The organism is Bradyrhizobium neotropicale (genome assembly GCF_001641695.1).
In the GTDB taxonomy this organism is placed as follows: domain Bacteria; phylum Pseudomonadota; class Alphaproteobacteria; order Rhizobiales; family Xanthobacteraceae; genus Bradyrhizobium; species Bradyrhizobium neotropicale.
This window is the reverse complement of record NZ_LSEF01000085.1, coordinates 202,654-257,889: the sequence shown is the minus strand read 5'-3', so window position 1 is coordinate 257,889 and position 55,236 is coordinate 202,654. Positions and strand designations below refer to the sequence as shown.

The 55,236-nt window shown below is 63.4% G+C and carries 55 protein-coding genes, 1 tRNA gene and 3 pseudogenes (1 of these 59 only partly in view); 23 read left to right on the top strand and 36 right to left on the bottom strand.

All coding sequences use genetic code 11. From position 1 onward, the window contains the following. Positions 1-355 carry the final stretch of a PCC domain-containing protein gene (locus AXW67_RS27705; RefSeq protein WP_063680437.1) on the top strand. 506 nt of this gene lie to the left of the window's left edge, so 355 of the gene's 861 nt are visible here — the last part of the coding sequence; the start codon falls outside the window, past its left edge; the stop codon is at positions 353-355. Between the two features lie 61 nt (positions 356-416). Here AXW67_RS27705 and AXW67_RS27700 read toward each other — a convergent pair whose 3' ends face one another. After that, on the bottom strand, positions 417-2,492 hold the full coding sequence (locus AXW67_RS27700) for a DUF1217 domain-containing protein (RefSeq protein ID WP_063680436.1): 2,076 nt from the start codon (positions 2,490-2,492) through the stop codon (positions 417-419). 273 nt (positions 2,493-2,765) lie between these two features. On the opposite strand from AXW67_RS27700, the gene AXW67_RS27695 reads away from it, so the two are divergent. The 3 genes from AXW67_RS27695 (at position 2,766) to AXW67_RS27685 (ending at position 5,189) form a co-directional block, all read left to right on the top strand. Beyond that, a complete protein-coding gene (locus AXW67_RS27695; RefSeq protein ID WP_063680473.1) occupies positions 2,766-3,533 on the top strand; it encodes an AAA family ATPase in 768 nt (255 codons plus the stop codon). 133 nt (positions 3,534-3,666) lie between these two features. After that, positions 3,667-4,233 carry an SRPBCC family protein gene (locus AXW67_RS27690; protein ID WP_063680435.1) on the top strand — a complete coding sequence of 189 codons (567 nt, stop codon included), beginning with the start codon at positions 3,667-3,669 and terminating at the stop codon, positions 4,231-4,233. 2 nt (positions 4,234-4,235) lie between these two features. Continuing rightward, positions 4,236-5,189, top strand: a complete 954-nt coding sequence (locus AXW67_RS27685) for a YVTN family beta-propeller repeat protein (RefSeq protein ID WP_063680434.1) — start codon at positions 4,236-4,238, stop codon at positions 5,187-5,189. A 121-nt stretch (positions 5,190-5,310) separates the two neighbouring features. On the opposite strand, the gene AXW67_RS27680 is transcribed toward AXW67_RS27685, so the two are convergent. The 7 genes and pseudogenes from AXW67_RS27680 to AXW67_RS27655 form a co-directional block, all read right to left on the bottom strand. After that, positions 5,311-6,234 (bottom strand): nucleoside hydrolase, encoded by a 924-nt coding sequence (locus AXW67_RS27680; RefSeq protein ID WP_063680472.1) that lies wholly within the window; start codon positions 6,232-6,234, stop codon positions 5,311-5,313. A 35-nt stretch (positions 6,235-6,269) separates the two neighbouring features. After that, positions 6,270-6,911: an HAD-IA family hydrolase gene (locus AXW67_RS27675; protein WP_063680433.1), complete on the bottom strand. Its 642-nt coding sequence runs from the start codon at positions 6,909-6,911 to the stop codon at positions 6,270-6,272. A 21-nt stretch (positions 6,912-6,932) separates the two neighbouring features. Continuing rightward, a complete protein-coding gene (locus AXW67_RS27670; RefSeq protein ID WP_063680432.1) occupies positions 6,933-8,192 on the bottom strand; it encodes a reverse transcriptase domain-containing protein in 1,260 nt (419 codons plus the stop codon). Between the two features lie 523 nt (positions 8,193-8,715). Next, positions 8,716-11,691 (bottom strand): excinuclease ABC subunit UvrA, encoded by a 2,976-nt coding sequence (gene uvrA, locus AXW67_RS27665; RefSeq protein WP_063680431.1) that lies wholly within the window; start codon positions 11,689-11,691, stop codon positions 8,716-8,718. 335 nt (positions 11,692-12,026) lie between these two features. After that, a complete protein-coding gene (locus AXW67_RS27660; RefSeq protein WP_063680430.1) occupies positions 12,027-12,782 on the bottom strand; it encodes an outer membrane protein in 756 nt (251 codons plus the stop codon). Positions 12,783-12,927: 145 nt separating this feature from the next. Continuing rightward, positions 12,928-13,023 (bottom strand): annotated as a pseudogene (locus AXW67_RS44880) (outer membrane protein); the annotation flags it as partial. 4 nt (positions 13,024-13,027) lie between these two features. After that, the gene (locus AXW67_RS27655; RefSeq protein ID WP_063680429.1) at positions 13,028-13,813 is read right to left on the bottom strand and encodes an outer membrane protein; all 786 of its coding nucleotides are present in this window, start codon (positions 13,811-13,813) and stop codon (positions 13,028-13,030) included. A gap of 437 nt (positions 13,814-14,250) precedes the next feature. On the opposite strand from AXW67_RS27655, the gene AXW67_RS27650 reads away from it, so the two are divergent. The 3 genes from AXW67_RS27650 to gyrA all read left to right on the top strand — a co-directional run bounded on the left by AXW67_RS27650 (position 14,251) and on the right by gyrA (position 18,242). Beyond that, positions 14,251-14,742: a single-stranded DNA-binding protein gene (locus AXW67_RS27650; protein ID WP_027550830.1), complete on the top strand. Its 492-nt coding sequence runs from the start codon at positions 14,251-14,253 to the stop codon at positions 14,740-14,742. Between the two features lie 200 nt (positions 14,743-14,942). Then, the gene (locus AXW67_RS27645) at positions 14,943-15,341 is read left to right on the top strand and encodes a DUF2306 domain-containing protein (protein ID WP_063680428.1); all 399 of its coding nucleotides are present in this window, start codon (positions 14,943-14,945) and stop codon (positions 15,339-15,341) included. A gap of 168 nt (positions 15,342-15,509) precedes the next feature. Next, positions 15,510-18,242 (top strand): DNA gyrase subunit A, encoded by a 2,733-nt coding sequence (gene gyrA / locus AXW67_RS27640; protein WP_063680427.1) that lies wholly within the window; start codon positions 15,510-15,512, stop codon positions 18,240-18,242. Between the two features lie 67 nt (positions 18,243-18,309). On the opposite strand, the gene AXW67_RS27635 is transcribed toward gyrA, so the two are convergent. Both AXW67_RS27635 and AXW67_RS40990 read right to left on the bottom strand, forming a co-directional pair. Further along, positions 18,310-20,163 (bottom strand): potassium transporter Kup, encoded by a 1,854-nt coding sequence (locus tag AXW67_RS27635; protein ID WP_063680471.1) that lies wholly within the window; start codon positions 20,161-20,163, stop codon positions 18,310-18,312. A gap of 191 nt (positions 20,164-20,354) precedes the next feature. Further along, positions 20,355-20,613: pseudogene (locus AXW67_RS40990) on the bottom strand (hypothetical protein). 260 nt (positions 20,614-20,873) lie between these two features. Between AXW67_RS40990 and coaD the strand changes: the two are divergent. From coaD to queA, 5 genes are all read left to right on the top strand, one after another. After that, positions 20,874-21,371, top strand: coding sequence for a pantetheine-phosphate adenylyltransferase (gene coaD / locus AXW67_RS27625; protein ID WP_027550835.1), 498 nt, complete (start codon positions 20,874-20,876; stop codon positions 21,369-21,371). Positions 21,372-21,409: 38 nt separating this feature from the next. Next, positions 21,410-21,973: a peptidylprolyl isomerase gene (locus tag AXW67_RS27620; protein ID WP_027550836.1), complete on the top strand. Its 564-nt coding sequence runs from the start codon at positions 21,410-21,412 to the stop codon at positions 21,971-21,973. An 8-nt stretch (positions 21,974-21,981) separates the two neighbouring features. Further along, positions 21,982-22,395, top strand: a complete 414-nt coding sequence (locus AXW67_RS27615) for a hypothetical protein (protein WP_063680425.1) — start codon at positions 21,982-21,984, stop codon at positions 22,393-22,395. Then, positions 22,392-22,856 carry a peptidylprolyl isomerase gene (locus tag AXW67_RS27610; RefSeq protein WP_063680424.1) on the top strand — a complete coding sequence of 155 codons (465 nt, stop codon included), beginning with the start codon at positions 22,392-22,394 and terminating at the stop codon, positions 22,854-22,856. Before AXW67_RS27615 ends, AXW67_RS27610 begins: the two co-directional genes overlap by 4 nt. Before the next feature lie 145 nt (positions 22,857-23,001). Then, positions 23,002-24,075 carry a tRNA preQ1(34) S-adenosylmethionine ribosyltransferase-isomerase QueA gene (queA, locus tag AXW67_RS27605; RefSeq protein WP_063680423.1) on the top strand — a complete coding sequence of 358 codons (1,074 nt, stop codon included), beginning with the start codon at positions 23,002-23,004 and terminating at the stop codon, positions 24,073-24,075. Between the two features lie 117 nt (positions 24,076-24,192). Here the strand turns inward: queA and AXW67_RS27600 are convergent, their stop codons facing one another. From AXW67_RS27600 to AXW67_RS27585, 4 genes are all read right to left on the bottom strand, one after another. Continuing rightward, positions 24,193-25,230, bottom strand: coding sequence for an aspartate-semialdehyde dehydrogenase (locus AXW67_RS27600; protein WP_027550840.1), 1,038 nt, complete (start codon positions 25,228-25,230; stop codon positions 24,193-24,195). A gap of 224 nt (positions 25,231-25,454) precedes the next feature. After that, complete coding sequence (locus AXW67_RS27595) at positions 25,455-26,054, bottom strand: PepSY domain-containing protein (RefSeq protein ID WP_245315750.1); 600 nt, start codon at positions 26,052-26,054, stop codon at positions 25,455-25,457. 288 nt (positions 26,055-26,342) lie between these two features. After that, positions 26,343-27,089 (bottom strand): TetR/AcrR family transcriptional regulator, encoded by a 747-nt coding sequence (locus AXW67_RS27590; RefSeq protein ID WP_027550842.1) that lies wholly within the window; start codon positions 27,087-27,089, stop codon positions 26,343-26,345. Between the two features lie 136 nt (positions 27,090-27,225). Continuing rightward, on the bottom strand, positions 27,226-28,380 hold the full coding sequence (locus AXW67_RS27585; protein WP_063680421.1) for a patatin-like phospholipase family protein: 1,155 nt from the start codon (positions 28,378-28,380) through the stop codon (positions 27,226-27,228). 243 nt (positions 28,381-28,623) lie between these two features. On the opposite strand from AXW67_RS27585, the gene tgt reads away from it, so the two are divergent. After that, complete coding sequence (tgt, locus tag AXW67_RS27580) at positions 28,624-29,772, top strand: tRNA guanosine(34) transglycosylase Tgt (RefSeq protein WP_063680420.1); 1,149 nt, start codon at positions 28,624-28,626, stop codon at positions 29,770-29,772. A gap of 1 nt (position 29,773) precedes the next feature. On the opposite strand, the gene AXW67_RS27575 is transcribed toward tgt, so the two are convergent. Then, positions 29,774-29,992: a hypothetical protein gene (locus AXW67_RS27575; protein WP_027550845.1), complete on the bottom strand. Its 219-nt coding sequence runs from the start codon at positions 29,990-29,992 to the stop codon at positions 29,774-29,776. 223 nt (positions 29,993-30,215) lie between these two features. Here AXW67_RS27575 and cysK point away from each other — a divergent pair, with 223 nt between their 5' ends. Together cysK and AXW67_RS27565 are read left to right on the top strand one after the other, a co-directional pair. Next, positions 30,216-31,193, top strand: coding sequence for a cysteine synthase A (gene cysK, locus AXW67_RS27570; RefSeq protein WP_063680419.1), 978 nt, complete (start codon positions 30,216-30,218; stop codon positions 31,191-31,193). 3 nt (positions 31,194-31,196) lie between these two features. Beyond that, positions 31,197-31,436 carry a BrnA antitoxin family protein gene (locus AXW67_RS27565; protein WP_027550847.1) on the top strand — a complete coding sequence of 80 codons (240 nt, stop codon included), beginning with the start codon at positions 31,197-31,199 and terminating at the stop codon, positions 31,434-31,436. A 177-nt stretch (positions 31,437-31,613) separates the two neighbouring features. Here AXW67_RS27565 and AXW67_RS27560 read toward each other — a convergent pair whose 3' ends face one another. Together AXW67_RS27560 and AXW67_RS27555 are read right to left on the bottom strand one after the other, a co-directional pair. Beyond that, positions 31,614-33,050 carry a caspase family protein gene (locus tag AXW67_RS27560; protein WP_027550848.1) on the bottom strand — a complete coding sequence of 479 codons (1,437 nt, stop codon included), beginning with the start codon at positions 33,048-33,050 and terminating at the stop codon, positions 31,614-31,616. A 200-nt stretch (positions 33,051-33,250) separates the two neighbouring features. Beyond that, positions 33,251-34,126 carry a DMT family transporter gene (locus AXW67_RS27555; protein WP_063680418.1) on the bottom strand — a complete coding sequence of 292 codons (876 nt, stop codon included), beginning with the start codon at positions 34,124-34,126 and terminating at the stop codon, positions 33,251-33,253. Between the two features lie 147 nt (positions 34,127-34,273). On the opposite strand from AXW67_RS27555, the gene AXW67_RS27550 reads away from it, so the two are divergent. Next, positions 34,274-34,672, top strand: a complete 399-nt coding sequence (locus tag AXW67_RS27550; RefSeq protein ID WP_063680417.1) for a RidA family protein — start codon at positions 34,274-34,276, stop codon at positions 34,670-34,672. 55 nt (positions 34,673-34,727) lie between these two features. On the opposite strand, the gene AXW67_RS27545 is transcribed toward AXW67_RS27550, so the two are convergent. The 3 genes from AXW67_RS27545 to AXW67_RS27535 all read right to left on the bottom strand — a co-directional run bounded on the left by AXW67_RS27545 (position 34,728) and on the right by AXW67_RS27535 (position 36,329). Beyond that, positions 34,728-35,273 (bottom strand): hypothetical protein, encoded by a 546-nt coding sequence (locus tag AXW67_RS27545; protein ID WP_063680416.1) that lies wholly within the window; start codon positions 35,271-35,273, stop codon positions 34,728-34,730. Next, positions 35,218-35,568 carry a hypothetical protein gene (locus tag AXW67_RS27540; RefSeq protein WP_063680415.1) on the bottom strand — a complete coding sequence of 117 codons (351 nt, stop codon included), beginning with the start codon at positions 35,566-35,568 and terminating at the stop codon, positions 35,218-35,220. Before AXW67_RS27540 ends, AXW67_RS27545 begins: the two co-directional genes overlap by 56 nt. A gap of 173 nt (positions 35,569-35,741) precedes the next feature. Next, positions 35,742-36,329 (bottom strand): formyltransferase family protein, encoded by a 588-nt coding sequence (locus tag AXW67_RS27535; RefSeq protein ID WP_063680414.1) that lies wholly within the window; start codon positions 36,327-36,329, stop codon positions 35,742-35,744. A gap of 170 nt (positions 36,330-36,499) precedes the next feature. Between AXW67_RS27535 and AXW67_RS42245 the strand changes: the two genes are divergently transcribed. Continuing rightward, a complete protein-coding gene (locus AXW67_RS42245; protein WP_145927903.1) occupies positions 36,500-36,679 on the top strand; it encodes a hypothetical protein in 180 nt (59 codons plus the stop codon). A 137-nt stretch (positions 36,680-36,816) separates the two neighbouring features. On the opposite strand, the gene AXW67_RS42240 is transcribed toward AXW67_RS42245, so the two are convergent. Then, positions 36,817-37,032, bottom strand: coding sequence for a hypothetical protein (locus AXW67_RS42240; protein WP_145927902.1), 216 nt, complete (start codon positions 37,030-37,032; stop codon positions 36,817-36,819). Here AXW67_RS42240 and AXW67_RS27530 point away from each other — a divergent pair. Beyond that, entirely contained in the window at positions 37,031-37,246 is a 216-nt protein-coding gene (locus AXW67_RS27530) for a hypothetical protein (RefSeq protein ID WP_063680413.1), read from the top strand. The two genes, AXW67_RS42240 and AXW67_RS27530, sit on opposite strands and share 2 nt — an antisense overlap. Before the next feature lie 8 nt (positions 37,247-37,254). Here the strand turns inward: AXW67_RS27530 and AXW67_RS27525 are convergent, their stop codons facing one another. Then, positions 37,255-37,557: a hypothetical protein gene (locus AXW67_RS27525; RefSeq protein ID WP_063680412.1), complete on the bottom strand. Its 303-nt coding sequence runs from the start codon at positions 37,555-37,557 to the stop codon at positions 37,255-37,257. Positions 37,558-37,765: 208 nt separating this feature from the next. Here AXW67_RS27525 and AXW67_RS27520 point away from each other — a divergent pair, with 208 nt between their 5' ends. Beyond that, a complete protein-coding gene (locus AXW67_RS27520; protein WP_027550856.1) occupies positions 37,766-37,978 on the top strand; it encodes a hypothetical protein in 213 nt (70 codons plus the stop codon). Positions 37,979-38,001: 23 nt separating this feature from the next. On the opposite strand, the gene AXW67_RS27515 is transcribed toward AXW67_RS27520, so the two are convergent. Then, positions 38,002-40,044 carry an acetoacetate--CoA ligase gene (locus AXW67_RS27515; RefSeq protein ID WP_063680411.1) on the bottom strand — a complete coding sequence of 681 codons (2,043 nt, stop codon included), beginning with the start codon at positions 40,042-40,044 and terminating at the stop codon, positions 38,002-38,004. A 321-nt stretch (positions 40,045-40,365) separates the two neighbouring features. On the opposite strand from AXW67_RS27515, the gene AXW67_RS27510 reads away from it, so the two are divergent. Next, positions 40,366-40,674: a hypothetical protein gene (locus tag AXW67_RS27510; RefSeq protein ID WP_245283859.1), complete on the top strand. Its 309-nt coding sequence runs from the start codon at positions 40,366-40,368 to the stop codon at positions 40,672-40,674. A 579-nt stretch (positions 40,675-41,253) separates the two neighbouring features. Here the strand turns inward: AXW67_RS27510 and AXW67_RS42870 are convergent. The 3 genes from AXW67_RS42870 to AXW67_RS27495 all read right to left on the bottom strand — a co-directional run bounded on the left by AXW67_RS42870 (position 41,254) and on the right by AXW67_RS27495 (position 42,785). Further along, entirely contained in the window at positions 41,254-41,784 is a 531-nt protein-coding gene (locus AXW67_RS42870; protein WP_063680410.1) for a hypothetical protein, read from the bottom strand. A gap of 362 nt (positions 41,785-42,146) precedes the next feature. Continuing rightward, positions 42,147-42,374 carry a transcription initiation factor IIE subunit alpha family protein gene (locus AXW67_RS27500; RefSeq protein ID WP_063680409.1) on the bottom strand — a complete coding sequence of 76 codons (228 nt, stop codon included), beginning with the start codon at positions 42,372-42,374 and terminating at the stop codon, positions 42,147-42,149. A gap of 162 nt (positions 42,375-42,536) precedes the next feature. Then, positions 42,537-42,785 carry a hypothetical protein gene (locus AXW67_RS27495; RefSeq protein WP_245315748.1) on the bottom strand — a complete coding sequence of 83 codons (249 nt, stop codon included), beginning with the start codon at positions 42,783-42,785 and terminating at the stop codon, positions 42,537-42,539. 143 nt (positions 42,786-42,928) lie between these two features. Here AXW67_RS27495 and AXW67_RS27490 point away from each other — a divergent pair, with 143 nt between their 5' ends. Together AXW67_RS27490 and AXW67_RS27485 are read left to right on the top strand one after the other, a co-directional pair. After that, positions 42,929-44,020 (top strand): AI-2E family transporter, encoded by a 1,092-nt coding sequence (locus AXW67_RS27490; protein ID WP_063680408.1) that lies wholly within the window; start codon positions 42,929-42,931, stop codon positions 44,018-44,020. Positions 44,021-44,176: 156 nt separating this feature from the next. Beyond that, positions 44,177-44,572: an NUDIX hydrolase gene (locus AXW67_RS27485; protein WP_027550863.1), complete on the top strand. Its 396-nt coding sequence runs from the start codon at positions 44,177-44,179 to the stop codon at positions 44,570-44,572. Between the two features lie 79 nt (positions 44,573-44,651). Here AXW67_RS27485 and AXW67_RS27480 read toward each other — a convergent pair whose 3' ends face one another. The 4 genes from AXW67_RS27480 to AXW67_RS42865 all read right to left on the bottom strand — a co-directional run bounded on the left by AXW67_RS27480 (position 44,652) and on the right by AXW67_RS42865 (position 47,074). After that, a complete protein-coding gene (locus AXW67_RS27480) occupies positions 44,652-44,894 on the bottom strand; it encodes a hypothetical protein (protein ID WP_063680407.1) in 243 nt (80 codons plus the stop codon). Positions 44,895-45,173: 279 nt separating this feature from the next. After that, positions 45,174-45,962 carry a YdcF family protein gene (locus tag AXW67_RS27475; protein ID WP_245315746.1) on the bottom strand — a complete coding sequence of 263 codons (789 nt, stop codon included), beginning with the start codon at positions 45,960-45,962 and terminating at the stop codon, positions 45,174-45,176. 72 nt (positions 45,963-46,034) lie between these two features. Next, positions 46,035-46,277, bottom strand: a complete 243-nt coding sequence (locus AXW67_RS27470; protein WP_063680406.1) for a hypothetical protein — start codon at positions 46,275-46,277, stop codon at positions 46,035-46,037. A 647-nt stretch (positions 46,278-46,924) separates the two neighbouring features. Continuing rightward, the gene (locus tag AXW67_RS42865; RefSeq protein WP_161491298.1) at positions 46,925-47,074 is read right to left on the bottom strand and encodes a hypothetical protein; all 150 of its coding nucleotides are present in this window, start codon (positions 47,072-47,074) and stop codon (positions 46,925-46,927) included. Positions 47,075-47,779: 705 nt separating this feature from the next. Between AXW67_RS42865 and AXW67_RS27460 the strand changes: the two genes are divergently transcribed. Further along, the gene (locus AXW67_RS27460; protein WP_063680404.1) at positions 47,780-47,986 is read left to right on the top strand and encodes a hypothetical protein; all 207 of its coding nucleotides are present in this window, start codon (positions 47,780-47,782) and stop codon (positions 47,984-47,986) included. Between the two features lie 316 nt (positions 47,987-48,302). On the opposite strand, the gene AXW67_RS42860 is transcribed toward AXW67_RS27460, so the two are convergent. The 6 genes and pseudogenes from AXW67_RS42860 to AXW67_RS44390 all read right to left on the bottom strand — a co-directional run. Beyond that, on the bottom strand, positions 48,303-48,479 hold the full coding sequence (locus AXW67_RS42860) for a hypothetical protein (RefSeq protein ID WP_161491297.1): 177 nt from the start codon (positions 48,477-48,479) through the stop codon (positions 48,303-48,305). Between the two features lie 993 nt (positions 48,480-49,472). Further along, positions 49,473-49,748, bottom strand: a complete 276-nt coding sequence (locus AXW67_RS27455; RefSeq protein ID WP_027550868.1) for a ribbon-helix-helix domain-containing protein — start codon at positions 49,746-49,748, stop codon at positions 49,473-49,475. A 400-nt stretch (positions 49,749-50,148) separates the two neighbouring features. Further along, positions 50,149-50,637, bottom strand: a complete 489-nt coding sequence (locus AXW67_RS42230; protein WP_161491296.1) for a hypothetical protein — start codon at positions 50,635-50,637, stop codon at positions 50,149-50,151. A 1,027-nt stretch (positions 50,638-51,664) separates the two neighbouring features. Continuing rightward, positions 51,665-51,740 (bottom strand) — tRNA-Lys (locus AXW67_RS27450). A gap of 309 nt (positions 51,741-52,049) precedes the next feature. Then, on the bottom strand, positions 52,050-54,719 hold the full coding sequence (locus tag AXW67_RS27445) for a glycosyltransferase (RefSeq protein ID WP_063680403.1): 2,670 nt from the start codon (positions 54,717-54,719) through the stop codon (positions 52,050-52,052). A 215-nt stretch (positions 54,720-54,934) separates the two neighbouring features. Further along, a pseudogene (locus tag AXW67_RS44390) lies at positions 54,935-55,236 on the bottom strand (beta-1-3, beta-1-6-glucan biosynthesis protein); the annotation flags it as partial.

The window sequence follows — 55,236 nt, the reverse complement described above, 5'->3', positions numbered from 1 at the left end:
CACCCGCGCGCGCACGACGAGCCGCGCCTTCGCGCTGCGGCTGCGGCCGAACCAGGATTTTGCGGAAGCGCTTGAAGGCTTCTGCCGCGCGCACGGCATCGCACGTGCGAAAATCCATGGCGGTGTCGGCTCGACCATCGGTGCACGCTTCACCCATGGCGGCGTGACCGAGCCGTTTGCCACCGAGTTGGCCCTGACGACCGGGACGATCGCGCCCGGCCAGTCCGGAGCGCTCGAAGCCGCGCTCGATGTCGCCCTGGTCGACTACACCGGCGGCCTCGCCGAGGGGCGCCTGATCCGCGGCGACAATCCGGTGCTGATGACCATGGAGCTGGTGCTGGAGGTGTTAGGCTAGTATCGGCGAGCGGGCCGGAACCCCGCGATCGTGACGCCGCAATAGATGCGGCGAGCGATCATCAGGGGTGAGCACGTAGCTTGGCAATGGCCAGGAACGTAGATTCACTTACCCCTGATATCGCTGAGCTCGATCCTTGAAAGAGGTTGAGCAAGGGAGATTGAGCCTGACCGGTGCTCTGGTTGTTCTTGATGTCATACATGGCGGTGAAACGGTTCAGCAGCTTTGCTACCTTCGCGGGATCGGACAGATCCTTGATCTTCATGAATCTGTCCACGAACTTGGCCTGCTGATCGATCGGCATCGCCGCCATCGAATCAGGCAGATCGAAGGTGGTCCTGAACACCTCCGAAAGAGCCTTGTCGGCAAGGATGTCGTATGCGGACGTGATTTCCCCCGCCTTTCGCTGGAAATAGAGCGCCAGGCGCACGCCGGGATTCGTATCCCCCTGCTGCTGCTCCAGGCTTTGCTGGAGATAGTTCGCCTGTGTTTCCCGAAATTGATCTCGCTTCTGAGGACCCATCATCGGCAGGCGCGCGACGTTGCCCTTGTTGTCGAAGTTGAACGACGCCACGATTTCAGCAAAGCGAGGATCGCTCTGCGTGTTCGCGAAGCTCTTTGGATTGCTCAGATCGGAGGCGAAGATCTTCTTGAGATATTCGGTGCTGACTTTCTTGGGCTCCAAGCCTTTGGCGACGAGAATGAAATCGACCATCTTCCGGTTTGCCAGCAGATCGGAAACGCTTCCGATGTCTGCGATTGCTTCCTGATAAGACGTCGCGTCTTTCTGGGCTTGTTCCCGAACTGCCTTCTGCTGCTGAGGGCTTGCCTGTTTCAGCGCCGCAATGACGTAGTTCCTGGCAATATCGAGGACCTCAGCCGAGTCCTGAGCCACCAAGGGAGTCGTCAGATTGCCTTTTGCGTCGAAGTTGAAGGCGCGTGCGAGCTCTACATACCGATCGTCCTTGAGGGTATATACGTAGCTCTTGGGGTCGCTGAGGTCGCTTTCGAGGACTGCCTTGACGGTGGCCTGCGAGACCTCTTTGGGATCGAGGCCGACGGCTCCCAGCGCAAAATCATACACGTTTGGTGTCGATACGAACGCCTGGACCGAATTGACCTTGAGGATGGCCGTTCTGAATTGCCTGATTGCAAAGGCTTCGTTCAGCGGGCTTGCCGCCGAATAGACCGCGGCCTTGCTGTCGTCGAACCTCTGTTTCGTGATCGTGACATTTGCAGCAGTCTGCGCGGACACACCTGGCGGAAGCGACCCGTCAGGCGAAAACTCGAACGCGCCGGCAAGGTCTACAAACCCGCCAATCGTCGCTATCTGGTCGCTGAGGCTGGAAATGCTGTTCGTATATGACTCCAGGTGATGTTGTTCTACCAGGATCTGGACCTTCAACTGGGTCACGTTGGCGCCCGGTTGCGATAGTTGAGCCGTATAGTCAGATATCTTTGAATTGGCGGCGCTGACATCCGATCGGGCTTGAGCAAGCTGGGCGTTGAGGCCAGTCAACTGAGAAGCGAAGGTGGTGTTGACGTAGCTGTTTGGATCGGATGGATTGCTGCGCAGGACCTGGCTGATCGTGTCGCGCGGCCATTTGGTTTGATCGATCCCATATGCCGAATAGACATAGTTGCGAAGACGGTCGTTGTTCAGGAGCTGGTCTGCACTGCTGATGTTGCCGATTTCTGCGCTGTAGTATGTCGAGTCGTCGGCAAGCGCATCGACCTGGTGCTTCTTGGTCGCCGTGTACAGACCGATCATCTCGTCGGTCTGGTTCTCCGATTGCGCAACCGGCGTTGCACTGCCATGGAAGGAAAATGCCGCGGCAAACTCCCGGTAACGCTTGTCCACCAGCTTGTTGACGAAGCTCTTTGAGTCGGAGAGGTCGCTCTCCAGCACTTTTTTCATGAAAGCCTTGGCGTACGCCATGTCTTCCAGGCCATACGCCTTCATCGCATAGTGATACAGGCGATAATCCTTCATAAAATCGTCGACGGTCTTCACCTTGCCGATGTTGGCTTTGTAATACGCGGCCTCTCGCGCCACGTCCGGTTGCTGTTCGACCCGCGTCAGGGACTGCTTGAGATTGCGCGTAATGTAGTTGTAACTGAAATACGTTGATACCATCGCGCATTCCTCGCGGCTTTGCGGTCCCGGACTTCCGTCAATCATTGCCGGGTCGCGAGGTGGAGGCTGGCCTCATGCCAGCAGACTGTCTGAGAGCTACGTCTTCTTAAGGCGATTCCGGTCCACAATCTTAGGTTTCAAATTGCGTCCAAGTGACGCATGTCGAGTTTGTTTCTATCTGTTTCTGTATGTTTCTCAGATGCGGCTTTCGCGAAGATTGCGTTCCTGATATGTTCCGATCAAGATAAGATCGGAATGGGTTGGGAGCCGGGCATGAGCCGAAGAGGCAGTCGAACGATCAACCTGCCTGCGCCGTATCTGAAGCGGGTCTGGCTCGACCCGACGAAAGTTCGCGATCGCGAGGTCTATCCGTTCTGCTTGCCGATCTTTCCGGATGATTTCGAACTCAACTTCGAAGCCGCCATCACGATCATCGTTGGAGAGAACGGCACCGGAAAGTCGACGATCCTCGAGGGCATCGCAGCGCTCGCCGGCTACGACGATGCCGGTGGCGGCAAAGGGTACATGCCGGTCGATCATTCCGAAGCACGCGAGAAGATGGGCGGCCAGCTCTCCAAGGCGCTGCGCGCAAGCTGGCTGCCGAAGATCACCAATGGCTGGTTTTTCCGCGCTGAGAGTTTTTTCTCGGTGGCGCGATATCTGGACAAGGCAGCGCGTGATGCTGGCCAGGTCGGCCCCGATTTCCTATCGCATTCCCACGGCGAAGGTTTCCTGCGATTCTTCGAAGAACGCTGCCAGCGCCAAGGCATCTTCATTTTTGATGAGCCGGAATCCGCACTCTCGCCGTCGCGCCAGATCGAATTCCTCAAGCTGCTGCGTCGCATGGAGGACTCCCGCATCTGCCAGGTCATCATGGCCACCCACGCGCCGCTGCTGATGGCCTATCCCAACGCGCGGCTGCTGCGGCTCGGGAAATATGAGCTGGAGCCGACGACGGTGGAGCAGACTGATCATTATCGGGTCATGCGGGAATTCTGTACCGATCCGCGCGGGTTCGTCGAGGCGACACTGGCGGAATAGGCGAAACATTCCCGACGGTAGGTCCCGCCACGGCGGTGCCACGAACTTGTCTCCCCACGGTCCAAAAATGCGTTACGATGACCCCAGCGCGCACCAATCGCGCAAGGTCAAAGAGACGAGATGAGGACACGACATGAGGGTGACGATCGGTAAGGCGATCGCCGGGGTGGCGGCGCTGGCGGTGGTGGGGATGGTGTTGACGGCGGCTTTTGAGCCGGCTTGGGCGCACGGGCCGACCCGGCAGAAGGTGCGTGAATCCATCGAAATCAATGCTCCGCCGGCCAAGGTGTGGGCGGTGATCGGCAATTTCCAGGACATGAGCTGGCTGGCGCCGGTCACCAAGACCGAGGGCGAGAAGGGCAATGAGATCGGCGCGACGCGACGGCTGACGCTGACCGGCGGGGCCACCGTCGATGAGGAACTCTACAAGTTCGACGCCGGCGCGATGACCTATTCCTACCGGATCACCGCCGTCGACGTGAAGGTGCTGCCGGTCAACAACTATTCCTCGACGCTCACGGTGACGCCGAGCGCCGACGGCAAGGGGTCGACGGTGGAATGGGCCGGTGCGTTCTACCGCGGCTTTCCCAACAATGATCCGCCGCCCGAGCTGAATGACGAAGCCTCGGTCAAGGCGGTGAAGGGGCTCTATCAGGCCGGCCTCGAGGCGCTGAAGAAGAAGATCGAGAGCGGAAGCTGACCGTGCGGGCCCTGGTTCTGGCGGCGCTCGCCGCCAGCCTTGGTAGCGCCGGCCTTGCCAGCGCGTCGGCCGAAGAGGCGTTCGTCACCAACCAGCTCAGCGACGATCTGATGATCGTGGACCTCGCCACCTCGCGCGCGGTCGCGACCATCCCGATCGGCGGCAAGCCGGCGGGCGTGGCGGTCACGGCCGACGGACGCTTTGCCTATGTGACGAGCCCGGATGCCAAGGCGGTGACGGTGGTGGACGCCGCAACGCGGCAGGTCGCCGGCCGGATCGATGTCGGCGGCGGGCCGCTCGGAATCGCCGTCGCGCCCGATGGTCGTACCGTCTATGTCGCCGATTGGTACGCTGCGGCGGTCCGCGTGGTCGACCCGGCGGCGCGCAGCGTCGTCGCCAGTATCACGGTCGGCGCCTCGCCGTCCGGGCTCGCGGTGACGCCCGACGGCCGGCTGCTGCTTTCGGCGGATCGCGACGACGACAGCGTCTCGGTCGTGGACACGGCGACGCGCGAGCGCAAGGCAATCATCAAGGTCGGCACGCGCCCATTCGGCGTCACCATCGATCCTGACGGCAAGCGCGCCTACACCGCCAATGTCGGCTCGAACGACGTCTCGGTCATCGACATCGCCGCTGGCAACGAGATCGGCCGCGTGCCGGTCGGGATGCGCCCTTATGCGGTGGCGCTGACCCTCGGCCGTGGCTTCGTCACCGACCAGTATGGCGGCACCGTCAGCGTGTTCGATACAGCGACGCTGAAGCCGGTCAAGCGCATCACCGTCGGCGACTATCCCGAAGGCATCGCCGCAACCGCGGACGGCAAGCGCATCATCGTGGCCAATTGGGAGAGCAATACGCTCAGTATCATCGACGCGGCCGAGCTGAAGGTGATCGGCGAGATCAAGACCGGCGACGGCCCGCGCGCGTTCGGGACGTTTTTGCGCCGGACGGAGTAGGCGATTGTAGGGTGGGTTAGTTAGCCGAAGGCGTAACCCACCACTGGCTATCACCGCGGAAACGAAACAGGTGGGTTACGCCAGCGGACTGCGCTTCGCGCAGCCGCGGGGCTAATCCACCCTACGAGCTCGACTCGGCAAACGCCTTCAGCTTCAGGAAAAAATCCCTCAGGATCGGATTGCGATCCACGTAGGTCACGTAGCGGATCGCATGCCGCCGGCGATCGATGCTCCACGTGATCTGATCCGTGACGATCGGCGCCGGGATGATCACGCTCGGTGCCCACACGGGGTTGAGCAGCCAGCCGACCGGGGCCATGTCCCAAATCTCCTTGGCCCAGCCAAGATGGTCGGACGAATACTCCTTGAAGCGCATGGCGAGGAACGCGCCGATGCTGCCGTGCGGCTCGACGTAGCGCTCGATCTCCGGCACCGTGCAGTGCAGGTGCGAGGTGACGCCCCTGCAGGGCACGAGAACCAGCGGCACGCCGCTGTCGAACAGCACTTGCGCGCCGCCGACATCCTGCTTGAGATTGAACTCGATGGTATCAGGCCATTCGAGCGCATGGCCGCCGAGCCAGACCACCACCACGCGATCGATGATATCGGGGGCCTTGAGCAGCGCCGACGCGACATTGCTGATGGCGCCGATGGCAATGACGTAGAGCGGATGGTCAGGCGAGCCGGCGCGCGCCCGGGCTATGAGGTCATCGACGGCGGGCGCCGCCTGCGCCGTCTTGCCGGGGCCGACATAATCGGTGACGCCGCGATGGACGAGGCCCTCCGGCGCGATGTTCAGGCGTTCCAGCAGGCGAAGGATTTCCTGATAGCTCAGCTCCATGCCGTGGCCGGGGCTGTCCGACCGTTTGTTGAAGAACGGCGCGGCGTAGATCGCCTCGACGTCAAGGCGGTCCTTCGACAGCAGCATCTGCACCAGCGCGAACTGATCGTCGATCTCGTTATAGGTGTCGGTGTCGAGCACGACGCGCACCTTGCCGACCGGCGGCTCCAGCAGTTTCAGGCGGGCTGCGTCCGTGAGGGTCATCACCGTCTCCTTGGGCCGTGCGTGGCGATTGCGGATCAGGCCTTGAGCGGAATCCGGCAAACCACGTCCGCGATCTCCTCCATCTGCGCGAACATGTGGTCGGGCGCAAGCGCCTGCAACGCCGCCGGCGCGGCATAGCCCCAGTTTACGGCGCCGCAGGCAATGCCCACCGCGCGCGCGGCTTCGATGTCGCGGACCTCGTCGCCGATCGCGATGACCTTCGCCGGAGCGACGCCGGCGCGCCGGATCACGCGGCGGAATTTGGCCGGCTTGCCGAACACCGAGGCAGCGCAGTCGAAATGCGCGAACAGCGCCGCGGCGTCGCCGAGCTTGGCCCGCGCATTGGCTTCGCTGTCGGAGCTCACGAGGGCCAACTGCACGCCCTTGTCCCCGAGCCTCTGCAGCATCGCCTCGACGCCCGCAAACAGCGGAATCTCCGCAGCCGCCTCCGCCTTCAGCCGCCGCGCATGCCGCGCGATCGCCGGCAGCTTCCACACGGGCACCTCAAGGCGGGCGAGGATCTCGCGCGTCGAGGCATGCCGCAGCCCCTCGACCTCTTCATCGGCCACGCGGCGAAAGCCGAAGCGGTCGGCGACATCGTTGATGGTGCGCAGAAACCACGGAAAGCTGTCGGCCAGCGTGCCGTCGAGATCGAAGATGGCGAGGGAGTAGGGCATGGAGGGGCGCGATCGGCCGCGTCACCAACCGAGATCGTGCAGCGGTTCGGGAGCCGCGACATCTTCTATCGAAAGAAAGCGCTTTGCGCCTGGATCGAGATCCCCGATCACGTCTGGGCCAAAGATGTCGGTGTACAGATTTGACTGCACGGTTTTCATCGTGCGTTCTAGGTCCGACAAAAATCGTACGTAATTGCTAGCTTGATGATAAGCTCCAAGGTACGCCGCAACGGATCTAGACAACGCTAGAATAGCGTCACTCAGGGTCTTTATGTTCGGTGACTTCACGATATTTGAGTAAGAGTATTCTGTTTCGAGTCGATCCCGAATTTTGCGGATTTGCAGAGGGGAGACCCGCGCCACATATTTCGATAGCGATCCCAGAAATGCTATCTCCAATCCTAAGAAGAAGACGTTTTCCTCGGGACCGTGCAGTGTTGTCTTTGCGTGTGACAGCTTTAAACCTGCTCTCGCAAGCTGATTTTCTACGAATTTCTGACCGCGCTTTGCTTCCTCTCTTGAACCGAAAAATAGCAGGAGATCGTCTGCGTAGCGTACCATTGGGATTCGGCGTCGCTCTATAGCGCGATCAAATTTCGAGAGCACTAGATTGGCAAGAATCGGCGATAGCGGCATGCCTTGACGTATTCCTGACCCGTGGCGGATTCCTTGACGTGCCGCTCGTTCTTGTACATCGGAGGCTCCCTTGATCTCGCAGTCAATCGCTTTGCAGATCATCGGAACTAGACTGTGATCGCCAAGGGTTGCTGCAACTTTCTGCTTGAGGAGCTGACGCGGCACCTGATCGAAGAAGCTTTCGATGTCGGTCTTGAGACACCACTCGTAGACAGATCGGAGTTCTACTGCTCTTGCGATCGCGTCCGAAGTGCCCAGCCCCCGTATAAAGCCGAAGGACGACGAGTTGCGGATCGGAATCTTTCGCGACGAGACGAGATACTCGACGATCGTTCTCTGAACCAGCCGGTCTCTAACAGTGGGGATACAAATCACCCGCTCCTTGTTGGAGCCAGGCTTTTCAATGAATACCGGTCTGAGCCGTGAAAACCCGTAGCTTCCGTCGTGAAGACGTTTGACGACCTGGTCGAGATCGGAATCTAGATTGGCGGCAAACTGCTTCGCAGACTCGTTGTCGATTCCCGGCGCTCCCGCTCGTTTGCTTGAGTCGCGGGACTCGTCCCAAACATGGCGGAGGCGAGACTTCGAAAGAATTCTGAGCGGCTTGCTCTGCCGAACACTACCCACAGGCTTAGGTTCGAGCATGGGTGCAGCCTAAGCCTGATGGAAGTGGCGACACGATTGCGTCGATGACGCACCTGTTGTGTCGGCGACGTTCGCAGCCGGCACGCTTGCGCGCGTCGATCGCAACGTCGCGTTGATCCCCGCTCTAAGAGACAGACTTGCATCCGGCTCAAACGCGGCGCGTTCAAAGTAGGTCCAAATCACGCACAGCGCGAGAAGAACAAACCGTGAACGCGAGGTGTTGTGGCACCGTTCCCCGACCCGGGCGGCGCCGTTACAAATGCGCTTAGCCCGCTTCGACTTCTGCACCCCAGGCATGGGCACCTCCGTTTGCTCTTGGCGACACGATTGCGTCGATGACGCACCTGTTGTGTCGGCGACGTTCGCAGCCGGCACGCTTGCGCGCGTCGATCGCAACGCTCCAAGAACAGACGTTTGTGAGGGGCGTCCCCGAGAGAGAAACGATACCCAACGAAAGCGAACATATGTCGAACTGGCGACAAGCGCCAGTGCTCATGTTCGTCGATCCACAGCAGTTAGCGCACTACTCCGCCGCCTCGCTCGTGCTCCGCCGCTTCGGCTTGCGCGCCTTCTTCAGCACCGGCTCCAGGAACTTGCCCGTGTAGCTCCGCGGTGCCTTGACGATGTCCTCGGGCGGGCCCCAGGCGACGATTTCGCCGCCGCCATCGCCGCCTTCGGGGCCGAGGTCGATCACCCAGTCGGCGGTCTTGATGACTTCGAGATTGTGCTCGATGACGACGACGGTGTTGCCCTGAGCGACCAGCTCGTGCAGCACCTCCAAGAGCTTCTTGACGTCGTGGAAGTGCAGGCCGGTGGTCGGCTCGTCCAGGATGTAGAGCGTGCGCCCCGTCGCGCGCTTCGACAGCTCCTTCGCCAGCTTGACGCGCTGGGCTTCGCCGCCGGAGAGGGTCGTGGCCTGCTGGCCGACATGGATGTAGTCGAGGCCGACGCGGTGCAGCGTGTTGAAGGTTTCGCGGACGCGCGGGACGGCCTTGAAGAACTCGGCGGCCTCCTCGACGGTCATGTCGAGGACGTCGGCGATGCTCTTGCCCTTGAACAGGACCTCCAGCGTCTCGCGGTTGTAGCGCTTGCCCTTGCAGACGTCGCAGGTGACGTAGACGTCGGGCAGGAAGTGCATCTCGATCTTGATGACGCCGTCGCCCTGGCAGGCCTCGCAGCGACCGCCCTTGACGTTGAAGGAGAAGCGGCCGGGCTCGTAGCCGCGCGCCTTGGCTTCAGGGAGCCCAGCGAACCACTCGCGGATCGGGGTGAAGGCGCCGGTATAGGTCGCGGGGTTGGAGCGCGGGGTGCGACCGATCGGCGACTGGTCGATGTCGATGATCTTGTCGATGTGCTCGAGGCCCTCGATGCGGTCGTGTGGTGCTGCGCCTTCGCTCGCGCCGTTCAGCTTGCGCGCGATCGCCCGGTAGAGCGTGTCGATCAGCAGCGTCGACTTGCCGCCGCCGGAGACGCCGGTGACGCAGGTGAACAGGCCGAGCGGGATTTCGGCGGTGACGTTCTTGAGGTTATTGCCGCGCGCGTTCACCACCTTGATGGTGCGGCGATGGTTCGGCGGACGCCGATCCGGTACCTCGACCTCGAGCTCGCCGGTGAGATATTTGCCGGTCAGCGATTTCGGGTTGCGCATGATCTCCGCGGGCGTGCCTTCGGCGACGATGTGGCCGCCATGCATGCCGGCGCCCGGGCCGATGTCGAGCACGTAGTCGGCAAGGCGAATGGCGTCCTCGTCATGCTCGACCACGACCACGGTATTGCCGAGGTCGCGCAGGCGCTTCAGCGTATCGAGCAGGCGCGCGTTGTCGCGCTGGTGCAGGCCGATCGAGGGCTCGTCCAGCACGTAGAGCACGCCCGTCAGACCCGAGCCGATCTGCGAGGCCAGGCGGATGCGCTGGCTCTCGCCACCGGACAGCGTGCCGGAGGAACGCGAGAGGGTGAGATAGTTGAGGCCGACGTCGAGCAGGAAGGTCAGGCGCTCGCGGATCTCCTTGAGGATGCGGCCCGCGATCTCCTTCTGCTGCGCGTTCAGTGCCTCCGGCACGCCCTCGAACCACTCGCCGGCGCGCTTGACCGACAGCTCCGAGATCTCGCCGATATGCTTGCCGCCGATCTTGACGCAGAGCGCCTCCGGCTTGAGCCGGAAGCCCTTGCAACCCTCGCAGGGGACGTCGTGGAAATACTTCGCCAGCTCCTCGCGCGCCCACTCGCTCTCGGTCTCGCGATAGCGGCGGTTGATGTTGGTGATGACGCCCTCGAACGGCTTCTTGGTGTCGTAGGAGCGCACGCCGTCTTCATAGGAGAACTTGATCTCGTCCTCGCCGGAGCCATAGAGGATCGCGTTCTGCGTTTTCTTGGGCAGATCCTTCCATTTGGCGGTTTGCGCGAACTTGTAATGTTTGCCAAGCGCAATCAGCGTCTGAATGTAATAGGGCGATGACGACTTGGCCCAGGGCGCGATCGCGCCCTTGCCAATGGCGAGCTCCTTATCGGGGACGACGAGATCTTCGTCGACATGCTGCTCGACGCCGAGGCCGCCGCAGGCCGGGCAGGCGCCATAGGGGTTGTTGAATGAGAACAGTCGCGGCTCGATCTCGGGAATGGTGAAGCCGGAGACCGGGCAGGCGAACTTTTCCGAGAACAGGATGCGTTCGGGGCCGCTCTTGTCGTGGATCTTCGCGGTCTTCTTTTTCTCCTCGGCAGGAGCTGCCGCCGGCGCGTCGGCGAACTCGACGACGGCTAGTCCCTCGGCGAGCTTCAGCGCGGTCTCGAAGCTTTCGGCAAGCCGCTGGCCGATATCGGCGCGCACCACGATGCGGTCGACCACGACGTCGACGTCGTGCGGGAATTTCTTGTCGAGGCTCGGCGCCTCCGCGAGCTCGTAGAAGGTGCCGTCGATCTTGACGCGCTGAAAGCCCTTCTTGAGCCATTCGGCGAGCTCCTTCTTGTACTCGCCCTTGCGGCCGCGCACGACCGGCGCGAGCAGATAGAGGCGGGTGCCTTCGGGCAGCGCCAGCACTCGGTCGACCATCTGCGAGACGGTCTGGCTCTCGATCGGCAGGCCTGTGGCGGGCGAATAGGGCACGCCGACGCGCGCCCAGAGCAGGCGCATGTAGTCGTAGATCTCGGTCACCGTGCCGACGGTGGAGCGCGGGTTCTTCGAGGTGGTCTTCTGCTCGATCGAGATCGCCGGCGACAGGCCGTCGATCTGGTCGACGTCCGGCTTCTGCATCATCTCCAGGAACTGGCGCGCATAGGCCGACAGCGACTCCACGTAGCGGCGCTGGCCTTCGGCATAGATCGTGTCGAAGGCGAGCGAGGATTTGCCGGAGCCGGACAGACCCGTGAACACCACGAGCTTGTCGCGCGGAATCTCGACGTCGATGTTCTTGAGGTTGTGCTCGCGCGCGCCACGGATCGTAATTGCGCGCAGGCTCGAGCCCGCGTTCTGCTGTTGGCGCTTCGCCTTGATCACTTCATCCATCCTGGTGGTCCCCAAGAACCCAAAGAGCAAACCCAACGGGAAAATCCCAAAGGCGCGCGGCCGCGCCAGCGTTCAGGCGCGCTTTGCCCGGAACCGGGATTGGCGCCGATGGGTAGTCAGCGAACGTAGGAAGAACGGGGACGGATTTCCAGTGCGACTTGCGAATCGTCAACGGATTGTTGGCGCGCTGGCGGCACGTGGCAGTAGCAACGCCCGCAGCGTTCGGAAAGCCGAAGGGCCGACGCGAGGCCGGCCCTTCGTTCGTGGGCGGGAAGCGGATCGCTTGATGCGCGCTTGAGCCGGCCTTGGCGGGTTCCTGCGGACGGAATCAGGAATCAGTATCTGGCGACGAGGGGACCGCCCCAGCGGTAGTTGACGCGGATCACGCCGATGTCGATGTCCTGGCCGATCCGATCGGTGCGCGCGAGCAGGCCGCCCGGCACGGTGGCGAAGTCGGCGCTGTGATGGCCCAGGAACACGTGGTCGTACTCGCCGCCGACCGACCAGTTCTCGGCAAAGCCGTACTCGATGCCGAAGCCCACCGCGTAGCCCCAGCGGGTCTGGTTGACGCTGTTGAACACCGTCGCCGGAACGCCGGGGACGAAAGTGTCGTATTTGTCGCGCGCCACCGCGGCGCCGGTTTTTCCGTAGAACAGCAGGCTGTTCACGGCGTAGCCGAGCTGGCCGGTGAACAGGCCGAACCCATCGATCCTGGTCTGGTTCGTGAACGCGGGCCGTGCGACGCTGACATTGCTGCCCTTGAAGTCGGCCCAGTTGCCCTGGCCCTCCAGCCCGAAGACCCAGTGCGCCTTCTGCCAGCGATAGCCGATCTGTCCGCCGATCGTGCCGCCGCTCGCATTGTGGCAGCCTTCGCCGGCGGCCGGGTCCACGACGGCGCCGAGCGCGTCGGTGATGCCCCAGCACGCATGCGCAAGGCCGCCGCCGCCGTTGATGCCGGCATAGACGCCGGTCCAGTCATAGGCGAGCACGGGAGCCACCGGCGCCTTGTACAGCGGTAGATCGGCGGCGCCGGCCGGCGCGAGCGCGCCGAGTGCGAACAGGCTGACTGATGCCAGCAGCAACGTCTTCATTTCAATTCCCCAACTGTCCCGACTCGATCGCCGGCGTTTGCACACCGCACTCTCGATTCCATGACGGTTGGGCGCGACGCCGCGCGAAAACAAAAAGGCCGGCGCGAGGCCGGCCTTTCGTGACGTAAGACGTCGTTCGAGAAGATCAGTACTTCGCGACGATCGGGCCGCCGAAGTGATAGTTCACGCCGACCTGAACGGTGTGGAAGTTGAGCGTGCCGGTGGGCAGCGCGCCGGAGAAGATATCAGTACTTTGCGATGGCCGGACCGCCCCAGCGATAGTTCAGGCGGACGAGGCCCATGTCGACATCCTGGCCGATCCGCTCCGAGCGCGTGGCAACGCCGAGGGGCGCAATGAGGAAGTTGCCGGAACCGGTGAAGGTGGTGGTGTGATGTCCGAGGAAGATGTGGTCGTATTCGACGCCGACCGACCAGTTCGGAGCGAAGCCGTACTCGAATCCGGCACCCACCGTACCACCCCAGCGGGTCTCGTTGGCCCGATCGAATTCCAGGCCGTTGGCCACAGCGAAGCTGCGATATTGGTCACCGACGACGGCGGCGCCGCCCTTCACGTAAAACAGGGCGTTATTCCAGGCGTAGCCGACCTGACCGGTGATCAGACCAAAGGCGTCGATCCTCGAACGATTGCGAAGGCCGGGCGCAACCACGAACGTCGTGCTGATGTTGTCGCCGGTGAAGTCGGCCCAGTTGCCCTGACCTTCGACGCCGAACACCCAATTGGTCGACTGCCAGCGATAGCCGATCTGGCCACCGACCGTGCCGCCGGTCGCATTGTGGCAGCCTTCGCGTGTGACGACTGCGCCGCCGAGGGCGAGGAAATCCCAGCAATTGTGGCTCGATCCGCCACCGCCGTTGATGCCGATGTAGAAGCCGCTCCAGTCGTAGATCGCGGCGACCGCCATCGGCGGAGCCTTGGTGTACGGACGCGCAGCGAGGTCCGCCGCGTTCGCAGGAGCCGCCAGGCTAAGGGCCGCCACAGCTCCGATTGCACCCACCAAAATCTTATTCATTGCAGTCTCCCCGGTTTCGTCCGCTTCTTGAAATCCCCGAAGCGGTCAATCAGGCGCGACGCCCGTATTAATTAATTCCGAGTCAGACCGTAGCTGAATGCCGCACCGAAGTCCGTCTCCGAAATGCAACAGTCACGGGCGAACGAGCGGTCTGTAAGCTAATGAATGTTAAATAGTTTTCCCGTTCGCGGGAACTCGAAAAGGTTCCATCCGGCTTGCCCTCATATCGATGCATCCTTGTCATTTAGCTGTCTTATTCCGCCTCGGTTTGCTGAGGAACAAATCTGGAACAAAGTGGCTGTCGGTGCTATATGTGGGGATAAGTTGGGGGATGGCGGGCTGACCGGCGCCTGCGAGCGTATAGGGTCCCCTTAGCAGGCGGCGGATGGCGCGACAGCGCGCGGCCTTTTCAGTGACATTTGGAGTGGAGAGCGGCGATGGCGGGAAGCATCAACAAGGTCATTCTGGTCGGAAATCTCGGCAAGGATCCGGAAATCCGCCGTACCCAGGACGGGCGACCGATCGCGAACCTGTCGGTGGCGACCTCGGAGACTTGGCGGGACAAGGCGACGGGCGAGCGCAAGGAAAAGACCGAGTGGCACCGCGTGGTGATCTTCAATGAAGGTCTCGCCAAGGTTGCCGAGCAGTACCTGAAGAAGGGCGCGAAGGTCTACGTCGAAGGCGCGCTCCAGACCCGTAAATGGACCGACCAGAGCGGGGCTGAGAAATACTCCACCGAAGTCGTGCTCCAGGGCTTCAACTCGAACCTCACCATGCTCGACGGCCGAGGCGGTGGAGGAGGCGGCAGCTTCGGCGAGGAGCCGGGCGGGGACTTCGGCTCCAGCGGTCCCGTCAGCAGTGCGCCGCGCCGCCCGGTTGCCGCAGGTGGCGGCCGCAACAGCGACATGGACGACGACATCCCGTTCTGAGGCGGCGAGCCCTTCGCATCTTTGATGCAGTCACTCGCGTAAAGCGGCAGGAGTCCTTACCAATTATCGGATAGAGCTCGGTATTTTCGGGCTTGCTTCATGTTGTGCCTGAAGCTCTTTGACCGAGCGCGATGTGAATGGTATTAACTTGATGTTAATCCTATTCACATTGCTATTGTTCCCTCCGGGAGAACGCCCGCATGAGCCTTGCACCGCTGCTCGAGGCCGCCCCGGCCATCCCGCTCCATGCCTTCGCGGCGATGGCCGCCTTCGTGCTCGGTCTCGTGCAGTTCGCTGCGCCCAAGGGGACGTTGCCGCACAGGACGGTGGGCTGGATCTGGGTGGCCTTGATGGTCGTCGTGGCGACGTCCTCGTTCTGGATTCACGGCATCCGCCTGGTTGGCTCCTTCGGCCCGATCCATCTCCTGTCGATCTTCACGCTGGTGGTGCTGCCGGTCGCGGTGTGGCGCGCGCATACCCATCGGGTGACCGATCACCGGCGGATAATGATCTTCATCTTCACCGGCGCGCTGGTGGTGGCAGGCGTATTCACGCTGGTGCCCGGGCGCATCATGCACCGGGTGATTTTCGGGTCCTGACGGGCGGTTCCAGGCCGCTCCGTCCGGCGGTTCCCGAGGCGGTGGTGCAGAGCGCGTAAGTCTCTGGAAAAACAGTCGGAAAAAGCGCTTCCGAGAACGCCGCAAGGGTGGTTATCAGGCCCCCGATGCGCTATATGATTCCCAGACAAAACTTCACCGGATTCCCCCTTGGCTGACGACGACAACAAGCCCGGCGACCAGCCGGCGCAACCCTCGGACATTCGCCCCGTCTCCATCCTCGATGAGATGAAGAAGTCCTACCTCGATTACGCCATGAGCGTGATCGTGGCGCGTGCGTTGCCTGATGCCCGCGACGGACTGAAGCCGGTGCACCGCCGCATCCTGTACTCGATGAACGAGCAGGGGCACACGCCAGACAAGAAGTACGTCAAGTCCGCCCGCGTGGTCGGTGACGTCATCGGTAAGTATCATCCGCACGGCGACCAGTCGATCTACGACGCCATGGTCCGCATGGCGCAGGACTTCTCGATGCGCGTGCCGCTGATCGACGGTCAGGGCAATTTCGGCTCGGTCGATGGCGATCCGCCCGCCGCCTATCGTTACACCGAAGCACGTCTCACGCCGTCTGCGCTGGCTTTGCTCGCCGATATCGACAAGGACACCGTCGACTTCCAGCCGAACTACGACAACAACGAGACCGAGCCGTCGGTTCTTCCGGCCAAATTCCCGAACCTTCTGGTCAACGGGGCGGGCGGCATCGCGGTCGGCATGGCGACCAACATCCCTCCGCACAATCTCGGCGAGGTCGTCGACGCCTGCGTGGCGCTGATCGACAATCCCGCGCTCACCATCGACGAGCTCATGAACATCGTGCCGGGACCAGACTTCCCGACCGGCGGTGTCATTCTCGGACGCCAGGGCATCCGCGCCGGCTACCACCTCGGCCGCGGCTCGGTCGTGATGCGCGGCAAGGTCACGATCGACACCATCCGCAAGGAGCGCGAGGCGCTCATCATCACCGAGATTCCGTACCAGGTGAACAAGGCGACGATGGTCGAGCGCATCGCCGAACTGGTCAGGGAAAAGAAGATCGAAGGCATCGCCGACCTGCGCGACGAATCGGATCGCGATGGCTTCCGCGTGGTCGTCGAACTGAAGCGCGACGCCGTACCCGACGTGGTGCTGAACCAGCTCTATAGATTCACGCCGCTGCAGACGAGCTTCGGCGTCAACATGGTGGCGCTCGACAGTGGTCGGCCGCAGACCATGAATCTGAAGGACCTGCTCGCCATCTTCGTCGATTTCCGCGAGCGCGTCGTCACGCGGCGGACCAAGTTCCTCCTGGGCAAGGCGCGCGACCGCGCGCATATCCTTGTCGGTCTGGCGATCGCGGTGGCCAACATCGACGAGATCATTCGTGTCATCCGCACCTCGCCCGATCCGACGACGGCGCGCGACACCCTGATGTCGCGCGACTGGCCGGCACGGGACGTCGAAGACATGCTGACGCTGATCGACGATCCGCGCCATCGCATCGGCGAGGACGGCACGATCCGGCTGTCGATGGAACAGGCCAGGGCCATTCTCGACCTGCGCCTGCAACGCCTCACCGCGCTCGGCCGTGACGAAATCCGTGACGAGCTCGACAAGCTTGCCGGCGAGATCGGCGATTATCTCGACATTCTGCGCTCGCGCGCCCGCGTGCTGGGCATCATCAAGACCGAGCTGGCCGAGGTGAAGGCCGAGTTCGCCACCCCTCGCAGGACCATGATTATCGAGCAGGAGGGCGAGGTCGAGGACGAGGACCTGATCCAGCGCGAGGACATGGTCGTCACCGTCTCGCACGCCGGCTACGTCAAGCGCGTGCCGCTGTCGGCCTACCGGGCGCAGCGCCGCGGTGGCAAGGGCCGCGCCGGCATGCAGACCCGCGACGAGGATTTCGTCAGCCGGCTGTTCGTGGCCTCCACGCATACGCCGGTGCTGTTCTTCTCCTCGCGCGGCCAGGTCTACAAGGAGAAGGTCTGGCGTCTGCCGATGGCCGCGCCCAGCGCGCGCGGCAAGGCGCTGATCAACATCCTGCCGCTCGAGCAGGGCGAACGCATCACCACCATCATGCCGCTGCCGGAGGATGAATCCACCTGGGGCCAGCTTGACGTGATGTTCGCGACCACCGGCGGCAATGTCCGGCGCAACAAGCTGTCCGACTTCGTCGACGTCCGCCGCTCCGGCATCATCGCGATGAAGCTTGACGACAATGAAGCGATCGTCGACGTGCAGATCTGCACCGAGCGCGACGACGTCCTGCTCACCGCTGCCGGCGGCCAGTGCATCCGCTTCCCCGTCACCGACGTGCGCGTGTTTACCGGGCGCACCTCGATGGGCGTGCGCGGCATCGCGCTGGCGGAGGGCGACAAGGTCATCTCGCTGGCGATCCTGCGCCACGTCGAGACCACCTCGGACGAGCGCTCGGCTTACCTGAAGATGCGCCGCGCGGTGGCCGGCGAGGGCGTTTCGGAGGAGACTGCCGCGGATGCCGAGGCCGAGGAGGCGTCCGGCAGCTTCCAGCTTCCGCAGGAGCGCTATGTCGAGATGTCGGCGCAGGAGCAGGTCGTGCTCACCGTGTCCGTCAACGGCTACGGCAAGCGGACCTCGTCCTACGAGTACCGCACCACGGGCCGCGGCGGCAAAGGCATCGTCGCGATGAGCGTCAACAACCGCAACGGCAATCTGGTGGCCTCATTCCCGGTGGAAGAGGCCGACCAGATCATGCTCGTCACCGACAAGGGCCAGCTCATCCGCTGCCCCGTCGAAGGCATCCGCATCGCCGGGCGCTCGACGCAGGGCGTGATCGTGTTCGATACCGCCGAGGACGAGCACGTGGTCTCGGTCGAGCACATCACGGAAGAGGCCGAGAACGGCAACGGTGCGAATGGCGAATAGCGGGTGGCGAATAGCGAGTGGCGAATAGGGTGCGTTGCTCTATTCGCTATTCGCCACTCAACATTCGCTAGATCTCCAGCTCCGTCCCGAACTCCACCACCTGTCCGGTCGGCACGCCGAAGAACGCCGCCGAGCGTTCGGCGTTGCGCTGGAGGAAGGCGAACAGACCTTCGCGCCAGACCCACATGCCCGGGACGTCTTCGCGCGGGATGATGGTCTCGCGGCCGACATAGTAGGTGATGTCGGAAAGGTCGACGCCGGCCAGCTTGCCCTGGCGGCACGCGACCTTCAGGCCCTCATAGATCGTCGGGTTCTGCATGAAGCCGTAATGCAGGACCACGCGGGTGATTCCCGGGATGATCTCGACCACCTCGGCGCGGTGTTCGTCGTCAATGTGCGGGGATTCCTCGATCAGGACCGTGACGAGGACGATGCGCTCGTGCAGGACGTGGTTGTGCTTGACGAACTGCGTCAGCGCCAGCGGCACGCCTTTCGCCGCGGAGGCCAGGAATACGGCGGTGCCGGGCAGCCGCGCGTTGCACTTGTTGACCGCGGTCTCGATCAGGTCCTCCTCGGGCTGGCGCAGTCTGCCGCGCGCGGCCTCGACTAGCTTCACGCCGCTGCGCCAGGTCAGCATCAGGAAGGCGACGAGGCCGGCGAGCAGCAGCGGAAACCAGCCGCCCTCGAACAGCTTGATCGAGTTGGCCGAGAAGAAGATCACATCGATCACGAAGAAGAAGCCGTTGACCGCGACCACGAGCCACGGCGAATAGCCCCACTGGATCGCGACCAGCGCGGCGAGCAATGTGGTGATCGCCATCAGGAGCGACACCGCGATACCATAAGCACCGGCGAGCGCGTCTGAGCTGCCGAAGCTCAAGACCGCGCCCAGCGTTGCGGCGGCGAGCAGCCAGTTCACCAGCGGCACGTAGATCTGGCCCATGGCGTGGCTCGTGGTATGGCGGATCTGCATGCGCGGCAGGAAGCCGAGCTGGATCGACTGCTGCGTCAGCGAAAACACGCCGGAGATGATCGCCTGCGAGGCGATCACCGTTGCGACTGCCGAGAACGCGACCAGCGCATAGTGCAAGGCGTCGGGACAGAGCTGGAAGAACGGATTCTCGATCATGCCGGGATCGGTGATCAGCAGCGCAGCCTGGCCGAAATAGTTCAGCACCAGCGCGGGCAGGCAGATGCCGAACCAGGCCAGCCGGATCGGCAGGCGGCCGAAATGCCCCATGTCGGCATACATCGCCTCACCGCCGGTCACAGCCAGGAATGCCGCGCCCAGGATCGCGAAGGAGATGTGGAAGTCCTGGTGGATCAGGAATTCGAAGGCATAGAGCGGGCTGAGTGCCGCGAGCACGGCCGGCGCCTTGACGATGCCGTGGATGCCGAGGGCGGCCAGTACCACGAACCAAGCCAGCATCACCGGGCCGAAGATGCGGCCGATGAAGCCGGTGCCCTGCTTCTGCATCATGAACAGCCCGACCAGGATCGCGATGGTCACGGGCACCACGACGGGCGCGAGCGAGGGCGCATCGACCTTGAGGCCCTCGATGGCGCTGAGGACCGAGATCGCCGGCGTGATCGCGCCGTCGCCATAGAGCAGAGCGGCGCCAATGAGTCCGACCACCAGTAGGTGGGCACGCCAGGTGCCGGGTTGGGCGTGGCGGGCATGCAGCAGCGCCAGGAGCGCGACGATGCCGCCTTCGCCGCGGTTGTCCGCGCGCAGGATCAGCAGCGCATATTTGAGCGAGATGATCAGCAGTAGCGCCCACAGGATGAGCGAGGCCACCCCCAGCACGGCTTCCGGAGACACTATGCCGCCATGGGCGGCTGCCTTGGCGGCTTCCCTCAGGGCGTAGAGGGGGCTGGTGCCGATATCGCCATAGACCACCCCGAGGGCGCCCATGGTCATGGCAAGCGGCAGCGGATCAGGATGATGGCCGGAAGCGACTGCGGGCGTACTGGACAACGGCGACCCCCCAATGGGTTCGCGCCCGACGGGCCATTCCGAGGGGCGCGAGCTTCACGCAGTCTGCGACGAGACGTCGCAAAATTCCATGAGATTTATATTGGGGATTATATGACGCGAAGCTGACAGACCGCCTACGGGGTGCGGTCGGCGGTCACCAGCCGGGCCTCCCGGACGTCGGCCTTGGTGCCGGCGCGGCGGAGGCACGAAGCCTCGAAATTCGGCCAGGCCTGCTGTGAGCAGTCCTTGCCCGATGGTCCGGATGTCGAGCCGATCGGCCTTGGCGAGCGGCTGCGGCACGCTGGCTTCGACGCGCGGTGCAAAGCCGGGCAGCACGGTGAGGGCTGCGGCAACACACGCGGCAATGGCAATTGCTGAAAGAGCCTTGATCATCGACGGTCCCCTGTGATGCGGCCGCTGCGCTTTGTTTGCGGCCCGTCATTTCGTTGGGCGGGTTAGTAACCATGGCCAGTTTCCAGACATCTTCGCCAAACAGGGGAAATGGTTTCGTTCGCGGTCCGTTTTGTTTCGTGGGTGCCCTCAGGACGAAACAAACGGGCCGGTGCCGACAGGACCGGCACCAGATTCAGCGGGAGACCGGCACGGAACCTGTCCGGCTTGCCGGGCCGGGCCGGGCGCGGTAGGACGGGGCCATGTCGCGCATCGCCTTCTACCCAGGTTCCTTCGACCCGATCACCAACGGCCATCTGGACGTGGTCCGGCACGCCGTTCCGCTGTGTGACAGGCTGGTCGTCGCGATCGGCGTGCACCCCGGCAAGAAGCCGCTGTTCTCGACCGAGGAGCGGCTGAAGATGCTCCACGATGTCTGCGATCCCGTGGCGGCCCAGGCCGGCTGCGTTCTCGAGGCGACGACGTTCGACGACCTTTCCGTGACCGCGGCGCGCAAGCATGGCGCGACGATCATGATCCGGGGCCTGCGCGACGGCACCGACCTCGACTACGAAATGCAGCTCGCCGGCATGAACGAGGCAATGGCGCCCGAGGTGCATACCGTCTTCCTGCCGGCCTCACCCATGGTCCGCCCGATCACCGCCACACTGGTACGCCAGATCGCCGGCATGGGCGGGGACGTCTCGACCTTTGTACCGCCGCTGGTTGCGGCGCTGCTCAAGGCAAAGTTCGCCGTCTGACGACGGCACGCGTTCATCTCATCTGATCCGGAGTTTTCATGATCCGCATTCTCGCAGTTCTTGCCGCGCTCGTGTTCGCGGTCCCGGCGCTCGCGCAGTCGCTGCCTTCTGGTATCGATAAGGCCAATGCGATCGTCATCGACACGACCAAGGGCCGCATTGTCATCAAGCTCAGAACCGATCTTGCGCCCCAGCACGCCGAGCGGATCAAGCAGCTCGCGCGCGAAGGCTATTACAACAATGTGCCGTTCCACCGCGTGATGGACGGCTTCATGGCGCAGACCGGCGACGGCCAAAATTTCAACGGCACCGGCGGATCGAAATACCCGAACCTGAAGCAGGAATTCTCCAAGGTGCACTTTGCACGCGGCATCGTCGGCATGGCACGGCGCGGCGACAGCGTCGACAGCGCCAATTCGCAGTTCTTCATCATGTTCGCGGATGGCGGCAGCCTTGATGGTCAGTACACTGTGATCGGCGAGGTCGTGCAGGGCATGGACGTCGTCGACAAGCTGAAGAAAGCTTCGCCCGGATCGGCGAGCGGCACCGTCACCGACCCCGACAAGATGGTGAAGGTGCAGGTCGCTTCCGACATCAAGTAGGGGGCGCGATGGCACGCCGTGGCGAAAAGCTCCTGGTAGCTGCCGCGGCGCTGCTGCTTGCCACCTCCGGTGCGCGCGCGCAGACACCTGACCGGGTCAACACCATCCGCGACGTCATCGTGCGGCTGGGCAGTTGCTGGAGACCGCCGCCGCCCTCCCGAGCCCGCGCACTCGACATCACCGTCGTCGTGAGCTTTAACCGGACCGGCGACATTCTGGGCCATCCGAAGATCACCTATGAATCTGCGGAGGCCTCCGACAATGACCGGCTCCAGTACCGGATCGCGGTGATGGAGGCATTGCAACGCTGTACGCCAATGCCATTTACCGATGCGATGGGCGGCGCCGCTGCGGGGCGTCCATTCGCGGTCCAGTTCCACGGCCGGAAGACTTCACCCCCAACCCAAGAGAGACCAGCATGAGCGCCACCGAAAACACCCTGATCCTCGAAACCACGCAGGGCCCCGTTACCATCGAGATGCGGCCCGACCTCGCGCCGAACCATGTCGCGCGCATTAAGGAGCTGGTGCGGGAAGGTTTCTACGACGGCATCGTGTTCCATCGCGTCATCGACGGCTTCATGGCGCAGACCGGCTGCCCGCACGGCACCGGCACCGGCGGCTCCGGCCAGAAGCTGAAGGCCGAGTTCAACAAGGAGCCACATGTCCGCGGCACCGCCTCGATGGCCCGCGCCGCCAACCCGGATTCCGGCGATAGCCAGTTCTTCATCTGCTTCGACGACGCCCGCTTCCTGGACAACCAGTACACGGTGTGGGGGAAGGTCACCGAGGGCATGGAGAACGTCGACAAGATCGAGCGCGGCGAGCCCGTGCAGAATCCCGACAAGATCGTCAAGGCGCGGATGGCCGCGGACAAGGAATAGCTGCTGCTCCTCATGGTGAGGAGGCGCGTAGCGCCGTCTCGAACCATGAAGGCCTCGCTGCCGCATCTCGGCCTTTCATCCTTCGAGACGCGCTCTAAAGGAGCGCTCCTCAGGATGAGGGGCGACCGCTGCCATGCTGAGTTAAATGCGCACCGATCTCTTTGATTTCGATCTCCCCGCCGAGCGCATCGCGCTGCGCCCGGCGCAGCCGCGCGACTCCGCGAAGATGCTGGTCGTGGAGAACGGTGCGCTGCGCGACCAGATCATTTCCGATCTGCCGCAATGGCTGCGCGCCGGCGACCAGCTCGTCGTCAACGACACCAAGGTGATCGCGGCGCAGCTGAAGGGCCGTCGGATCGGCCGCGAGACCGAGCCGAAGATCGAGGCGACGCTGATCAAGCGCCTCGACGGCTCGCGCTGGCAGGCACTTGTCAAGCCTGCGAAAAAACTGGTCGCCGGTGATCGCATCCGCTTCGGCAATGAGGGCAAGGTCTGCCTGCTCGGCCATCTCGATGCCGAGGTCGAGGCCAAGGGCGTGGAGGGCGAGGTGACTCTGTCATTCTCGTTCCACGGCCCGACGCTCGACCAGGCCATAGCGGATCTCGGCAGCCCGCCGCTGCCGCCCTACATCGCCTCGAAACGCATGCCTGACGACCAGGACTTGGCCGACTACCAGACCATGTTCGCGGTCAACGAAGGCGCGGTGGCGGCGCCGACCGCTGGGCTGCATTTCACGCCGGCGCTGGAGCAGGCGTTGCGCGACCGCGGCGTCGGCATCAACCGCGTCACGCTGCATGTCGGGGCGGGGACCTTCCTGCCGGTCAAGGTCGACGACACCGAAGGCCACAGGATGCATGCCGAGTGGGGCACGATCTCGGCGGAGACGGCGGACGTGCTGAACACTACACGGAACAGCGGCGGCCGCATCGTCGCTGTCGGCACCACGTCGTTGCGACTGCTGGAGAGCGCCGCCGCCGAGGACGGCACGATCGAGCCGTTCGCGGCAGAGACCGCGATCTTCATCACCCCCGGCTATCGCTTCCGCGCCGTCGATATCCTGCTGACCAATTTCCACCTCCCGCGCTCGACGCTGTTCATGCTGGTGTCGGCTTTCGCCGGCCTCGAGACGATGAAGGAGGCCTACGCGCACGCGATCGGGAGCGGCTATCGGTTCTATTCCTACGGCGATGCGTGCCTGCTGTTTCGGGCGGGCGCGTAGCGTCGGCGGATTTGTAGGGTGGGCAAAGCGAAGCGTGCCCACCATCTTGCTTGAATGCGCGAGAGTAGTGGTGGGCACGGCGCGTATCGCGCCTTTGCCCACCCTACAACTCAGATGTTACGCCATCACGCGCTGCGGCAGCAGCTCCGCGATCTGCACCGCGTTCAAGGCCGCGCCCTTCAGGAGCTGATCCGCCGCCACGAACATCGAGATCGAGTGCCCCGAGGGATCACTGAGGTCCTTGCGGATGCGGCCGACCAGGACGTCGTCCTGGCCTGAGGCGTCGATCGGCATCGGGAAGTAGTTCTTGGCGCGGTCGTCGACCACCGTCACGCCCGGCGCCTGCGCCATGATGGCGCGGACCTGGTCCTCGGTGATCGGCTTCTCGCATTCGAAGGTGATGGCCTCGCAATGGGCGCGCAGCACCGGCACCCGCACGCAGGTGACGCCGATTGCAATCTTCTCGTCTTCGAAGATCTTGCGGGTTTCCTTGATGACCTTGGTCTCTTCGTCGTTGTAGCCGGTCTCGGGATCTACGGCGGTGTTGTGATTGAAGAGATTGAAGGCGTAGGGATGCGGCATCACCTTCGGCGTATAGACCTGCCCGTTGAGATTGGCGCGCGTGGACTCGACAAGCTCGTCCATCGCCGCCGCGCCGGCGCCGCTGGCGGCCTGGTAGGTCGAGATGATCACGCGCTTGATGCGGTTCTTCTGGTGGATCGGCCAGAGCGGCACCAGCGCGGTGATCGCGGCGCAGTTCGGGTTTGCGATGATGCCCTTGTGGTCGCGGATGCGGTTCGCGTTGATCTCGGGGATCACCAGCGGCACGTTCGGATCCATGCGGAAGGCCGAGGAGTTGTCGACCACGACCGCACCGGACTTGACCGCTATCGGAGCGAACTTCTTCGAGATGCCGCTGCCGGCGGAGAACAGGGCGATGTCGACGCCGTCGAAAGAACGCTCCGTCAGTTCCTCGATCACGACATCCTTGCCCTGGAACGATACCGTCTTGCCGGCCGAGCGGGCGCTCGCCAGCGCCTTCAGCTTGCCGACGCGAAAGCCGCGCTTGTCCATGGTGGCGATGAATTCGGCGCCCACCGCACCGGTGACGCCGACAATCGCGACGACGGGATCGTTACTCACTTTCTCCTCCATTGAGTTGCAGACAACAAAAAAGCCCCGGACCAGCGAGGGCGGGGCTTCGGTAGAGCTGATGCGTTAAGTCGACGACTACGCGCGCACGCCTCCCCGGGCCCCGAAGGCCGTGGTGGTTTTAGTCGTGCGTTTGGTGGTCGTGAACATGGCGGCGACTTATGCGGGAGAGTTTTGCGCCCGTCAATGGCTTTTCGGCGGGATTGTGGCCGCGGCGCGACCGGCCGCTATTTGGTCCGGGCGCCCGGAGGCTCGAGGAGGACCTCCTTGAGATCGTCGCCGCTGATGACGACGATCGCGAAATTCAGCCGGCCGCGTTCGCGCACGAGCCCGCCGCTGATGGCCTTGCCCGATGCCGCGCGCTCGGCGACGTGCACGGCATCCGCGAGGCGATGCCGAATGGCGCCAAGTGCTGCAAGATTGCTGCGATCATCGGCGTCGAGTTGTGCCAGGGGGAGGGCGGCCTCGCCGCCGATGACTTCGCCGGTCGTGGCATTGATCGTGTGCCGCCAGATGCGATCGTTGTGCAGGGTCTTCACCCGGTAGACCGGCACGCCCGAGGCGCCGTCGAAGCTCACATCGGCGGTCGTCGCGCCGGCGTGGCGCGCCTCGGCAATCGCCATGGCCTGACTGAGCGAGATTGACGAGCTGCGGAAGCGCTCGATCTCGCGGCTGACCGCCTGGCGGTCGGCCTCGGGATCATCCGTTTCGTTGTGAAGAGCGGTCGGCGTGCCGCTGGTCGTGACGACCGCGCGCGCCGGCGCCGCCACGAGCAGCGCCGAGAGGGGGATCGCAAGCAGCAGCTTCCAATCTTTGAGGGCACGCACTGTCTTAGTCTCCATGCCGAGACCCGTATCTTAGCGGCCGACCGGCCGGATCGTCTTGAACAGAAGCGCGCGGCCGACCAGGGGCAACAGGCCGGCCGCGGAGCGTCGAGAACGGGCTATACCCGATTTCGGTGCTCAAAGTCTGAAGAACGATGCGGGCCTGCCGGGGGGCTGGTTACCGGCTGGACCCGCACCTTGCTTATAAACTAAACCATACCGTATCGTTTTATTTCGATCAAGGCGCTGTTTGTCCCAAGGCGGGGATAACCCCTCGATGTCACGAAGTTGTTAGCGGGACGTACGACGGCGCGAGGCGCCGGCGGTCTGGACGCGGTCCGCAGGACCCAGAGCGCCGGCCAGGAACAGCTTGATCGCCGCGCGCATCCGCTTTTCCGCGGACTTGAACTCCAGGGCCATTCCGAACGTTGCCATGCGGTGGGTGTGACCAACGACGACATCGAGGAACACCTCGGCCGCGATGGTGGTGTCGTCGAGGTCGAGAGCGCCCTGGGCCACCAGGTGGTCAAAGAAGCGCGCCGTAGTGGCGACGGCCTTGAGCCAACCCTCTTCCTTGCCGAGCTTGGCGATGTCGGGGAAGTTGATAGCCTGTGACGTCATCATGCGGCTGAAGGCGACAGCATCGGGCCCGCAGGTGAATGTCAGCATCTCCCGCCCAACCTCCACCAGTCGCTGCTCGACCGAGACGTCCGAGGAGCTGCCGAGCTGCGTCTCGGCCGCGGCGGACAGCGGAGCAAGCCAACGGTCGATTTCGCGCCTCAGCACGGCCGTGAACAGGCCGCGCTTGTCGCCGTAACGGGAATAGACGGTGGGCTTGCTGACGCGGGCGGCTTCCGCAACCGCATCGAGCGAGGTTGCGTCAAAGCCGCGGTCGAGGAAGAGGCGGGTCGCGACCTCGATCAGCCGCTGATCGCGCTCGAGGGCGGCGCTCTTCGTCGGCCGGCCGCCGCGCGATTTCGGCACCTCGCGCCGTGCGGAGCGCGTTGCCGTTCTTGTCTTGGTCGCAGCCAATCCCATGCCCAATGATTCCTGCGCGTTTCCAACGGTCGTCATTCGCTCTATATCGCGCAGGAGCGAGGGCGTCATCGCGAATCTGGCCGAATTGGCCGTATCGTCAACGGTTTCGCTAGGTCGTCGTTCCGTCACGCGGGGCTCACGGCAGCGTCGAGGTCCAGGCTTGGCCGGCTGCGGCCTTCTCACATCCGTACTGATAGAGCGCCCGCATATAGGCCGTGTCGAACCCTTCCGAGGGCGCCGCGGGATAGTCACGCTCGATGTAGGAGAGGTGGAAGCCGAGCCGGTTGCGCTTGGCGAAATCGTACGTCGAGAAGATGATCGAACGCGTCTGCGACTGGGTGATCGACGACAGGCTGCGCGAGGCGACATCGATGGTGCTGTTGGACACGAGCTCGAAGTTTCGTTCGATCTTCTTGTTGACGAGGATGTAGATGTCCATCTTCGCGTTGCCGGGCAGGCGGCCCTGGAAGAGCAGGGCTTCCGGCAGCGTCAGCACCGGGGCCGTCACGCCGCCGTCGACATGCATCTCCTGAAAGCGCCGGCCCTGGCCCTCGGCTTCGATCATGATGGGCGGAAACACCAGGGGGATGCTGGCGGAGGCTGCCATCACGTCGCGAAACAGGTGCAGCGCTTCTGGCGTGCCGACAGCGGCGATCTTGCCCATGTCCCAGATGGCGGTGCGCTGGGTGTCGAGATCGGTCGTCACGACCAGCAGCTTCCGGCCCCTGGCATTTTCGCGTGCGACTTGAGCGAGGATCTCCGGCCCGACATAGCGCGCCACCAGCTCGCGGAGCCGCTTGTTGCCGAACAGGCCGGATCCGAACAGCACGCGCATGATACTGGGGTCATTCAGCAGGCTCTCCGCGATGCCGCTGGTGTAGACCTCCCGCAGCGTGTCGTCGTATTGCGGCCCGAGGAATGCAAAGGGCGCGATCAGGCCGCCGGTGCTGACGCCCGAGACGACCGAGAAGGTGGGACGGTTGCCGGCTCTGCTCCAGCCGTTCAACACACCGACGCCATAAGCGCCATCGGCGCCGCCGCCGGAGAGCGCCAGATAGGTTCGGCTTGCAGCGCTATACTCTTTTTCGAAGCTGAATTTCGTAATGGGCTCGTCGGCGTAGCGCCGCAAGCCGTCGATATCGAGCACGCGCGAGGTGCTGGCCTCGGCCGCGGTGTAGGGCGTTCGCGGCAAGGAGGTGCAGGCAGACAGCGCGAGGCTGGACACCAGCACTGCCGACGCGATCAGGCGGGCGGCAGTCCGTTTGATCCAACCGCCGGTGGGGATGGACATGTCAGTCGAACATGAAGGGGAAAGCATGGGTTGGCGGCTGGAGATCACGCATATGCTACCGCCGTCAGCGTCGCCGCGGCGTCTCGTCCAGCCCCCGTATAAAACTACACTGTATCGTTTTATTTAACAAGCCGCCGTGTTCCCCAACTCCGCGATAATTGTGTCCCAGCTTGGGGCAGAAGCGGCTCCAACCGCGTCCCGGGCGGGTTGATCGGCCTCTTCCGACACGCAATAAGCACCGCCATGAGTCTTCCCAACAACAGTCTTCCCAATCATTTCGAGCTGCTGGCCACCGACGGCGCCGCGCGCACGGGTCGCCTGACCACGCCACATGGTGTGGTGCGGACGCCGGCCTTCATGCCGGTTGGCACTGCCGGTGCGATGAAGGGCATGCACTGGCGCGAGGTGCGCGATGCCGGTGCCGACATCGTGCTCGGCAACACCTATCACCTGATGCTGCGTCCCGGCGCCGAGCGCATCGCGGCGCTCGGAGGCTTACAGAGGTTCACCGGCTGGAACGGGCCGATGCTGACGGATTCCGGCGGCTTCCAGGTGATGTCGCTGTCGGACCTGCGCAAGGTCAGCGAAAACGCCGTGACCTTCCGCTCGCATATCGACGGTGCCAAGGTGGAGCTGTCGCCGGAGCGTTCGATCGAGGTGCAGCGCTTCCTCGGTTCGGACATCGCGATGCAGATGGACGAATGCGTGCGCCTGCCGGCCGAGCGCGACGATATCGAGCGCGCGATGCAATTGTCGCTGCGTTGGGCCGAACGCTCCAAGCGCGCCTTCGAGAGCGCCCCCGATGGCTACATGCTGTTCGGCATCGTGCAGGGTGGCGATGTGCCACAGCTCCGCCATGCCAGTGCCGAAGGGCTCGTCGAGATCGGCTTCCACGGCTTTGCAATCGGCGGCCTTGCCGTCGGTGAGCCGCAGGAGGTGATGCTGGCGATGATCGGCGAGACGGCGCCGGCGCTGCCGTCCGATCGGCCGCGCTATTTGATGGGTGTGGGTACGCCGGACGACATTCTCGAAGCGGTGAAACGCGGCATCGACATGTTCGATTGCGTGATGCCGACGCGCAATGGCCGCCACGGCGTCGCCTTCACGCGCTTCGGCCAGGTGAACCTGCGCAACGCACGCCACGCCGACGACCCGCGACCGCTGGATGAAGAAAGCTCATGGCCGTCGGCGCGCAACTACGCACGCGCCTACCTTCACCACCTCGTCAAGGCGGGCGAGACCCTGGGGGCGATGCTGCTGTCCGAGATCAACATCGCTTACTACCAGTTCCTGATGCAGAGCATCAGGGATGCGATCGCACGCGGAGCGTTCGAAGAATTCTATCAGCGCACGCGCGAGGGCTGGGCGAGGGGCGACATCGCCCCGCGCTAGCTCAGTTGCATGTGAATCGCGATTTGACGGCGTGCTTGGTCACGAAGCCATAGCCGCAGGTGTCGCAGGTCCAGAGGTAGCTGATCACGTGGTCCGAGACATAGGCAGAAGCTTCGGCGGCGACCATCGAGTCGGCGCAGACGGGACAGGTGGGCAACTCGCTGCAACGCGGATCGCGGTTCAGCGCGACGGTCGACAACACTTCAGCGACTGCTGACATGGTGGGGACCTCCCTGCTTTGAGACCTAAGTCTAACATAAGCAGAATCAGTTGACGAGGTCGCAACACAAATGCGTTGGTTTTCTGATATTTGCAGCTCACGCGATTTTGCGATGCAGCGTATTTAACATGTGCCGCATTGTCGCTTGCGTGTCGTCATAAGCTGTCTGTAACTGCGCAAGAGCTGCGATCAACGCACGAATTGTTGCCACAGGGAGTTCATCATGGACGCATCGTCCACCACGGGTGCAGCGCACCAACCCGGCCGCGGCCGGGTCTATGACTCGATCGTCGAAGCTTTTGGCGACACGCCGATCGTGCGACTGCGCCGGCTGCCGGGCATGCACGGCGTGAACGCGACCATTTTGGCGAAACTTGAATATTTCAACCCTGCCGCGAGCGTGAAGGATCGCATCGGCGCAGCCATGATCATCGCGATGGAGAAGGCCGGCATCATCAAGCCGGACACGGTGCTGATCGAGCCGACCTCCGGCAATACCGGGATTGCGCTCGCCTTCGTCGCCGCTTCGCGCGGCTATCGTCTCAAGCTGGTGATGCCGGAATCCATGTCGATCGAGCGCCGCAAGATGCTGGCGTTCCTCGGCGCGGAGCTGGTGCTGACGCCGGCCGCCCAAGGCATGAAGGGCGCGATCGCCGCTGCGGAGGAACTTCTGAAGACGACGCCGAACTCGGTGATGCCGCAGCAGTTCAAGAACCTCGCAAATCCCGAGGTGCACCGCCGCACCACCGCGGAGGAGATATGGAACGACACCTCCGGCAACATCGATATCTTCGTCGCCGGCGTCGGTACCGGCGGCACCATTACTGGCGTCGGCCAGGTGCTCAAGCCACGCAAGCCTTCGTTGCGGGTGGTGGCCGTCGAGCCGGAGGAAAGCCCAGTGCTGTCCGGTGGCCAGCACACGCCGCACAAGATCCAGGGCATCGGCGCCGGCTTCGTTCCCGATATTCTCGACCGCTCCGTGATCGACGAGATCGTGAAGATCAACTCCACGACGGCGATCGATATGTCGCGGGCATTGGCGCGGCACGAAGGCATCCCGGGCGGCATCTCCGCGGGCGCCGCGATCGCCGCCGCGCTCCAGATCGGCAAACGCCCGGAGTCCGCCGGCAAGACCATCCTGGCGGTGGTGCCGTCCTTCTCCGAGCGCTATCTTTCGACGGCGCTGTTTGAGGGAATCTAGGACATGGCGGACCAACCGAGACGGCCGCGGACGCTGGGCGATGCCCGGACCGAGGCAGAGGCAGCGTTCAAGAAGGTGACCGCCAAGGTCGCCGAGGCGCCGCCGAAGAAGAACGTGGCGCCCGGCATCAAGGAGCAGGTCACGCTGCGCATCGACCAGGACGTGCTCGAGTTCTTCCAGGAGGGCGGTCCCGGCTGGCAGGACCGCATCAACGACGCCCTGCGCAAGGCTGCGGGGAAGTAGGATCTAACTCCTCATGTGAGGAGGCGCGTCAGCGCCGTCTCGAACCATGGAGGCCCGTGGCTGCAGCCGGGCTTTAATCCTTCGAGACGCTTGCTGCGCAAGCGCCTCAGGATGAGGGCGAGCAAGAAAAAAGCCCGGCGTGAGCCGGGCTTTTACGTTTCGAAACTGGCGTACGCCTCAGCGGCGGAACATGCCGCCCATCATGCCGCCGACAACGCCGCCCACGAAGGCCGCGCCGGCATCGCTGGGGGGGCTGCTGCGGTGGGCCGGCGGCGGCGCGCTGCTGGGCGCGGGGGCGCTGGCGCGCCGGGCAGCTCTTGCGCTGTCATCGCTCGCGGTCGGCGTCGTCGCCACGATCTCGGCAAGCAGGGCCTTGTGCTGGAGCTTGTTGAGATAGCCGGACGACGGATAGCCGCGCGCGGCCTGCCAGCGCTTGAGCACCGAACGGGTCTCCTCGCTGAAGTCACCGGTGACCTTGGTGTCGAAGCCGAGCCCGGTCAGGCGGCGCTGCACGTCGCGGCGCTGGCCCTTGTTGAGGCCGATCTGGTCCTCGGTGAGCTGGGTGGCTTCATCCGTGAAGGTCGCGGGATCGACGCCCGCATTCAGATTGCGCGTCGTGGTCGACGGTCCGCTCTTGATCGCCGCGATCCGCGCCAGCGCCAGCGCCTTGAACTGGCCGTTCGGATAGGCGGAGAGGTAGGCGTTGAGCTCTTCCGGTTTGTTGCTCTCCTTGACCGAGCGCCAGTATTCGAGCTCGAGATTGGCCGCATCCGTATTGCCGCCGCTTGCGGCCGCCGGCACGCTCCCAGCCGCAGTCGGCGCCGCATTGGCAACCTGGGTCGTCGGGGCCTCGTTGAGGTAGACCGCGCCGATCAGGTTGGTGTGGCCCCAGGGAAGCTGGCCCTTGTGGGTCTCTTCATTGACTTGCGCGCGCACCGAGGTCATCGCCTGCTGGATCTCGACGCCGGGCTTGGTGATGTTGTCGATCAGCGCCCGGGTGAACGGGCTGTTGTTGCCTTCCTGGCCGTCGAGCGCGGTCTGGCCCGGACCGGTGGCGAACGCGATCAGCGTGCCTTCACCCGACTTCATCTCGGCAAGACCGCTCTGCACGTTGACACTGCGCGTTGCGGAGCTGGACTTGATCTTGGCGGCAAACGGATTGTCGCGGCAGGCATCGAGGAAGACGAGCTTGACCTTGGCATCGCCCATGGTCTGCTCGAGCGTCAGGTCGATGTTGATGGCAGCGCCGAGCTTGACGTCCATCTCCGACTTGATGTCGGCGTCGACCGGCAGGAGATAGTTGGTGCCGCCGACGGCGATGCCGTGGCCGGCGTAATAAAATATGGCGATGTCGGAGCCCTGCGCCTTGCGGCCGAAGTCCAGGAGCTTTTCCGTCATCTGGTCGCGGCTGAGATTGGAGCCTTCGATCACCTCGAAGCCGACATTGCGTAGCGTCGATGCCATCGCCTTGGCGTCGATCGGCGGGTTCGGCAATTGCGCGACGTTCTTGTAGTTGCCGTTACCGACGACGAAGGCGACGCGACGGTCGGCCTTCGCAGCGCTGACCGACAACGCCACGCACATCAGCGAGGCGAGGAGAGTGAGATAGCGCATCTGAAATCCCCAACAGAATCGAATTGCAGGCAGCAACAAATTGGCAACGAACCTACACGAAGTGCCCGACTTCGCGCCACCAAAACGACGATGCGTCCAACCCCTTGCTGTGCGGCCGAGTGTGCACGATGGGACTGCCCTCAAGCGTGATCCAAATCACGCTCGACCACTTTGTTTGGTCGTCCGAGCGGGCTTGCGGTTCATTGCGCGCGGGCCGGAACCCGCGCGGTCGGCTTCAAATTCAGGAGGTTGCCGAAAAGAATCAGCGCCGCGCCGAGCACAGTCCAGGCGTCGAGCCGTTCTGAATACAGCAGCCAGCCGGCGGTGGCGGTCAGTGGAACGCGCAGGAAGTCCATCGGCACGACAATGGTTGCGTCCGCATAGCGCATCGCGCTGGCGAGGCAATAATGTGAAAACGTGCCGCAGACGGCGATGACGCCCATCCAGGCCCAGACATAGGCGGACGGCCAGGTCCAGACGAACAGGGTCGGAACGAAGCCTGCGACAGATTGCACCACCAGCATCCAGAACAGGATCGACAGGGCGCTTTCGGTGCGGGTCAGCGATTTGATCAGCGCCATCGAAATCCCGAACCCCATGGCGGCGCCAAGCGCGATGAGCTGGCCCGGATTGATCTCGCCGGTCGCGGGTCGGACGATGACGGCGACGCCGACGAGACCGAGCACGATGGCCGCGCTCTTCCACGGCGTGATGCGCTCGGACAGGAAGCTGGCCGCGAGGATCGCGGTCCAGATCGGCATGGTGAACTCGATCGCCACGACCTGGCCGATTGGAATCAGCGTCAGCGCAAAGAACCAGCCAAGCTGGGCGGCGTAGTGGACCAGGTTGCGCCCGATATGCTCAGGCAGGCGCGTCGTCCGCAGCACCTTGAAGCCGCCGGCGCGGTAGATGATCGGGGAGAGCAGAATGAAGCCGAGCAACGAGCGTACTTCCATGATCTGGAAGACGTTCAGCTCCAGCGTGGTCTCGCGCCCGGCGACCGCCATGATCAGCATCAGCGACAGCCAGCCGGCCATCCACAGCGCAGCCATCGTTTTGGAGGGTGTCGTGCTCATCGGCGCAAGCTGCAGGGGAGAGTTCTGAGGGATCGCCGGTATCGGCGACATCAACGGCGTTTGCAACGGCCAAATCTGCGGATGCAGCGATGCAGGGCGGCGTGCTAAGGCTGCACCGAACAACAAGAAAATCGGGAGATCTCGCTCATGCGTATCTTGCAGCCGGCCGAATGGTCGAAACCGCGCGGCTTTTCCCACGGCGTGGTGGTGGAAGGGTCGGGCCGATGGGTGGTGCTCGCCGGGCAGACCGGCGGCGACGAGACCGGCAACTACGCGCCGGACCTGTCGACGCAGGTGGCGACCGCGCTGAAGCGGATCATCAAGCTCTTGGCGGAAGCCGGCGTCGGCCCCGAGCACATCGTCCGCCTGACCTGGTACCTGACCAGCCGCAGCGAATATGAGGCCGCGGGCGCCGGTATCGGCGCGGCCTGGAAGGAGACGCTTGGACGCAATTTCCCGCCGTCGACGCTGCTTTACATCGGTGGCCTGGTGGATGAGCGGGCCAAGGTCGAGATCGAGGTGACGGCGTTCGTTCCCAATGCCTGAACGCAAAACGGTCCGGCGCAAGCGCCGGACCGTTTGTCGCGTCCGTCGTATTGGCTTAGCGCGACAGCGTAATGTTGGCGCCGCGGAACTGGCTGTCCGCCCGCATCGTGACGGTCTGCTTGTTGCCGATCGTTTTCAGCGCAATGTTGGCGTTGAAGCCGGCGGTGGAGGCGACCACCTCGAAGTTGCCGCCGCCGCCGCGGCCCTGCAGGGCGCCGCTGATATTGCGGCTGGCCTCGCTCCAGCTGCCGGTGATGGCGCTGCCCTCGGCCCGGACATTGGCGGCGAGGTTGAACTTGTAGGCATCGCTGGCGCAGGTCAGCGACATCTCCATGGTGGGGCCGATCGGCGCGTATTTGGCCCGGCAGCGGATGCGCTCGGAGGAGCCGTCGTCGAGGGTGACGGTGCCGGCGCCGCTCCACGTGCCCGCCATGGGCGCGAACGGACCAGCCTGGGCGTGGCTCTCGGAGTTGGCGATTGATGCCACAAACAAAACGGCGGCCGCCATCAGCAGCCGCCGGTTTCGGGCACGAGCCTCAGTTGGTTTATTGGCGCGATGCTTCCCAGCGCCCGCTGCACGGTATGCCTGCTGATGCTCCATTCCACTTCCCCGATCCGGCGTTGCCGTTGAGTTGACCGTTGGCATATGCACCATTGATCGAAACCCGCACAAGACCCTCCCGGCCGATGGTGCCGGAAACGTTAGCGCCGGGCGCAGTGATCTTGCCGTCGGCAACGGTCAACATCGAGCTTGCGGTGGGCTCGCAGGAGCCGGACTTCGTCACGATCGTGACCTGCCAGTTGCCGTCATAGGGGTTCTGGGCGAACGCGGGAGCGGCGAGGGTACCGGCGAAAACTGAAGCGGCACAGATCACCGCATTGCGAGCAAAACGCATGAATTCCGTCCTTGAATATGTCTGAGATACTGACGCGTTATTCGGACGAAATGTGACAGAATTTTGTTGCAATGCCAAAGCGAAAATTGTTCCTGTGGGAACAATGGTTTATTTGCGATTCCGGCTCCGATTTTTGAAGCGGAATCAATGCGTCCGGCCGTTAAGGGTAAACGTCAGGAGAGACTCGGCGCCGAGGTCGCGAACTGCTCGTCCTGGGGCTTGTTCGGCAGCGCCTTGTGCACCGTGGCATAGTCGATCACATCGGCCAGCAGCTTGAGGCCGAGCGGGGCCAGGGCACGTTCCCACAGATCGCGGGCGGTCTCGCCCTTCCTGACGAAGCACCAGTCCTGGGCGGCGATGGCGCCGGCGTCCATGCGCTCGGCAAGGTGGTAGATCGTGCCCCCGGCGATCGGATCGCCTTCCTTGATGGTCCATTCGACCGCGGCCTTGCCGCGATGGCGGGGCAGGAGCGACGGGTGATAGCCGATCCCGCCGAGCTTGGCGGCGGCAAGCGCGTCCCGGCCGACCCGGGCGTGGCTGTGCGCCGTGATGATCAGGTCGGTGTCGGGTGCGATCTCCGAGGCGACCACCAGCTTCGGATTGGCCTGGACCACCACGTCGATCCCGGCGGCCTTGGCGGCCGCGGCCAGGCGATCCTCGCCATCGGCCACCACGACCCTCACCACAGGCACGCCGTGCTCCCGGAGCATGTTCAGGGTGGTCACGCCGAAATGGCGGGAGCCGACGAGGGTAATGCGCATGTGTGTCCGATCCGTCTCGCAACTGCGTCATATTCCCGATAACACGTCAGGCCGTTCTGTCACCACCCGCGGGGCCGTTGCGCCGGTTATCAACAATGCACATGGGCAGGCCGCGTCGAACCGGTGGCCCCGTCGCTGCGTCCAATACCCCGTCCAAGCGGGGGGATGCCGTGTCGCGATGGCCAAAGCTGATGCTGATGAGCGGGATCACATCGGGATTGCTGATCTATGAGATCACGAGCGCGACAGAGGCGCCGAGCCAGGCGCTCGCCATCCTGCAATACGCGCTCCTGGCATGTGCGCTGATCGGGTTGGTCGGCTCAGTCGTGATGCATGTGCAGGAGCGCTGAATTCCGCGGTGCCTCGGCGTGATCGTTGCCACGCGGGCGCCTGCCCCAAGCCCAGCAAAGTCGGTTCCTGTGTTTGATTCTGGACAGAACGATTCTTGCGCCCGCGGTTAGATGTCCGGACCGGGGCTGGCGACATTTCATCCCGCATCCCTTTTCGAACCCGGTTCGGCCGCTGGCGTGATCGCCAGCGGCTTTTTAATGCCGTGCGCCAGCAGATCATCGAACGGTAACACGTTCTCAACCTGCTTCGCGTATCGACGAATCTGTCGCGGATTTGTATTGCGTACCGCGACACTGAAAATGTCCCGCCGGCGCCAATGCCGCGCGGGGGTTTCTGCCGGGGCTGATTTCATGCCGAGCGCGATTGAGCAGATCGTCGAGACCTATGTCCGGCTGAAGAACCGCCGCGGCCTGGACCAGCTGATGATGCACAGGCAGCGGCTCGCGGTCGATCTCAAGAGCAAGTCCGGCTACGATTTCAGCCTGCCGATCGACCAGATCGACGCGGAGATCGCGATCATCGAGTCCGGCATCAGCCGCCTGAAGACGGATTCCGCCGCGGCCTGAGACGCGCATCAGTCCCGCTTGCCGCCGTCGATGACGGTGAACAGCGGCCGCGCCGGGGTTGGCTCGACCAGCAATTCCTCCACCAGTGCGGTTGCCGCATCGACATATTTGCGCGTCGGCCTGTCGAGGGGACGCTTGGCCTCGTCGCCGAGCGCGACCTTGGCGGCTTCGACCAGCTTGCGCATCCGAACCGCGTGGTCGTCGCCGGCCGTCAGCGTCGCGCGCGCCAGCGAGCGCAGCACGAACAGTTCGCCCTCGAGGCGGAGCAGGCGGTCGTTCAGCCTGGTCAGGACGGCATTGAGGTCGGGCATCACAGGGCATTCGGTGAGCGGAGGATCATCCTGATCTAGCGGCGATGGGTGAACGGACTCCAAATGCCCATGGTGCAATTTCGGCTGATCTTTGGGACTGGCGACATTTCGCGATGCCGCCGATGTGACCGGTCGTGACCGCGCGGCGCGTGGGCGCGGCATGGTTCCCGCACCACATCGAAGACGGGTGGAATCTGGAGCACGTTCAATGCGATCTGTCCTGGCCTTGGCCCTCTTGATCTCGGCATGCGCCACGGCCGCCGCCGCACCGGCGCATCACGCCCGCCCGCGGCCACATGCCGTGGTTCGTCCCTCTGGCGATGCAGCCGTTCCGCCCGGCTGGTACAAATTTCCCGGCTATCCGCCGATCCCGCCATCGGAGAACAGGAATCTCGACCCCTCCAATTACGGCGGCGGCTGATCGCCGGTTCAGGCCGCGGTCCTTCACGCTGCAGTTCTGGCCAGATAGTCGCGTGCGAATGCGAGATACCAGTCGAGGCAGGCGGGGTTGGCCATCGCCTCCTTGTTGATGACCTTTTCGACGGGATGGCCCAGCAAGAGCTTCTTGATCGGCAGCTCCTGCTTCTTGCCGGAGAGTGTGCGCGGGATCTCGGCGACGGCGAAGATCTCGTTCGGCAGGAATCTGCGCGACAGGCAGGCCTCGATCGCCTTGTTGATCTTTGCCTGCATCGCGGCATCGAATGTGATGCCCTCGCGCAGCACCACGAACAGCGGCATGTAGCTGTCGCGGCCGAGATATTCGAGGTCGACGACCAGAGAGTCGAGCACCTCCGGCAGCGCCTCGATCGCGGAATAGAGCTCGCTCGTGCCCATCCGCAGGCCGTGCCGGTTGATGGTCGCATCGCTGCGGCCATAGATCACGCAGGAGCCGTCGGGATTGACCTTGAGCCAGTCGCCGTGCCGCCACACCGGTCCCCGGCCGCTGCCGTCGAAATTGTCCGGATAGGTCTCGAAATAGCTGGAGCGGTAGCGCACGTCGCCCTTGTCGTTCCAGAAATAGAGCGGCATCGACGGCATCGGCTCGGTGCAGACGAGCTCGCCGACCTCGTCGATCACGGCGCGGCCCTGTTCGCTGAAGGCCTCCACGGCGGCGCCGAGCAGGCGGCACTGCATCGCGCCCGGCGTTTGCGGCAGCTCGCGGTTGCCGCCGATGAAGGCGCCGGCGAAGTCGGTGCCACCGGAAATGTTCGCCCACCAGATGTCGGCCTGCGCCTTGCTGCCGTTTGTCTTCGACAGCGCCGCGAAGTGCGTGTTGAACCAGCCTTGCGTGTCGGCGCTGAGCGGCGAGCCGGTGGAGCCGAGGCAGCGCAATTGCGAGAGATCGCCGGTGACGGTCAGGTCGATCTCGGCCTTGGCGCAGTTCGCGAAGAACGCCGCGCCTGCGCCGAAGAACGTCGATCTCGACTGGGCGACGAAGCGCCACAGCGTGGTCCAATCCGGCTTGTCTTTGGTGCCGCCGGGGCTGCCGTCGAAGATGCAGCAGGTGGTGCCGCTGAGCAGGCCGCCAACTTGCGAATTCCACATGATCCAGCCGGTCGAGCTGTACCAGTGATAGCGCTCGCCGAACGAGTTCGCGTGGTAGGAGCAGCCGATGTCGTTGTGCAGCCCGAGCAGCGCCAGCACCACGATGACGATGCCGCCATGGCCATGCACGATCGGTTTTGGCAGGCCGGTGGTGCCACTGGAATAGACGATCCAGAGCGGGTGATCGAACGGCAGCCACACCGGCTCGAACGCATCGATTGCCGCCCCCATCCTTGCAAGGATGCTGGAGAGCTGCGCGTCCGGTGCGGCGGCCTGTTCGCCGTGCAGAATGACATGCTCGACCGTCGGCAGGGATCGCCGAAGCTCGTCGACGACGTCGCTTCGGTCGTGCCGCCGCCCGGCATAGGTGACGGCGTCGCACGCGATCAGCACTTTCGGCTCAATCTGCTTGAAGCGGTCGATGACCGCAGGCGCCGCCATGTCGGGCGCGCACACACTCCAGACCGCGCCGATGCTGGCGGCGGCCAGAAACGCGATGATGGTCTCGGGGATGTTGGGTAGATAGGCCGCGACACGGTCGCCCGGCTTGACGCCCTTGTCGCGCAGATGCAGCGCGAGCGCGGCGGCCTTGCGCCGCAGCTCCGGCCAGCTCGTCTCCGTCAGCCTGCCGTCCTCGCCGCTGCTGACGACCGCAGGCAGGCCGGCGGCATCCGCCGCCTCGACATGCCGGAACACCTGGCGGGCGTAGTTGACCTGCGCGCCGGGAAACCAGACCGCGCCAGGCATCTTGCGCTCGGTGATCACGGCCGAGAACGGCGTCGGCGATTGCAGATCGTAATAGTCCCAGATGCTGCGCCAGAAGCCATCGAGATCACGCACGGACCATTGCCGCATCTCCTCATAGCCGGCGAAGGAGAGGCCGCGCTGCTCGGCAAGCCAGCGGCGGTAGAGGGCGATCTGGGGAACGAAAGCTGCGGTCATTACGTCCAAAACTCGACTGCGGAGCAGGGGAGTCTAGCCGGGGCCGGAGCAGAGGAGAAGCGGCGTCCGTCTGTTGGAATGGCAGACATGACATTGCCGTCTCGCGGCGGGTAGCGCCCGAGTGTTGGTGTCGCCTTTTGCCCTCGCGACAGGAGGGCGCAGGGAAGGCCGGGTGCCGGCAGGCGCCCGCGATCCGTGCGAACGGGATCCAAGCCTAGGCGCGGTCTGCCCACGGGGGCGGACGGCGGTCATTGCCGCGCGACAGAGCGGGATTATACTCCGAGGCTCGGGAACGCGTTGCAACCTGGAAGGAGGCTGACCGTGAACAGCTCCAAGCGCTCCGTTCTGATCCTGACTATTCTAGCCACGACTCTCGTGCCAGCCAGCAGTCCATTTGTGAGACTGGCTTATGCCGAAACGGACGCGGACTTGCTCGCGACCCAGATACGCAGCCAAGGTCATACGTGCGACAAGCCACAGCAAGCTACGCGCGACACGAAGCTATCAAAGCCGGACTACGACGTGTGGGTCGTCAAATGTGAGAACGCCACCTACAGGGTCGGCCGATATCCGGACCTTCCCGCCAAGATCGAAAAGCTGAACGAGGAGGGCGCCGAGCACAAGAAGTAGCGTTCTCAGGGGGCGAGTAAATCATCTTTGAGGCGGACGATTAACGGAATAGTTACGGCTGCTTGCCAGCCTGTGACCATTGCGGATCGTCGCAGCAGCGACCTCGGAAAATATCCAGTCTATCTAACCCGTACCTGCTCGGTTGGCAGTCTCTTCATTGGAGACGTCGCTATGTGCAAGGGAATTTTGATTACGCTTCTCGCGTTAGCCTTTTTGGCGATGTGCGATCTAGTTTGGTCAAACGGTCGCTATACGGATGCTGCCATCGTGATGGCGAAACAGATCAGGTACTCTTACGGTGTCTGATTGAGCGGTTTTTTATGAGCTCGATATGCCCGAAGCCGTTACGCTTGACGCGTTGAATAAGAGGGAATGCCCGGATTGCCAGTCGAAAAGAATGTCGTCTGGATTGCGGATTGATATTGCGGAGCATTTGACGTGCCTCGCCTGTGAGGCGCGCTTTTACGTGGCTCCGCGACCCCCACATGCCCAAGTCTTCATCCGGCAATAGGCTTGTTCGACAACAGGCTAATCGCGCCGCATCTCAAGACATCTGCCATGGGCAACGGCCGCAATCTCCTACTTGCAGTCGCGGCAGATCGTCAGCTTGCGTTTCAACGCCTCATCTTCCCGATCGATCGATTCCTGCGCCGTGATGCCATCTGTCTCCAAATGGGGCTTGGAGGCTTTTGCTGCGCGCGGCCTCGTGGGGCGCGCCGGCTGGCCTGACGTGGCACTGTCGTCGACGGTGCCGACGCTAAAGCCATCGTAGTCGGCGGCTGGATTGCGCGGCAGCGGAGGCCTGCTGATCGCCGGCGTGGACGAGAGCTTGTCGGACGCCGCCGGCGGGAGGGCGTCGTTCGCCGCCGATGACGGCTCGCCATTGGGCTTTGCCGGAGGCCTTTTGGCGGTTGCTCGGGGCGGCGCCGCCTTGGGTGTCGCCATTGGCGGCCAGGGGTTGTTGGTGGTGCCCGAAGGCGCGGCCCCCTGTTCGGTCGGCGGTGGGGCAAGCGAAAGCGGCGGGGCGCCTGAGGTCTGGCCTCTCGCGCTGTCCAGCAACCCGACACCGGCAGACAGGAAGCCAAGGGCAAAGAGCGTCACGCTTTTCATCCGCGTCCTTCAAACAGCTTTGGTTGAACAATCGATCGCATGACCGTCCAGAGCCACGCGGTGCTGAAAATATCCGGGATTCAGATGGCGAACAAAGTTGACGGAAATGGGGAGCGGGGGGCATCCGACCGGACTGCCGGATATGGCGATTGCGCCACCTCTCTCGAAGACGGTCCCTGAACGCCTTGCCGTGTTGACCGGTTCTCATCTGCCGAAGCTGCCAACGCAGTTCGTCAACATGGGTCGCCCTCAACGGGCGTCAGTCCTCTCGCAACAGAACCCGCGAAATTTAATAGCGAGGGCTTTCACAAGCGTCACGGCTGAATTGGCTGCAAGCGACAGCGGCGCGCGTCAGCGCCCGTCTACCATTCCACGCCGGCCCAGCGCCGGCCGAACACGGGCGGTCTGGTCTTCACCGCTGTCCAGCCGAAGAAGTGATGATGGCCGGACCAAGTGTGGACGACGCCGTTGCAGATGCTGCATTTGAAGCTGCCGGAGTGCTGCTCGGTGTGGTCTTCCTTGGTCGCGGTGTAATTCATGCCGCAACCCGGGCAGGTGAATTCTTCGATCGTCCAGATGCTGTTGGCCATTGCACGCAAAGTGTTTTCGGGGACCTCGGCGGAAAGCGTAGGAGAGGGCGCTTGCATCGGCGTAAACCGGCCAGACGAAATCCGGTTAACGGGTGTTAGGCAAACCCGGTTTCGGACCGCAATTGCCGGGGAATAATGGGCCCCCGCCAGTCCAGGTCACTTCTAGGGCGTTGGCACCTGGCCGTCGCGCATGTCACGATCGATCCGCATCGTCACGCGCCTGATGGCGAGCAGCGGCAGCCGGCCCTGAACCCGTCCGGCGCGGACTTTTGCGCCGATCACGTAGGCGTAGCGCCAATAGCCCGGCGCGGCATTCCGCTTGAGCGAATAGTGAATGCCGCGATGAATGCCGCTGTGTTCATCGGGCTGTTGCGGTCGGTGCGCCATCGTCTCGAAATGCACAATCGGCATGCCGCGTTCCTATTTTCGGGGGCATCCGTGTCGTCTTCCCCGGTGCAGGCGGGACCGGGTCGTCTTGACGCCCGGTCCGTTGCTGGCAATAACGCTGGGCCGCGCAAGCGGCGGGGACCCGCGTTGATGCCGCAAGGAAGGCCGTGCTCGTGAAAAGTCTTCGTCAGCTCCTGACCGGAGAGGACATCATCCAGCTCGTGATCCGCCTCGGCCTGCTGGCCCTGATGATCATCTGGACGTTCCTGATCATCCGGCCGTTCGTGCCGATCCTGGCCTGGAGCGCCGTTCTCGCGGTCGCGTTCTATCCGGCGTTCAGCTCGCTCGCCAAGTTGCTCGGCGGCCGTCCAAAGACGGCGGCGGTGATCCTCACCTTGATCACGCTCGGCATCGTCATCGGCCCTGCGACCTGGCTCGGCCTCAGCGCAGTCGAGGGTGTGAAGGAGATCGCGCGCCAGCTCGGCACCGGCGACCTCGCGCTGCAGTCGGCGCCGGAGCAGATCAAGTCCTGGCCGATCATAGGCCCAACGCTCTACGAACTCTGGGATCAGGCCTACAACAACATCCGTGCGGTGCTGCGCGAGGTGACGCCCTATCTCCAGCCACTGGCGGGGCCGCTTCTGTCGCTGGCCGGCGATGCAAGCCTCGGGACGCTGCAGTTCCTGGTCTCGGTGTTCGTTGCGGGCTTTCTCTTTCCCCATGGTCCGCGGCTGGTCGAGGCCGGACGCGGTTTCCTGTTTCGCATCGTGCCCGAGCAGAGCGAGCATTTCCTGGAGCTCGCGGGGGCGACCATCCGCGCGGTAGCGCAAGGCGTGATCGGCGTTGCGATCGTGCAGGCGCTGCTCGCCGGCGTCGGTTTCAAGCTCGCGAGCGTGCCGAGCGCCGGCCTGCTCGCCTTCATCGTGCTGCTGCTCTCGATCGTGCAGATCGGCGCCTTCCTGGTGCTGCTGCCGGTCATCATCTGGATCTGGACCGCCAAGGACGTCACCACGGCGGTGCTGCTCACGGTGTTTCTCGTCCTCGTCGGCTTCATCGACACCATGTTGAAGCCGCTCGTCATGGGGCGGGGCCTCAATACGCCGACCATCGTGATCTTCGTCGGCGTGATCGGCGGCACGCTCGCCCACGGCATCATCGGCCTCTTCATCGGGCCAATCATCCTGTCGGTGGCGTGGGAGCTCGCGGCAGCGTGGATCAGGACCGATCAGGCGGAGGTGGGGACGGCGCGCGAAGAGTGAGCTCACCTTTTGCGAGCGCTCGGTCCGTCCGGCAACTCGCATCGACGGCGCCTCGCCTTGTGGGAGGCAACGATTTTCACAGGGCGGTCGCCGAACTTGTCTATCCAAATAGACAAGTTACGATTGGCTCGATTCTGGTATTATTTTACGGCAGCAATGGCGAAGGCTTCCAAGCTGGTTGCCGCGAAGCGCGGCAAAGTTCTTTTGGTGAGGCGACGGTCGGACGGTCTGTGGATGTTCCCCGGCGGCCGCAAGCGCGCGCGCGAGTCCGAGAAGGACTGCCTGCGGCGGGAGATCAAGGAGGAACTGCCAAAGCTCAAGCTGGGCAGGATCAGCCTCTGGAAGGAAGTGAAGGCGAGGAACAAGCGAACCGGCCGCAAGATGAGCGATGCCATCTTCATCGCCAAGAACGCCAAGGGAGGGCTGGCGATCGGCGACAAGAAGGAGATCGATCGCGCCGCCTGGCAGAAGCCGCGCGGCATCCGCCTGACGCCGACCTCGCGCTACATCCGAGACCGGCTGTTTCCGAGGAAGCCGCAGCGGCGGAGCTAAGCTACGTCGGCGCCTCGCCGCGACAGGCCGGCGGGCTCAGAGTTAAGCCCGCGCAATCGGCCGCTATGGCTTGCGGCCGCTATGGCTTGGCAACGGGCCCATCGAGGCAATGGTTGAGATAGGCGGTGCGATCTCTGGGCAGCACCTTGTCCAGATCCGCCTTCAGGGCGCATTCGCGTTGCCGCAGCTGCTCGGCCCGGCGCTTCTCGGCAGCCTCGCGATATTCGGGCGCAACCTTGTTGGGATCGACCAGCGTCTGTGATCGTGCAGGAGCCGCCGCAGCAAGCAGCGTGATGGCCGCGATGCAAATGATCTGCTTCAAATGAGCCTCCGTGAAAAGGCCGATCCTAGCGCGCGGCGTGTCAACGCTCAAACCGTCGAGCGGAGCGCGTTCCGGCCTGTGCCGGGGCGTGGCTGGGCGGGAGGTCGTGTGTTTTCCGAGCAGGCGTGTGAACCAGTTCACAAGCGTTTGCCGCGTTCGCTGCTATGAAGACGCCATTGCTCGACCAATTCATATTTTGAACGAGATGCCCCAGCGGTGCTCCAAGCGCTGGGGCTTTTCGTTTTTGCGCGCGGGCTTCGCCGGTGGACGCGTGCCGAGCTACGGCCCCGGGAAGAATGCACTCGTTCTTCCAAGTGCGCGATATGTGGCGAGGCCGATCCATTCCCGGCTGGCGACGTGGACGAGAAGGACGGAAGAGGCGAAGTTACCGAGATCCAGCCATGTGGTGTGCCCGCTGGTCAGCCAGCCGGTCGGAACGGGCTCGACAGGAAAGCCGGCCGCGCGGAAGAGTCCGACGGCGCGTGGCATGTGGTAGGCCGACGTGACGAGCAACCAGTGGTCGCCGGGCTTTGGAGAAGCTGCAGCCTTTGAGAAGGTCGCGTTCTCGGCTGTGTTGCGCGAATAGCCTTCGATTTGAACGCGATCCCTTGGGATGCCAAGTTCACCCAGGATTTGCAGAGCGTAATCGGCTTCGCGCAAATTCCCCGGAAGCAGATCGGGACTACCGCCTGAGTAGATGATGCGTGCATTCGGATAGCGCCGGGCGAGCATCGCACCGGTGATAAGTCGGTCCACTCCGATGTCGGAAACCGGAAATCCGCGTGCCGCAGAGACCTCGGGTTTGGTGCTTCCTCCCAGGATGATGATGCCGTCCGGTGCGTCCGCGCCGGGGACCCATGGTGGAAAGCGATCTTCGAGAGGCCTGAGCAAGAGGCTTCCCGCGGGGCTGAACCCACACACCGCCAGGCCCACGAAGGCGCCGATCGCAAGTTTGCGGCCAGCCGCGACGTATCGCGTCAATATCAGCAAACAGCCGAACAGGCCGATTGCCGCGAGAAAGTTCGGCAGGATGGCGAGTGCGCCCAGGGTCTTGGAGAGCAGGAACACGGCGAGTTGCGGCTACTTCAGACCCAGCTGGCGCTTGTCATTGCATTTGGGGAGAGGAGGGCGGCGAGCAGTCTAGAGCCTGATAAATCCCGCCTGCGCGGCGAGACACCAAACGGCAGACAATAGAACGATCGCCGTAAAAAGCTTCGGAGCGACCCAGCCGTCGTCGAGCAGGGCCCCTTGCGCCCGCGCCCTCATCCTCAGGCTGATGGTACCTAAGCTGGTGATCAAGGCGGCCACGCAAAGGAGCAGCGCTATCGTGTTAAGGCCTGCCGCGAAGCAGAAGACCGCAATCGTCCCGAGCACCCAATCCATAACCTGCAATCCTCTCTGTGCCACTTAACCAGCGCCGCGAACAAAAGGTTCAGCTGGCGTGGGTTCCATGGAGCACCGTTGGATTGCCCCCGTTCACATTGTTTGCCTGTTTGCGGCTTTCTCTTTTCCGACCGCGTGGCACAAATTCGTCCCCGGACGATTACTACCGTAAATTGCTGCGCTGCGCACGGGGAAAATTGCAGGCGGGCGGAATATTGTTGCGGCTGTCGCTTTCCGCAAATCGAAAGCGGGGAAGCAAACAACTGATTTTGCTGGTGAAAGATCTGACCATCACCTGGCCGGCGTCGGCCTCCATCCGTAGGACTGGTGCGGAATTTGGCCGGTGATGTCGGCGCCCTTTTCGTCAGAGAGACGCCAGGCCGCCACGCCAAAACACACGGTCAGCATCAGAGCCATCGCTAGCAACAAAACGGATAAGAACTGGCTCACCTCCGCACCCCGCAACCGGAACTCTGGGAAGAGCGAGCACGGAGCGCCGATTCGGAAAATGCAGAGGTGCTGACGCAAGGGCGGTTTTTCCCCAAACACCACCAGCGATGGATCGGGCGTTTCAGCCGTTGCTTCAATCAGCCTTCGCCGGGCGATGATGCTTCTACAGCGGCAAGGCGCACAATACGGCGGGCCGTTCACAGCGATCCGAGAAACTGCCAGATCAACAGCAGCACCACGATCATCAGCACGACGTAGACGATCCGGCGGCTGGTCCTGCTCATTCCAGCGCTCCAATCGTTGGTGAACCGTCGGAGGATATGTGGTCCGGCGCTACGGCCGGGCAAGACCAAGTCCAGGTAGGGCTCCTTGCATGTGGGTGGTCTCCCACGAGTTGCGACATAGATAGGTCACCGGATCCCCCTTTTGCCGGAGCTGGACCCGAGTCCTCAGCCGCCGCCAACCGCTGAGGCCACTTTTTGCGTGGGCAAAAGCAAAGAGGCCGCCCGGAGGCGGCCTCAGAGAATCCGATCAGGAAAATTCGGCAGGTTCTGTCCGGAACGGAGCCGCCAATGTGCGGAAGCGAACAGAACAACACTTCGAGCTTTGAGTAAGCTCGCTATCGCTTGGTCCTTCCCCAAGGTCCCAAGCACCTCCAAACGGCCCCGGCCCACGATCCCCTATGAAGCCCCCACGGCCGGGGCCGTCTTTGAGCCGCTATCGATATCCTTTAGCGGCAAGCCCATCCCAGTTGAAGCCCGGCCGGATCTCGGCTCCCCGCTTTCCACAAGCCGCGGCGATGGGACGCCAGTTGCTCTCGCATCTGGTTGCGATCGGATGCAATCCAACGGGGAAGGGCTCATGCGCGGCTTCTGAAGCAGCAGCCATGAAGCGCCGGCGCCGATCACACAGGAAACGCAACCGGCAGCGGCTGGCGGCACACGCCCGCCGGCTGAGGCGGTAGTTATCCACAATCCCGGCGGTGCTGGCGTTTGCTTCGGTGCTGCCGGGGTCCAGGATCAAAATCGCGACTCATCAGAGGAGCGCGGAACATGCGCAATAGGAAAGCGGCGGAAGTAAATGCCGATGTTGAGGCGCGGATTGCTCAAATCGAGCAGATGACGCTGGAGCAGATCGCAACGTTTCAGGGCAGGATGCTGGCCGATATTGCGACGGGAAGAATCGCGCCAAGAGAAGCCAGCGCCATAGATCACGCTCTTAGAAAGCGGCTGAAAGCGATCGAACAGGAACTCCGCTAGGACGGCTAGGCGTTGAACACGAGGCCCGCCGGTTCAGGCTGGCGAGCTACTTCACGATCCGATATTTCTTCCGCCTTGCGCCTTGGTGGTGTGTCCGGCGTACGCTGTTTTCCGAGGTCTCAAACAGAGTCAGGAAATAATGTCAGCGACAGAAATCCTAAAGAGCGCATTCACGCTCGCCCTTTGTATTACGGCGACAACGACGACGCTCGCAACCGCCCAAGAAGCGACATTTTCAGAAGGCGAGCGACTTGGCCTTGCAGCTTGTTTGTCCAAATGCCCCGATAACGACAAGGCATGCAACAATCGGTGTATCTCAAATTCTCAAACCAAGGGCCGTGTGTGGGGCGACGATGTGCGCGCTTGCATTAGGGGTTGCCGGGTAGGCGCCCAAATGAAAGATCAGATATTTGGTTGTATAACGGGCTGCCGCCTTGATCGGATCGTCCGGTAGAAGCCCAGCGATGTAATCGCCGGCATCGCGCAGCGTCACCAGGCACTTTGATCGGATCGTCAAATGGGCGGGGCGAGCCCCGATCTGTCATTCCTTGCGTGTAGCGCTACGAGCGCTTTGTTGTCCACCGTGTCGATCGCGACACACCGCATCGGCGCGACTCGCCGTAGGCTTTTGTCGCGTCCTTCATGACGCTTATCCTCCCTTGGACTTGAGCCCGTCGCGAATGGCGGGCTTCCTTCGAGTAGGACCGTCTGGGTTAAGCGATGTCTGTCTTCACGAGCCGGACGTAGTGCCGCCTTGTTCACGCTGGCGGGTTTCTATTTCCGTCGACAGTGTTGCATCCAAGCTCTAGCGGAGCAGCCACATTGTCGCCATGATTGGTTCCAGCCGGTCGGGTCGACCAGCGCGCTGGCATGGCTAGGCTCGGCACATCTTCGGCGGGGGCGTGTGCCGGGCCGCCAAGCCCTGCTCGCGGTTCATCGCCCGATCTGCTCACGGAGAACAGCGCGCGCTTCGGTCCGCACGCACTCTGCTGGGCGCGGACGTCAAATCCGATTGGTTCAGCTTGTCGGTTTTCTCGTGCCAGGGCTGGGCGGCTAGCTCCGGATCCCGCTTTTCAAACCGATGCCATCGAGCCGCCGGCTCCGCTTGCTGCTGAAGTCGGGTGGTCCACCGCCGTTCGCACTGTCTTTGAAAGTCCAGGGGAATGCTGCTCATGACAACTCGCAGTTCAACCCTGACCCAGGCGATAAGTAGCACACGCTCGTGCAGGACGCGATTGTGCTTTAGTTGACGCGTCAGGCCAGGCGGGACAGCGCGCTAGGCGAATTTGGGCAGTGCTTCTGCCTTCGGTCCCGCGCTCAGATGCGTGGCTCACCACAAGACGGATACGAGCACTAGCAGGCCGCCCGCAGCTAGCATCCAGGTCAGCACATGGATCATCGTTGTTCGGTCGCGCGTCATGTTGCGCCCCCGGGGCTGCCCCACCTCGAAGCAGGCGCCCGACTGGCAAGCGAGCATTGAGCTAGATCAAGCTCGATCGCGGGATGGCTGCGGTGCCGGCACTTTCTGCTGAAGCTGGGTCGACGCGGCGAGGTTCTTAAAGTAACCGAGGACGAACACGCGTATCGCGGAGGATAGATTACCTTGCTGGCGGTTGCGGTCGATCTCTCCGACCAACTGCGAGAGCGTCATGTTGCGCAGGCTGGAAATCTCTTTCAGGCCAGTCCAGAAGGCCTCCTCGATGCTGACGCTGGTCCTGTGGCCGTCGACGACGATGGATCGTTTCGCTACCGGGGATTTCACGGCTATTCCTCGCGCTCGATGCAGTCCGACTGCAAACGAGAACGGCCCCGGCACGCGAGGCTGGGTACACGCCGGAGCCGTCCCTCTCTATGCGCACCGCCGCGCGCAAAGCCACTGTACCGGGAAGGAGCGGCAGAGTGAGATGCGCTCTGGGAGTAATCCCTAGGTATCTCGATAGCTATCGAGGGCGGACTCCTCGTCGGAGTCTGATCCGCGGCTATGGGGGCGGGATCAGCACATCATCGACGAACTCAGGGCGTTCGAGCGCGCCGGCTTACTTGAGACGGCGAGCAACCATCGCGCGGAGATCTCCGACCGCGTGCGCGGCAAGTTCCTGTCCGGAAGACTACTGCCATGGCGCTCGTTGGGTGGAGCTTGAAGCGCCGGCCGAGCGGCAAAATCATTGAGGCTGGCCGCCCGATTGGGACGCTTGGCCGCCGCCGTACCCGGAGGTATTGCCGCCGCCGCAACCGCAACCTCGGCAGCCAGCGCAGCCGCAGCCTCGGCAGCCTCCGCAGCCGCAACCACGACAGCCGCCGCAGCCGCAGCCACGCGCGATCTGTTGGAAACCGGTGCCAACGTTCTCTTTGTCGAAGAGATGGAACGTGGCGAGACTGACGTCGGCCATTTCCTCTTCGCCAAGAAGGAAGCGCTGATTGGGCGAGGTATTATCAGATTGCGGGATACCAGCAGTGGGCATCGTGGATGCGGATGCACTACCCATCAGCGAAAGACCCAGTCCGGCGGCACCCAGCACCTTCATGGCGGCGGCTTTGGCTGTGCGTTTTTGCTTCGAAGCTTGCTTGACCCTTGGCATGGTCGCATCCCTCCGGAGGTTCTTTTTGAGAAAACGCTTGGCAAGCGTGCGCTCGGCCAAACCGGCGCGCAAGAGTTAACCTGCGCCATGCGGCCGTCTTGGACAGCCTCAATGTTGGCGGCGAGCTCGACCAGCTTACGTGCGGCGGCTTCGGGGTTGGCGAAGGGGCGTTCGGTGGTGAGTTTCATTGCTGGAATCAGAACCTGTAGCCCATGCTTGATGCGTAACTTGCCGGGGGATGTCATGCCAGTTGGGGAGATGTTCACAGATCCCAGGGCGCCACACTCTGAGCAGACCATGCGTAAGCCAACACGCGACCACGGCTGATCCTGTGGAAGAGTGTCGAGCCGGACGTCGACCCTGCGATCGCAGCGGCCGTTCAGGCACTGGATGTTGCAGGTGACATGGCCATCGGCCAGCCAATCGGCAGGGCCGCGGTCCATTTCGTGTATCGACGGCGAGAGCGCATGCCGCCAAGAATGGCGCCGCCAGCGCCGAGTCAAATTATCGATTCCCGGTGGGTCGGAACGGCGCCGAGCCACAGCCTGTCGTGGGTGTGGATAAGAGGCTGCCAACTGGCGGCCTTACTTGCGAGGCGAGGCCCGGAGACGGAGGCGAATCCAAACCGGGCCTCGGCCATCAATCATCCAAGTGGGAATTAGATGATTGCCAAAAGTACCACGAGGCACTGACGCCGGCCTTACGCGTTCGTTAACGGAAATTAGGCCAGCCACAGAACCCGGAAGCAGGCCAGCACTGGATAGCGGATAAGAGGCCGCCAACAGAGGCGGCCTTTCTTATTCAGCGAACATCACAAAAAGTAGCCAGCCGATCACCACCACCATCCACGCGAGCGCAAAGAGAAAATAGAAGCTATCGCGCCTCATGGTCGCGCTCGCCAGCCAGCCGCCTGCTCAAGCTAGTCTGGAGGGTAGGGCGTCGCGCTTACGCTGGCCTGACGACCCTTGATCAATCCCAAGTGAACCGGATGGCAGCGAGCGTTCTCGGAGGTTGGGGATAATCAGCGTTGCACGACCAGATGACGATCAGCACTGGCTATGCGGTGTCGGACCTAACCAAATGAAATTGTTTGCCTTATTGGTGAGCGCGCTGGGGCTCGAACCCAGGACCCCGTGATTAAAAGTCACGTGCTCTACCGGCTGAGCTACGCGCTCCCATGGCCGCTGGATGGCTTTGCGAGATCGGTCGCCATCGTCTTCGGTCATTCGAGAAGCATGTCTTGCCGCCACGTCTGATCGTGCGTCGCGGGGAAAACCGGTAAGGCCATTTCCGGATCATGCTTTCGGCCCGCGCTGTGTAGGGGGAGCGGCCGCTCAGGTCAATAGTGCGGGTGGGCGCCGAACTTCGCAGCAGGGGCAGGGATTCTTCCGGCGTTTCCGCCGTTTAGGCAGGAATTCTCAACGCGATTGGCGCCGCGTCATCCACGCCGAAGTGTGCGGGATGACGCCACAGTGCTTGGCCAGTTAGTTCGCCTCGCGGCGGACCTCGCTCGGCACGGGTTGGGGGGAACCGGCCGGTGTCGGCAGCGCGACGGGGCGAAGGCCGATCAGCTCGGCGGTGCGGATCGCGCTGTCGCGCCAGAACTGGAACGAGTTGATGCGGCTGAGCTCGAGGATTGCGATCGCCACCGCGGCAAGGAACGGCAGGCTCTGCAGCACCAGTACGCCGGCGAAGATGTAGATCTCGGTGATCTGCCTGAAACTGTTGGAGGCGATCAGGACGCCGGCGCCGACCAGGAGCAGGGTGCCGATCACGGCCTCCCAGAACGCCTGGAATTCGATCGACATGCGCGACAGGCCGCCCTTGGAGGTGCGCGCGAATGCGATGTGCTCGGTGATCAGTCCTTGAGCGACCGCGCGCGACACCGTCCATTGCACGCTCATCGCCGCGATCATGGCGCCCAGCATCTGGCCGGGCTTCACCGCGACGCGCAGGCGGTACATCGACAGGAAGTGTGCCAGCGAGACGATGAAGGCGGCGATGATCGGCAGCGTCAAAATCTTGTCGGGAATGGCGATGTCGGCAAACGCGACGATCGGCACCCAGACGAGGTTGAGCAGCGCCACGACCACGCCGAGACTTTCGGCCCCTAACCAGTTCAGCCAGCCGAGACCGTACTCGCGCTTCTGGTCGGGCGTCAGCCGGCTCCTGCCGGGCATGAAGTGGCGCCAGTGCTTCTTCACGATCTGGAGGCCGCCATAGGCCCAGCGGTGACGCTGTTTCTTGAAGGCCTCATAGGTGTCCGGCAGCAGGCCCTGGCCATAGCGGTGGTTGGTGTAGTGGGTGGTCCAGCCAAGCTCCTGGATCGCGAGGCCGAGATCGGAGTCCTCGCAGATGGTGTCGCTCGACCAACCGCCGGCCATGTCCATTGCGGCGCGGCGGATCAGGCACATCGTGCCGTGCACGATGATGGCGTTGGCCTCGTTGCGCTGGACCATGCCGATGTCGAAGAAGCCCGCGTACTCGCCGTTCATGATGTAGTGCATGATCGACAGGTCGCCGTCGCGGTGCTCCTGCGGCGCCTGCACGAGGCCGACGCGCGGATCGGCGAACGCCGGCACGAGATCCTTCAGCCAGTCGGGATCAACGACATAGTCGGCATCGAGAATGCCGATGATCTCGGCATCCGCCGCGGTGCGGTCCATCGCAATCCGCAGCGCGCCGGCCTTGAAGCCCTGCACCTTCTCGGCGTTGATGAACTTGAAGCGTTCACCGAGCGCGCGGCAGTGGTCCTGGATCGGTTGCCAGAAGGCCGGATCGGGCGTGTTGTTGATGATGACCACGCATTCGTAGTTCGGATAGTTCAGCCGCGACAGCGCATCGAGCGTCTGCTTCAGCATGTCGACCGGCTCGAAATAAGCGGGGATGTGGATCGAGACCTTCGGGCAGTAGTTCTCGGGTACGTCAGCGATCGGCTTGCCCTTGGCCAGCAGCCGCTGCGGCGGCCGGCCGAAGGCGACCGCCGCGATCTCGTCGACGCGGGCCATCGCAATGAGGACGAGCGGAACAAGCAGGATCATGCCGAGCGTCAGCGCGAAGGCCGAGCCGAAGATGAAATAATGCCCGTTCCAGAAAGCGAACACGGTCGCGGCCCAGGCGCCGACGCCGTTGGCGGTTGCCGACAGCAGGAAGGCCTGCTTCGCGGTCGGCTGTTCCAGTCGCAGGATCGGCAGCGACAGGAGGATGCCGACCAAGAGCGCGATCGTCATCAGCTTCCAGTAATCGGGATTCTCGACCGGGCCGGTCCACGCGAATTTCGGCTCGCGGCTGGCGTTGAGGATTCCCCAGTACGGACCGACGCCGCCTTCGAAGAACTTCCAGGGCTGATCGATCGCCTCGACGATGTTGTATTCCATGCCGAGCGCTTCGGCGCGACTGACGAAGTTGCGCAGCGTCAGCGCCTGCTGGAACGGACCGGGGTCGGCGTTGCGCAAGTTGTAGCCGGCGCTCGGCCAGCCGAACTCGGCGATCACGATGCGCTTGCCCGGGAACAGGTTGCGCAGCAGGTTGTAGCGGTCGACGGCCTGGTCGACCGCCTGATCCGAGCGGAAGTTTTCCCAGTAGGGCAGGACGTGGGCGGCGATGAAGTCGACGTTCGAGGCAAGGTCCGGATTGTCGCGCCAGATGTTCCAGATCTCGCCGGTGGTGACGGGAACGCGGACCGCGCTCCTGACCTTCTTGATCATCTCGATGAGGTCTTCGACCTTCTGCTCGCCGCGGTAGATCACCTCGTTGCCGACGACGACGCCGATGACGTTGCTGTTCTTGCGGGCGAGCTCGATCGCGGCCTTGATCTCGCGCTCGTTGCGATCCTTGTCCTTGTCGATCCAGGCGCCGACGGTGACCTTGAGGCCGAACTCGGCCGCAATCGGCGGCACCAGCTCCACACCGCCCGTGGACGAATAGAGACGGATCGCGCGTGTCATCGTCGACAGCGTCTTCATGTCGGCGCGGATCTGCTCAATCGTCGGAATGTTGTCGACGTCGGGGTGGCCTGAACCCGCGAACGGCGCGTAGGAGACGCTCGGCAGGAGCCCCTTGAAGTCGGGTGCGGGTTCCTTGTCGCGCAAGACTACCCAGATGCCCGCGTGGAGCACGGACACAAGCAACAGAACGGCGGCGACAACGCGCATCGCGGCTAAACCAAACGGGGCTGAGGTGGCAGGGAAGCGGATCCGACCCCGAGATCCGACCAAGTCCGCGGCAAATGGAGCATACCTCCGCCGCGCGGTTTCACAACTGTCATGGCCTCATGTCCTTACGAGGGCATGTCTTTCGGAAAGCAGCGTGGCGGTGCCAACCGCTGCTATCGCCGATCGTTCCTGAACGCAGGCTGAAACGATCGCGGCTATTTCTGGGGCGCCGGCGTCGGGCTGGCCGCAGGCGATGGGCTCGCCGCCGGCTGCGGCGGCGTCGCGCCGGTCGTCGGCGCGGCGGGCTGCGAGGCCGCGGCCGCCGCCTGCTGCGGCTGTGCCGCCGGGTTGATCCAGCAGGCGTGCACGCGGCTGTCCAGCGTCTCGGCAACCTTGGGATCGATCTGGGCGCCGAACCGCGTCAGGCAGCGGAACGCCGCCTGGATGTGACCGCCGGGGCAGCCGAAGCGGTCGTAGAGGTCGAGGTGGCGGAACGCGGTATCGAGGTCATCCCGCC

What these genes read in the sequence shown, in the direction of transcription:
- AXW67_RS27700 (WP_063680436.1), bottom strand. Translation starts at nt 2,492, where the DNA reads ATGGTATCAACGTATTTCAGTTACAACTACATTACGCGCAATCTCAAG.
- AXW67_RS27695 (WP_063680473.1), top strand. Translation starts at nt 2,766, where the DNA reads ATGAGCCGAAGAGGCAGTCGAACGATCAACCTGCCTGCGCCGTATCTG.
- AXW67_RS27690 (WP_063680435.1), top strand. Translation starts at nt 3,667, where the DNA reads ATGAGGGTGACGATCGGTAAGGCGATCGCCGGGGTGGCGGCGCTGGCG.
- AXW67_RS27680 (WP_063680472.1), bottom strand. Translation starts at nt 6,234, where the DNA reads ATGACCCTCACGGACGCAGCCCGCCTGAAACTGCTGGAGCCGCCGGTC.
- AXW67_RS27675 (WP_063680433.1), bottom strand. Translation starts at nt 6,911, where the DNA reads ATGCCCTACTCCCTCGCCATCTTCGATCTCGACGGCACGCTGGCCGAC.
- AXW67_RS27670 (WP_063680432.1), bottom strand. Translation starts at nt 8,192, where the DNA reads ATGCTCGAACCTAAGCCTGTGGGTAGTGTTCGGCAGAGCAAGCCGCTC.
- uvrA (WP_063680431.1), bottom strand. Translation starts at nt 11,691, where the DNA reads ATGGATGAAGTGATCAAGGCGAAGCGCCAACAGCAGAACGCGGGCTCG.
- AXW67_RS27660 (WP_063680430.1), bottom strand. Translation starts at nt 12,782, where the DNA reads ATGAAGACGTTGCTGCTGGCATCAGTCAGCCTGTTCGCACTCGGCGCG.
- AXW67_RS27655 (WP_063680429.1), bottom strand. Translation starts at nt 13,813, where the DNA reads ATGAATAAGATTTTGGTGGGTGCAATCGGAGCTGTGGCGGCCCTTAGC.
- AXW67_RS27650 (WP_027550830.1), top strand. Translation starts at nt 14,251, where the DNA reads ATGGCGGGAAGCATCAACAAGGTCATTCTGGTCGGAAATCTCGGCAAG.
- AXW67_RS27645 (WP_063680428.1), top strand. Translation starts at nt 14,943, where the DNA reads ATGAGCCTTGCACCGCTGCTCGAGGCCGCCCCGGCCATCCCGCTCCAT.
- AXW67_RS27635 (WP_063680471.1), bottom strand. Translation starts at nt 20,163, where the DNA reads ATGACCATGGGCGCCCTCGGGGTGGTCTATGGCGATATCGGCACCAGC.
- coaD (WP_027550835.1), top strand. Translation starts at nt 20,874, where the DNA reads ATGTCGCGCATCGCCTTCTACCCAGGTTCCTTCGACCCGATCACCAAC.
- AXW67_RS27620 (WP_027550836.1), top strand. Translation starts at nt 21,410, where the DNA reads ATGATCCGCATTCTCGCAGTTCTTGCCGCGCTCGTGTTCGCGGTCCCG.
- AXW67_RS27615 (WP_063680425.1), top strand. Translation starts at nt 21,982, where the DNA reads ATGGCACGCCGTGGCGAAAAGCTCCTGGTAGCTGCCGCGGCGCTGCTG.
- AXW67_RS27610 (WP_063680424.1), top strand. Translation starts at nt 22,392, where the DNA reads ATGAGCGCCACCGAAAACACCCTGATCCTCGAAACCACGCAGGGCCCC.
- queA (WP_063680423.1), top strand. Translation starts at nt 23,002, where the DNA reads ATGCGCACCGATCTCTTTGATTTCGATCTCCCCGCCGAGCGCATCGCG.
- AXW67_RS27600 (WP_027550840.1), bottom strand. Translation starts at nt 25,230, where the DNA reads ATGGAGGAGAAAGTGAGTAACGATCCCGTCGTCGCGATTGTCGGCGTC.
- AXW67_RS27590 (WP_027550842.1), bottom strand. Translation starts at nt 27,089, where the DNA reads ATGGGATTGGCTGCGACCAAGACAAGAACGGCAACGCGCTCCGCACGG.
- AXW67_RS27585 (WP_063680421.1), bottom strand. Translation starts at nt 28,380, where the DNA reads ATGTCCATCCCCACCGGCGGTTGGATCAAACGGACTGCCGCCCGCCTG.
- tgt (WP_063680420.1), top strand. Translation starts at nt 28,624, where the DNA reads ATGAGTCTTCCCAACAACAGTCTTCCCAATCATTTCGAGCTGCTGGCC.
- AXW67_RS27575 (WP_027550845.1), bottom strand. Translation starts at nt 29,992, where the DNA reads ATGTCAGCAGTCGCTGAAGTGTTGTCGACCGTCGCGCTGAACCGCGAT.
- cysK (WP_063680419.1), top strand. Translation starts at nt 30,216, where the DNA reads ATGGACGCATCGTCCACCACGGGTGCAGCGCACCAACCCGGCCGCGGC.
- AXW67_RS27565 (WP_027550847.1), top strand. Translation starts at nt 31,197, where the DNA reads ATGGCGGACCAACCGAGACGGCCGCGGACGCTGGGCGATGCCCGGACC.
- AXW67_RS27560 (WP_027550848.1), bottom strand. Translation starts at nt 33,050, where the DNA reads ATGCGCTATCTCACTCTCCTCGCCTCGCTGATGTGCGTGGCGTTGTCG.
- AXW67_RS27555 (WP_063680418.1), bottom strand. Translation starts at nt 34,126, where the DNA reads ATGAGCACGACACCCTCCAAAACGATGGCTGCGCTGTGGATGGCCGGC.
- AXW67_RS27550 (WP_063680417.1), top strand. Translation starts at nt 34,274, where the DNA reads ATGCGTATCTTGCAGCCGGCCGAATGGTCGAAACCGCGCGGCTTTTCC.
- AXW67_RS27545 (WP_063680416.1), bottom strand. Translation starts at nt 35,273, where the DNA reads ATGGAGCATCAGCAGGCATACCGTGCAGCGGGCGCTGGGAAGCATCGC.
- AXW67_RS27540 (WP_063680415.1), bottom strand. Translation starts at nt 35,568, where the DNA reads ATGCGTTTTGCTCGCAATGCGGTGATCTGTGCCGCTTCAGTTTTCGCC.
- AXW67_RS27535 (WP_063680414.1), bottom strand. Translation starts at nt 36,329, where the DNA reads ATGCGCATTACCCTCGTCGGCTCCCGCCATTTCGGCGTGACCACCCTG.
- AXW67_RS27530 (WP_063680413.1), top strand. Translation starts at nt 37,031, where the DNA reads ATGCCGAGCGCGATTGAGCAGATCGTCGAGACCTATGTCCGGCTGAAG.
- AXW67_RS42240 (WP_145927902.1), bottom strand. Translation starts at nt 37,032, where the DNA reads ATGAAATCAGCCCCGGCAGAAACCCCCGCGCGGCATTGGCGCCGGCGG.
- AXW67_RS27525 (WP_063680412.1), bottom strand. Translation starts at nt 37,557, where the DNA reads ATGCCCGACCTCAATGCCGTCCTGACCAGGCTGAACGACCGCCTGCTC.
- AXW67_RS27520 (WP_027550856.1), top strand. Translation starts at nt 37,766, where the DNA reads ATGCGATCTGTCCTGGCCTTGGCCCTCTTGATCTCGGCATGCGCCACG.
- AXW67_RS27515 (WP_063680411.1), bottom strand. Translation starts at nt 40,044, where the DNA reads ATGACCGCAGCTTTCGTTCCCCAGATCGCCCTCTACCGCCGCTGGCTT.
- AXW67_RS42870 (WP_063680410.1), bottom strand. Translation starts at nt 41,784, where the DNA reads ATGAAAAGCGTGACGCTCTTTGCCCTTGGCTTCCTGTCTGCCGGTGTC.
- AXW67_RS27500 (WP_063680409.1), bottom strand. Translation starts at nt 42,374, where the DNA reads ATGGCCAACAGCATCTGGACGATCGAAGAATTCACCTGCCCGGGTTGC.
- AXW67_RS27495 (WP_245315748.1), bottom strand. Translation starts at nt 42,785, where the DNA reads ATGCCGATTGTGCATTTCGAGACGATGGCGCACCGACCGCAACAGCCC.
- AXW67_RS27485 (WP_027550863.1), top strand. Translation starts at nt 44,177, where the DNA reads ATGGCGAAGGCTTCCAAGCTGGTTGCCGCGAAGCGCGGCAAAGTTCTT.
- AXW67_RS27470 (WP_063680406.1), bottom strand. Translation starts at nt 46,277, where the DNA reads ATGGATTGGGTGCTCGGGACGATTGCGGTCTTCTGCTTCGCGGCAGGC.
- AXW67_RS27460 (WP_063680404.1), top strand. Translation starts at nt 47,780, where the DNA reads ATGCGCAATAGGAAAGCGGCGGAAGTAAATGCCGATGTTGAGGCGCGG.
- AXW67_RS27445 (WP_063680403.1), bottom strand. Translation starts at nt 54,719, where the DNA reads ATGCGCGTTGTCGCCGCCGTTCTGTTGCTTGTGTCCGTGCTCCACGCG.